The sequence below is a fragment of the Synechococcus sp. PCC 7502 genome (genome assembly GCF_000317085.1).
Taxonomy (GTDB): domain Bacteria; phylum Cyanobacteriota; class Cyanobacteriia; order Pseudanabaenales; family Pseudanabaenaceae; genus PCC-7502.
Map to the genome: position 1 here is coordinate 1,384,117 of NC_019702.1, position 57,355 is coordinate 1,441,471.

Sequence of the window (57,355 nt, forward strand, 5' to 3'; positions counted from 1 at the left end):
TTGCTGCCAACAAAACTCTACATCTCATCCATCTCTGCTTCTTCAACCGCATACAGGTCAACATCAAGTGTTTCTAAATCAAGCTGTTCTAGCAGAGGATAGTTGACGGCTTCAATGTCTTCCTCTTTTTTTTAACTCCTTGATTACAGTATTGGGACTAATCTTCAATACTCGACCTGTATCCCTGATGCCACTGCCATTGATTGCCATCTCTGCAATTTGTTCTTCTTCTGGGCGATACCCTTGATAGGTGTAATCAAGAATAAGTGTCTTTCGCATACAGTTCGTATTTAGGCAAATGTATCTTTTCTTGCTTGTGGCACTTTGTCCATGTCTGTGGATATCTACTCCTCCACAAGTTGCACATTCGAGTGCTTCAAATACCATCTTTTCTTTCACTAACTATTTGCTACATACGGTATTATACCTTCCAACAATTGTGACACACTACCGTAAATTCTATCTACTAAAGGTAAAGCATATTGTAAAAGTTCTGTGGTGTCGTTGGAAGTTCTATTGATAGAGAAGCCGAATGTAGATCGTCTTTGAATGGACTGGAACGGGCAAATACTGGGAGGAAGATCGCTATCTGGTTTAGGTGGCAATGTTCCCGGAAGGGATAGGCTATTTTTTCTAAGTTCGATCTGCCTTAAGCCTTTGATTAGCTTCGACTATTAATTGTTCAATTGGTTATGCCATAGTCCACGCTGCCTGAATAGTGGACTCAATTATAGAGCTTTATATACCTTTTATGCCGATTATTCCTGAGTAGTTTTAAGACAGGATGAAGCCCTGATTGAGTCTCAAGGCTGAATGTATTGGTCAGTATGTAAGCCCTCAATGGGATTTGAACCGATGACCTTCTCCTTACCAAGGAGATTTGATATTCTTGATACTATTGCTGCGTCTTTATTTGAGGGTTTGGTCATCTTTTGTGCCCCCATTACGCCCCCATTTATGTCAAACATGCCTTGATTTTATCGAAATTGAGTCTATTAATTCTTTACATCTTGTTCAATTCAACCAGATTAGAGATCAGCAAATAACTATTTAGCTTGTCTAAGGTAAATCCAAGGGCGTATCTGCTCAGATTGCCATACCCCAAACTTATTAGCGATCGCCACCTTCTCAGCATTTATTAAAACTGTCTTTTGGGTAGGGCATGAGCCATAAGTATAGAGGCTGTTTCATATCTCATGAGTAGCAATTCTTTTTAGCATCAAACGAATAAAGCAAAGATTGAGTTTAGCTGTAGCATTAACGAGAGTTCTCTCAAAGTTCTTAACTAAGATTTTGCATCTTTCAACCCAAGCATTTGACCTTTCAATTACCCACCTTGTCGGCACAACTACAAACCCAGACAGACCTTTTTCTACCTTCTGTTGCTTTGATACCTTAGGAGAAATTTCAGGTAGTGATCAAGAGGGCATGATAGATAAAAAAAGGGGTAAAACAAAATAGAAGTAACTATGGAAGTAAAATGTCCTTACTGTGAAAGTGACCAGATAGTTAAGAATGGCATAACCCGTCACAAAAAACAAAACTACAAATGTAAAAAGTGTAATCGTCAATTTGTGATTAATCCCAAAAACCAGCCAATAGCTGAATCCACAATTAAATTAGTCGATAATCTGCTGCTAGAACGTATATCCATGCGAGGGATTAAGCGTGTTGCCAAGGTGTCATTACAGTGGTTACAGAGTTATGTAAATGGTAAGTCTGTCAGTGTAGAGCCGCAAGTTAAGGTAATCCCTAAAAAAAAGCACGCCTGACCATTGAGTGCGATGAACTATGGTCATTTGTAGGGGATAAAAAATGTAAGGTATGGATTTGGTTAGCAATTGACCGAAATACTAGAGAAATTGTTGGAGTGTTTGTTGGTAGTCGAGACCAAGAACAGCCTTGGGGTTATGGCAATCTTTACCAACCGTTTATCGACAATGTGCTGTTTGTTATACTGACTTCTGGCAAGCTTATAGCTGTATTTTGCCTAAAAAACGCCATAAGGCTGTGGGCAAAGAGTCTGGACAGACTAATCATATTGAAAGGTTCAATTGTACTTTAAGGCAAAGAATTTCTCGCCTTGTTAGAAAAACTCTTTCTTTTTCTAAGAAATTAGAAAATCATATCGGTGCTATTTGGATATTTATCCATCACTACAATTCTGAAATTCACTCTAAGTTCTGCATCATGCCCTCTTGATCACTACCGTAAATTTTTCATTTGCATTACCTGCTTGAAAGTATTATGAGTTTACTTATATTTGAATGATGCTGGAATTTATATGAGATTTTAACTATTTCAAAGAATTTGCAATTTCTAAATACAATTTCTAAATTATTGGGAAGAGATGCTAACAATACAACAACGCCTCAATAAACTAGATCTAGAATTACGGAAACCTCAGTTAATTGAGAATCGGGGTATTGGTAACGAGATTGGCTTTTATATTTTTGACTACGATCCAGAGCATGAGCCTGTTGTCCAAGAGTTTCTACCGACTTTGAAGGTTAACCTAAAGAGGATTGGTTTTAAAGTTACAGAATTTAATCTGTATCAGATTATTCTCAATATTTTGGAAGAAAGGCAGTTATTGCAGAAAGCGTTTGAGTTGGAGTCTAAGCAGGGTAGTTTAGGGCTTGAAAGATCTATAAGACCTTTAGTACGTCCAGAACAAGCGATCGCCTATATGCAAAAGCAGATTCAAAATGATGAAGATTTAATATTTATTACTGGGGTTGGGGAAAGTTACCCATTGATGCGATCGCATTTAATTTTAAACAATCTGCATTCCGTCTTGGATCGTAAGCCATTAGTGATGTTTTTCCCCGGAGCTTATGATGGCCAAGAGTTAAAGCTATTTAATGCTTTTAGGGATGATAATTACTACAGAGCTTTCTCAATTGTGGGTAGATCGTAAGTTTTGATCGGCGATCCAAACTTTAATAACTAAACCAAAAACTAATCTGGTTAATGTATGCAAATAGCTGAACTGTTCAATAAAGATATCAGACGTAATATCAACGGCGTAATTAAAGTTGGGTAACAGGATGACGCAAGCATACGCCAAGAATTAGAGGAGTATGTTGTTACCAAGGAGTTGGATAAACATTTCCGTACTTTTTTTGATCGTCATACTAGTTCTCTAGATACGCCTACAGACAAAATGGGTGTTTGGATTGCCGGATTTTTTGGGTCTGGGAAGTCCTACTTTTTGAAAATCTTGGCATATTTATTAGAAAATCGCTTAATCGATCATAAACATGCCATTGATTTTTTTGATAGCGATCGCATTGCCGATCCATTATTAAGAGCGAATATCCAGCGATCCGTAAATATATCTGCTGATGTAATTTTGTTTAATATTGACTCGAAGTCTGATGCCAGTGGCAAAACCCAAAAAGATAGTATTGTCAAAGTTTTTCAGAAGGTTTTTGATGAGAAATTAGGGTATTTTGGGGCTGTACCAGCGATCGCTGAATTTGAAAGACAGCTAGATCAAAAAGGTAGCTATATTCCTTTCAAAAATGCATTTCAGTCAATTCATGGCAAGTCTTGGGAAGCTGAACGGGATGCTTGGGGATTTTGCCAAGAGAATATTGCTGAAGCTTTGCATATGAGTTTAGGTATGGGGAAGGATGAGGCAAATCGGTTAATAGATCGTTTTAATCAGCAGATAGCTTTGACTCCTGAAAAATTTGCCCAAACGGTAAAAAGCTATTTAGATCGTCAAGGCAAGCAACACCAAGTTCTATTTATGGTAGACGAGGTGGGACAGTATATTGGCGAAAATAGCGACCTTATGCTCAACCTGCAAACTGTGGTAGAAGATTTGGGGGTTTACTGTCATGGTCGGGCTTGGGTAGTTGTGACATCCCAAGAGGCTATGGATGAAATTACTAAGAATCGCCTTAAAGGTAATGATTTTTCTAAAATTGTCGGTCGCTTTGGTCGTCCTCTTAGCCTTTCTTCAGCAAATACCGATGATGTGATTCGGCTGAGATTATTGGTTAAAACCGATGTAGCTGGTGTTTACCTAAAAGGACTATATGCCCAGAAGGAGGCTATTCTTAAAAATCAAATTGCCTTTAGCCAAGACTGTGCGGAGTTGCCTGGGTATAGGAGTGCTGAAGAATTTGCCTCGACTTATCCATTTATTCCGTACCAATTTACCCTACTGCAAAAGGTATTTGAACAAATTCGGGTGATCGGGGCAGCAGGTAAACATTTAGCAATGGGAGAGCGATCGCTGTTGGATGCCTTTCAAATTGCAGCAAAGTCTTTTGCCGAGCATGAGATCGGGATTTTAGTGCCGTTTCAGAGATTTTATGATGCTATTGAAGGATTTCTAGATACTTCAGTAAAACGGGCGATCGCACAGGCTGAGGAAAATTCACAGTTACAACAGGGCGATCTTGACTTACTTAAGACTCTGTTTATGGTCAAGTACATTAAAGAGATTCGTGCCAATTTAGATAACCTAACTACGCTTTCATTAAGTAGCATCGATCAGGATAAATTAGCTTTGCGAGATCGCGTCCAAGCATCGTTAGAAAGATTGGAAAAACAAACCTTAATTCAACGGGCTGAAGACCTGTATGTATTTCTCACCCAAGAGGAACAAGACATCGGACGCGAAATTAAGAATACGCCTATCAATCCTAGTGATGTAACGGAAGAACTACAGAAATTGGTATGGGGGTCAATCTTTACTGATAAAAAATATAAGTACGATGCTCGTCACCAGTATGATTTCAACAAAAAATTAGACGATCATGGACATCAGGTAAATGATATTAGTTTGCATATCGTTACCCCCTATGCCGATCGCTATCGAGAGCTACAAGCAGATGAAACTTGTTTGATGGCAACTGGATCGGGGCAGGAAGTATTGGTCAGGTTGCCAGACGATCCGCGCCTTATTGATGAAGCAAATGAGTTAGTGCAAACGGCTGAATACATTCGCACTAAAAATACTCGCAATCTTAGTGCTTCGATTCAAAGAATTTTAAGCGATAGAAGCGATCTAAATAGCAAGCGAAAAGATCGTTTGACAAGTCTGATGCGATCGCTAATTGCCGAAGCCGATGTATTTGCCTGTGGTAGTAAAGTGCAGGTGACGAGTAGGGAGGCGCGAACGGTTTTGAATGATGGAATGCGCTATTTAGTTGAAAATGTTTATACCAAGTTGGGCTATATCCAGAGTGGCTTTGATGATGAAGCTGGAATTACCAATGCCCTAATTAGCGATATTGAAGTGCAAGATTTGAGTGGCAATCATGCTAATGCCGCCGCCCATAGTGACATTCAACTATACCTTGCCGATGAGGCGCGATCGCATAGGAGAGTGAGCATTCGCAATGTGCGGGACAAGTTTGCAGGTCGTCCCTATGGTTGGGCGGAGTTGGATACTCTAGGGGCGATCGCTGAGTTAGTTAATAAAGGTAAGGTAGAGTTACGTCGCGCCCAAGAAATAGTTAACACCAGGGAGAAAGGTTTGGTAGCGAAGTTACGCTTGAAGTCTGGACTCGATGAGTATTTAGTAAGACTAACGGAAGAAGTCGATCCTACCAGCTTTAAGATTGCAAGAGATTTAGCAAATGAGCTATTGGAGACTGCCCCACCCACTGATTTTCAAAAGCTGCGTGAAGAATATATTAAGGCGTTTAATGCTCAAATTCAGAAGCTGCAAGGTTGGCTAACTGTGGCAGAACGAGATAGTTTACCTTTTATTGATAAGCTGCGATCGCATATTGAGTTATTAGGGAAATTGCAAAATACTGATGGTGTAGCTATTTTCTTTAAGGCTATCAAGGGCGATCGCGAGGCTTTAGAAACATACATTGACGATCGCGATAAACTTACCTCTTTCTTTACCAGCCAATTGGTTATTTTTCAGAAGGCGATCGCTGAACTCAAAACCCTAGAACCCGACCTGCAACATATTAAAGAAGATACTTTGCTGGCACGGGTAGAAACAGTAAAACAAATTTTGGCAATGCCAGATCCGACAGGACGTATTCCTGAATTAATGATGTTATTAAAGCCGATTCAGGATAAAGTACGGGAAATTTTACAGGCGCAGGTTAATCAGGTACAACAGCAAAGCCTCAGACTACGAGAGAAAGTTCAAGAATATGTGACTCAAGCTCATGGGGATGTATACGATCGCCTAAATCTGTCAACTCTTGATGTGGATATAAATCGGATTGTAGTAACTGCTAACCAATCAAGCACTATTGATTCCGCGATCGCCCGTCAGAGTGAGTTGTCGGGTTTATATAACGTATTAGTGTCACGCCTTGATGCTGAAGCGATCACTATCCAAACCGCTCAACAACAGGAGATGGGTAATTCAGTTACTCTACCTGTAGTGCCTGTGGTGAAGCCAATCGCAGTAATTAAGACAACGCGATCGATAAGTAAGCCAATTTTAGAAACAGAGGCAGATGTGAAAGAGTATCTACAGGCTCTGGGTAGAGAAATTATGAAGAAAATTAAGCAAGGTAAACGAGTAAGATTAGAATAATGGCTTGATTTTAGCTGGGAAAGGAGTAAATCAAAATGGTAGAAACGAGTACTGCAATTACTGATTTCTCCTGTAATTAATAGGATTAAGTTTATTTCTTGTGGGTTAACAACAGTGGAAATAAGCGCTACTAGCTAAATATAGATTTTTGGGAATAGTGTATGCAAAGCTATATTCTGACTGCAAGGGCAAAGGAACAGGCAAACAGTAAAGCCTTAGAGTATAGGCGATCGCAAGCAATGGAAGTGGCTCAGGAAGCAGCAAAAATTCTGCGTTCTCAGTTTGGGGCAACTCGTGTTGTATTATTTGGGTCAGTTTTGAGCGATCCTGCTAATTATGGTTTTCACCAAGGCTCGGACATTGATTTGGCAGTTTGGGGTATCAGCGATCGCTTATATTTTAAGGCTGTAGGCAAGGTGCAAGGACTGAGCGAATTTGCAATTGATGTGGTTGAGCCAGAGGATGCGCCATCCTATATTTTGGAAGCGATCGCGAAAGGAGTAGAGCTATGAGCCGTTATGGGGTATTAGTGGCTAGATTACAAAATGAACTGAGTAATGTTCGCAATGCTATGAGATCGGCTGTATCCCAGTCTGAGAAAGCTAAAAGAACGGAGGACAATGATTTTTGGCTGGCGGCAGCTTTTAGTTTGCAAAATTTCTATATGGGGACAGAGCGCATTTTTGAAGATGTTGCCAAGCAGATCGATAATGCCTTACCATCTGGGGCAAATTCCCATCGTGAGCTTTTAGAACAAATGGCGTTAAATATAGCTGATACTCGCCCACCTGTAATTTTGCAGGATACACTGGAACGCTTACAAGATTATCGAGGGTTTCGGCACGTAGCTATTCATCGGTATGGGTTTGAGCTTCGACCAGATCGCATTCGTGAGTTGGTGGAAATTCTCCCAGATACCGTAGAGATGTTGTCTAGAGACGTTAAGTCATTTTGTGAGTTTTTGATAGCCCTAGAGAAAAATATATGAACCGTACTGCCATCCGTAATTTTGCAACATGGGCGAGAACAACTTTGCTATTTCAGGTGCGATCGCGCCTTAATACCTATGGCATAAGCGAAAAGGGGATTGTAGAGCCACAGGTGGTGGTAGGGGGCATAACGGTAAATGGGCTGACTTTGAATGATGATGAAGCAAAACATTACCAGCAGCTAAGATCGCAAATTGGCGGCAATATAAATATAGAAGTAATCGCCAAAATCACGGAAGAGATTGCCTATAAATGGTTTAACCGTTTGGTTGCCTTGCGCTTTATGGAGGTAAATGGCTATTTAAGCTATCGCTGTTTGAGTAGTAGCGATCCGCAGTTGGTCGATCCCGATTTGTTGCGCGAGGTGGGGGCGATCGCAGAAGGTGGAGATTTTGATGATCTAAATTTGGCAAAGCTGAGTGCATGGCGGGAGTCGGCGAGTAAGCAGCCCAATCCTGATGAGTGGCTATATCGCCAGTTATTACTTTTACAGTGTGGGGCTTTGGCAGATGCGATCGCCTGTTTGTTTGACCGCAATCACGATTACACGATGTTATTTTTGCCGCCCAATTTGCTGAATAATGATTCGATTTTACGGCGATTGGTGGGTGATATTGCGGAAGAGGATTGGCAGGATATTGAGATTGTGGGCTGGCTCTATCAGTTTTATATTTCTGAGAAAAAGGATGAGGTAATCGGCGCAAAGTCAAAGGTAAAAGCAGAGGATATTCCAGCCGCAACGCAATTGTTTACGCCCCATTGGATTGTGCGTTATATGGTGGAAAATTCGTTGGGTCGATTGTGGCTAGAGTCCCATCCTGAGTCAAACTTAAGGGAGAAGATGCCCTATTATTTGGAGTCTGCTCCTAGTTCTGGAGGTGTAAAAACTGTGCTGGTTCCCCAAGACCTCACGGTATGCGATCCTGCCTGTGGAAGCGGTCACATTTTGGTTTATGCCTTTGATTTGTTATTTGAAATCTACAAAGAGCAGGGATATGTAGAGCGAGATATTCCAGCTTTGATTTTGGCGCATAATTTATTCGGTTTGGATATTGATAATCGTGCCGTGCAGTTGGCTAGTTTTGCGGTATTGATGAAGGCGAGGGCAAAGAATTCACGTTTTTTACGGAAGGTGCCGAAGTTAAATATTGTGTGGGTGCGGCATACGCGGCAGTTTTTTAGTGAGAAGGAAATTGCAAAAACCGAACAAGTAACCATTGTGAGTCATCAAATGTCTTTGGCGGGGATGGGTTTGGTCGACCAGTTACCTTTGGGATATGTGGCTCCAACTAAAAAGACTTCGTTTGTTTCGTTTTTAACCGATCAACGTTCTATTTCTAATTCTCTTGTGGCTCTGTTATCTGCTTTTGTGGATGCGGATAATTTGGGTAGTTTGATCGTGCCGCCTGTATTTAATGCGGATCGAATTTATGCGGAATTGAATGAACTGGAAGGGAAGTTTTCGCTGTTTGCGGATTTTGCGGTGTTGCGAGATGTGGTGAGGTAGGGAGACAGTATTTAGCGGTGGTAGCGAATCCTCCTTACATGGGAAGTAAGTCTTTTAATGACAAATTAAATGCTTTTATCGTTAGCAATTACAAAAAAGGTAAGTCTGACCTATTCGCTGCTTTTATTGAACGCTTACTACAAATGATGGATTCATCTGGTCTAACAGCAATGGTGGTAATGCAGTCTTGGATGTTTTTAAGTAGCTATGAAGATTTACGGACTGATTTTTTAAAGAATTACGAGATTCCTTCATTAGTTCACATGGATAATTAAGTTATCCAAATTTTAAAGGAGCGTATAGAGCCTGTTTCATATCTCATGAGTAGCAATTCTTTTTAGCATCAAGCGAATAAAGCAAAGATTGAGTTTAGCTGTAGCATTAACGAGAGTTCTCTCAAAGTTCTTAACTAAGATTTTGCATCTTTCAACCCAAGTACCCACCTTGTCGGCACAACTACAAACCCAGACAGACCTTTTTCTGCCTTCTGTTGCTTTGATACCTTAGGAGAAATTTCAAACCTAATCTTAGTCATAATCTCAGGATAAACCTTCTGTAAATCAGTCGTCAATTTTTCGATATGATAACCACTATCCAGCAATATCGTAGTTAGCGTAATGTCATCTGGCTTCGATTTGAAGTAATCAATGTTAATCGTTAACATTTCAATCAGTCCTTGGTCATCTGATACATTTGCTCTTGTTAAATACCCAGAGTGTCAACGGCTAAATGTCTTTTGATCCCGTTAGTTGCTTTGTAGGAGCAGAAGCCCTTGGATTCTATACTTGCATTACAAGTATTTTTCACTGCTTGTGAGTCAATGATGATTAAAGTTGTCCATTTTGATTTTTTTTGACTGTTCACGGGCTGTTGAATGCAAAGCTTCCATAATCGCAGTAAATGTACCTGTATCTTTCCACTCCTTGTAGTATCGATACACTGTAGAGAATGGTGGTAAGTCTCGGGGCATATCTCGCCAATTACAACCGTTTTTGAGTTGGTAGAGTATGCCGTCTAAAATTTGTCTTTTTGTCCAAGTTGGCGGTCTAGTTTGCTTTTTCTTTGGGAGCAATGGTTCTATAATTTCCCATTCTTTATCTGTTAGGCTACTTGAGTATGGATTTAGCATTTTCTAAGCATCATAAATCTTGCTCATAATAGATATGAAACAGGCTCTATAAAAAGTAAGCTTAGGCTTAGCAAGAATATAAAAATATTTTAGCTATCCCATTCAAAATGCTATAGTAAAGATTTGAGTTTGCTAAATTAAAGTTATGTCCTTACCCATTGTTGCTGTTGTTGGTCGCCCGAACGTGGGTAAGTCTGCTTTAGTGAATCGCCTGACTGGGGAAAATTATGCCATTGTTTATGATCAGCCAGGTATAACTCGCGATCGCACCTATCGACCAGCTTTTTGGAATGGACATGATTTTACCATTGTTGATACGGGCGGTTTAGTTTTTGCCGATGATACGGAATTTTTACCGATGATCCGTCAACAGGCTTTTGTGGCGATCGAGCAGTCCTGTGCTGTGATTTTTGTGGTTGATGGCATGACAGGCATTACTGCCGCCGATTGGCAAATTGCCCAGTGGCTAAGGGAGCAGTCTGTCCCAGTGGTATTAGCAGTCAACAAGTGCGAATCCATGAATTTGGGCATGGCGCAGGCAGCAGAATTCTGGCAGTTAGGACTAGGTGAGCCGATCGCTTTGTCTTCTTTGCATGGTAATGGTACGGGGGAATTATTAGATGCCCTAGTGCAGCACTTACCTGATCCAGATACGGTTGAGCCAGAGAGCGATGAAATTAAAGTGGCAATTATTGGTCGCCCCAATGTCGGTAAATCCAGCTTACTAAATGCCTTTACGGGTGAAGAACGCTGTATTGTTAGCCCGATTGCGGGAACTACCCGTGATGCGATCGATATGATAGTCTCTCGCACTGTAAATGGAGAAGAGCGCAATTACCGTCTAATTGATACCGCAGGAATTAGGCGCAAACGTGGGGTAGAATACGGGGCTGAATTTTTTAGCATTAATCGAGCTTTTAAGGCGATCAGCAGATCGGATGTGGTGCTTTTAGTAATTGATGCGATCGATGGGGTTACAGATCAAGATCAAAAACTGGCAGGCAGAATTAACGATGAAGGTAAAGCCTGTGTGCTAGTAATTAACAAGTGGGATGCGGTAGAAAAGGATTCCTATACCATCTATGACTACACGGAACAGGTACAATCTCGGATGATGTTTGTGGACTATGCTCCAGTGATATTTGTCAGTGCTTTGACTGGGCAAAGGGTTCCTAAAATCTTGGATCAAGTTGATATTGTGGCAGAGCAGCATCGGCGCAGAGTTCCTACGGCAGTTTTAAATGAAGTTTTAACTGAGGCTGTTTCTTGGCATTCTCCTCCCACTACTCGTCAAGGGAAACAAGGTAGAATCTACTATGGTACCCAAGTTTCAGCTTCCCCACCTGCAATTATTCTCTTTTGCAATGATCCAAAGCGATTTAATGATAGCTATCGTCGTTATGTGGAGAATCAATTTCGCACTTCCTTAGGGTTTACAGGTACCCCGTTGCGATTAATTTGGCGTGGCAAGAAAGAAAGAGAAATGGAGCGAACTGCTAATCGTGCCACTAAGGTAAAGCTCTCTTAAAACAGTGTGTAAGGCTCGGTTCTCATCCAAGTGGATTTTGATCTCGTATAAAATAATATATCGTCACTATATCTAGTAAGTAAGAGTTAAACATTATGGCTATTTCAAGAGATCAAACAAAGGATCAAAACTTTGCTGTTACCAAAACTGAAGAAGAATGGAAGTCAATTTTGACCCCAGAGGAATTTCATGTGCTGCGTAAGCATGGTACGGAGAGGGCAGGTACAAGTCCATTGGATAAGGTTTATGATCCTGGAACTTACGTTTGTAAGGGTTGTGGGACTCCTTTATTTACCTCTGATACCAAGTTTAATAGTGGTACGGGCTGGCCCAGTTTCTATGATCCCCTTGAAAATAGCGTGGAAACCACTACGGATCGGAGCTTTTTCATGACCAGAGTGGAAGTGCATTGCCGTAACTGTGGTGGACATTTAGGACATGTATTTAACGACGGTCCTGCACCTACGGGGCAACGCTACTGTATGAATGGGGTTTCTTTAAAGTTTGTGCCTGATGCTGAGGCAAGTTAATTATCTTCTTGGGGTTGGGGATGGTTGGCGTTGATTTCACGGGAAAGCATAGTTTCTAGGCGTTGAATTGTCTCATTTTGCATGGTCAGCATACGGTTGAGTTCAGCAATTTCTCGATCTTTTAAGCTATCAATTTTTTGATGTAGAGATTCTATTTCCATTTCTGCCTTAGTATCAATATCCAAGTCTTGTTTTGCTTTAAGGCGATCAATTTCAGACTGGCGATTTTGGCTCATTAAAATAAATGGCGTGGCGTATGCAGCTTGAAAACTTAAAGCCAAGTTCAAGAGAATAAAAGGATATTCATCCCAATGTTTAATCCAGCCCACAACATTCAAGACTATCCATAGACCCAGCAGAAAGCTTTGAATCAGAATAAATCGCCATGAACCAACCGTAGCTGTCACAATATCAGCGATGCGCTCTCCGCTAAGTGACTTAGATGATCGAGTATGGGGCGACTTACTTGATTTCATTATTTATGGGCAGATTCACTAAATCAAGGCTTGAGTGTTATACCATAGTGACACAATTCCCCAGTTAGTCATTTATCCCTATGCCACAGGTTGAATCACAGTTAAAAAATGTATTAGGTGAGCCTTTACAGATTTGTTGTACTGCACCGATGACGGGCTTTTATCGAAATGGGAAATGTGAAACGGGGGCACAGGATCGAGGAGTGCATGTGGTTTGTGCGGAAGTTACCAGTGAGTTTCTTGCTTTCACTAAGTCTAGGGGCAATGATTTAAGTACCCCGACTTTTAGTTTCCCCGGTTTGAAGCCCGGCGATCGCTGGTGTTTATGTGTATCTCGTTGGCAAGAGGCTTTAGAGGCTGGCGTGGCTCCCCCAATTATTTTAGCGGCTACCCATGAAGCTACCTTAAAGTCAGTAAGTTTAGAAGTGCTGAAAGAATATGCCATTTGATTATGAACAGCCTTACCATCGCACAGTTCACTTCCAAGATACAGATGCGGCGGGAGTGGTTTTTTTTGCCAATATTTTAACGATCTGCCATGAGGCATACGAGTATTCATTACAGCTACAGGGGATTAATCTCAAGCTGTTTTTTAGTAATTCGGGAGATTATGCTGTTCCGATTGTGCGGGCTGAGGTGGATTTCTTTAAACCCATATTCTGTGGAGATCGCCTGCTAGTCGAGCTTAAACCCCAACAAATAGATAGTTATAGTTTTACAATTAGCTATAAAGTTACTAATGAGGACGCCAAGGTATTAAGTACTGCCCAAACTAAGCATGTATGTATTAGTACTAGTGATCGCACTAGGCTAGAAATTCCCGAAGAACTACAACAATGGATTAACGGATTATGAACCTGAAGGCAGTTATACCTTAACAGAGAAGGGAAAAGAGTTAACATTCAAGCACTACCTATTTACCCACTCTTTTTTATAGCCCAGCCCATTAATACTACAAAAATCTTTTAACAACTTTGTAACATTATTCCCAGTTCAATCAAGATTAGGACAAACTGGATTATATAGTCAGAGAGGAGCTACACCAATCAAGCCTATGTATCTTCTAAAATCTACTTGCATTCTCGGCATAATTGCGATCGCTCCCTCTATAAGTAATGGAGTTACTGGAATTGCTCGACTTCACCCTATTACCACTATTACTATTAGTCAAACTTCTAATCAGCTTAATCAAGAGTATATTCTTAAAGGCACTGAGTTAACTGATCGAGGTAAATATTTTGATGCCATTCTTGAGTACACTAAAGCGATTGATCAAGACCCTCAGAATCCTCTGCTTTACTATGATCGAGGTGTTGCCTTATCCCATCTCCACAAATACGAAGCGGCGATCGCTGATTATACCCAAGCCATTAAATTAAAATCTAACTTTGTAGAAGCATATAAAAATCGAGGTTTGGTTTATGCCCAGTCCCAATCCTATCAAGAACTGAAACAGGCAGTTATAGACTATGATCAAGCCATTAAACTAGCTCCCCAAGATGCCACCAGCTATTTAGGCAAAGGTTTGGCTTTGTTTCGCCAAGGGAAAAATGACGCAGCTATCATGGCAGTTACGCAAGCTAATGAAATTAATCCGGAATTAGCGATCGCTTATTTTTTAAGAGCAAGTATTTATATCGAACTTGGGAACAGGGAATTAGCTTTAAGTAATTATCAAAAAGCCGCTACTCTCTATGAACAACAAGGTAATCAATCAGGTTATGACAAGAGTTTAGAGGCGATCGCTGAACTTGATTTGAAATAGAAGTCATAATAGTTTCAATCTTGATGTGTGAAATATTCTGAAAATCTTTAGGATTGTGGGTTACTAAAGTTAGCTGATAGTCTAGGGCTGTGGCTGCTATCCATTAGACTTAATTGGAAATAGCAAAAGACCTGATATATAGGGGTTTCAGAGATCGGCAAAAACAAGCGTGAAATACTCTCAGTCCTAGGAGTGAATGAGTAACCGCTCAAGAACTAGGATTGTAACAACGTGGGAAGTTATCCTTAGTAAAAAAGCCCAATACGAATAAGTTTTAATAACTTGTAAAAAAAATTTTAGGTACCAGAATAAAGGTATTAAAAATGTGGCAATAGGTACTGTATATTTTGCGATCGCCACTAAGCTATAGAATTAGCGTAAATTGATCACACCATACCTCCTCTCAATATGCCAAGACGTAACGACATTCACAAAATTTTACTGATTGGGGCAGGTCCCATTGTCATTGGGCAAGCCTGTGAGTTCGACTATTCAGGGACTCAAGCCTGTAAAGCATTACGAGATGAGGGCTACTATGTCATTCTGGTCAACTCCAATCCCGCCACGATCATGACTGATCCAGTTACTGCTGATCGCACCTATATTGAGCCTATAACTCCAGAGATTGTGGCACAGATCATTGAAAAAGAGCGTCCTGATGCCCTATTACCAACTATGGGGGGACAAACAGCCCTAAATACAGCAGTGGCTCTGGCTAAAAATGGCACCTTAGAAAAATATGGGGTCGAATTAATTGGGGCAAAATTACCTGCGATCGAAATGGCAGAGGATCGTAAGCTGTTTAAAGAGGCAATGGCACGGGTCGGAGTTGCGGTTTGTCCTTCGGGTTTAGGTCACACAATGGCAGAAGCTAGGGAAATTGCCGCAGAGATCGGGACTTATCCCCTAATTATCCGTCCAGCCTTTACCATGGGTGGTACAGGTGGTGGGATTGCCTATAACCAAGAAGAATTTGAAATGATTGCTGCCTCTGGGCTAGAAGCCAGTCCCAATTCCCAAATTTTAATTGAGAAGTCTCTGATTGGTTGGAAGGAATACGAGCTAGAGGTAATGCGGGACTTGGCGGATAATGTTGTAATTATTTGCAGCATTGAGAATATAGATGCGATGGGCATACATACAGGGGATTCTATTACCGTAGCACCTGCCCAAACCTTGACGGATAAGGAGTATCAGCGTTTAAGGGACTACTCTATTAAAATTATTCGGGAAATTGGCGTAGAGACAGGCGGCTCAAATATTCAGTTTGCGATTAATCCCGTCAATGGTGAAGTGGTGGTAATTGAAATGAATCCCCGCGTATCTCGTAGTTCTGCCCTTGCCTCTAAAGCTACAGGGTTCCCGATCGCCAAGTTTGCGGCGAAGTTAGCTGTAGGCTATACCCTAGATGAAATTCCCAATGATATTACCAAGAAAACCCCTGCAAGCTTTGAGCCGACCATAGATTATGTGGTCACGAAAATTCCGCGCTTTGCCTTTGAAAAATTCCCCGGTTCCCAAGCTGTCCTAACTACCCAAATGAAGTCCGTGGGTGAAGCGATGGCAATCGGGCGCACTTTCCAAGAATCCTTCCAAAAGGCATTAAGATCATTGGAAACAGGTAGATTTGGCTTTGGTGGTGACAAGGATGAAGTGATTCCTACCCTAGAACAGATTAAAACCAGTTTGAGAACTCCTAATCCTGATCGGATTTTCTCAGTTAGACATGGATTCCTTTCGGGCTTATCCGTGGGAGCGATCGCTACTTTGACGCATATTGATCCTTGGTTCTTACAGAAATTACGGGAATTAACGGATATAGAGTTAGCTCTTAAGGATCGCAGTTTAAGTGATATTCCTGTGGAAGAACTCACTGAAGTGAAAAGGATGGGATTTAGCGATCGCCAAATTGCCTATCTTACCCACTCCACTGAAGATGAAGTGAGAACTTATCGTAAATCCCTCGGCATTATTCCCTCCTATAAAACCGTTGATACCTGTGCGGCAGAATTTGAGGCTCTGACACCTTACCACTATTCTACCTATGAAGAAGAGTCGGAAGTTTTGCCCTCTGAGAAACGCAAAGTAATGATTCTGGGGGGAGGACCTAACCGCATTGGACAGGGGATTGAGTTTGATTACTGTTGCTGTCATGCTAGTTATTCCCTCAGGGCGGCAGGATTTGAAACGATTATGGTTAACTCTAACCCTGAGACTGTCTCTACTGATTACGATACAAGCGATCGCCTGTATTTTGAACCCCTAACCCGTGAGGATGTATTAAATATTATTGAAGCAGAACAGCCCGAAGGTATAATCATTCAATTTGGTGGGCAGACTCCCTTAAAGTTATCGGTTTCTTTGCAAAAATACCTAAATGAGCATCAAGATACCCTGAAAACCAAGATTTGGGGAACATCACCTGACTCCATTGATACAGCTGAGGATCGGGAAAGATTTGAAGCAATATGTCAAGAATTAGGAATTAAGCAACCTAATAACGGGCTAGCTCGTTCCTATGCCGAAGCTTTAGAAGTGGCACAAAGAGTCGGCTATCCCGTGGTAGTTCGTCCCAGTTACGTTTTGGGTGGTCGAGGTATGGAGGTGGTTTACTCCGATGCGGCACTGGAAGAGTATATGCACAAAGCGATTCTGATTGAACCAGAACATCCAATTCTCATCGATCAATTCCTAGAGGGAGCAATTGAAGTTGATGTTGATGCGATCTCCGATCCCACTGGACAGGTGGTAATTGGTGGCATCATGGAACATATTGAAGAAGCGGGTATCCATTCGGGAGATTCTGCCTGTGCTATTCCTACATTCTCGCTTTCAGAAGACGTGTTGACAACAATTCGAGAATGGACAGTAAAACTGGCAAAGAGTTTGAAAGTAGTAGGTTTAATGAATATTCAGTTTGCCGTGCAAGTAAATCCCAACAATCCAAAGCAAGAACAGGTATTTATCCTTGAAGCTAATCCCCGTGCCTCGCGCACTGTTCCCTACGTTAGTAAAGCCACGGGAGTTCCTTTAGTTTCCTATGCTTCCCAGATTATGTCGGGTAAAACTTTAGATGAGTTGCGCTTTACAAAGGAAGTAATTCCCACCCATATTTCCATCAAAGAAGCAGTCTTACCTTTTGCTAAATTTGCAGGTACAGATATTATTCTGGGACCAGAAATGCGCTCCACGGGTGAAGTCATGGGCATTGATACGGAATTTGGTAAGGCATTTGCTAAAGCTCAGATTGCCGCAGGGGAGAGGGTACCTCTGGCTGGGACTGTATTTATTTCCGTTAATGATCGGGATAAGGCTGGGGTAACTGCTGTTGCCGAAGGCTTTATAGAATTAGGATTTAAGATTATTGCTACCGAAGGCACCCATAAAATCCTGTTACGTAAGGGCATTGACAGTGAACTAGTCCTCAAAGTCCACGAAGGGCGACCTAACATTAGTGATGTGATTAAAAATTCCCAAGTTCAGATTATTATTAACTCCCCCAGTGGCGAAGATGCTAGTTTAGATGGCAAATTAATCCGTAGAAGTGCTTTAAGTTATAAAATTCCAGTGATTACGACCCTAGCTGGGGCAAAGGCAGCGATCGCCGCAATTCGATCTTTACAAACCCAACCTTTGCAGGTGCAAGCCCTTCAGGATTATGCCTAACAAAACTACTCATAATGAGCCATAATCAGCAGTGGGGATTAGGTGAAAATCAAAAATCATGGAATGGCATAAAAGTGATGTCCAAGGACTAGCAGTAATTGATGCTGAACTTGACGGCTATCAACCAGCTCAGTATGAAATTATCCGTCAGGTGATCTATGCTACGGCTGACTTTGAGTATAAAGACTTAATTCAGTTTAGCGATCAAGCCATAGAAAAAGGGACGGCAGCGATCGCAGCTAGAACTTCTATAGTTGTGGATGTGGCATCTGTGCAAATAACGGTTGCGCCAATACTCCAGTCCACCTTTGCCAATGGTGTATATGCCTGTACGGGCGTAATTACTCGACCTCAACGCTATAAATCTCAAGCAGCTTGGGGGATGGAAACTTTAGCTCAGAGGTATCCTAGCGGCATTTTTGTGGTTGGAGAGTCTCAATCTGCCCTTGAAACCTTAGTTAATCTGATGACTAGCCAAGTAATTGCTCCATCTTTGGTAATTGCCACACCATCGGAGTTTGTAAATGTGGGGATAGCTAAATCTCAACTCCAGCGATCGTCAATTCCCTATATTCTTATTAATGGGCAGAAAGGCGGGGCAATGGTGGCTGCTAAAATCCTCAATGCTTTGGTATTACTGGCATGGGAAGTTTACGATATCAAGGATGACTTGTAGGTAATTTGCGGATAATTTTTTAGGTATGACGGTTTTAACTGATATTAATACAGCTAGTTCTAATCGGACGGTCTTAGCGATCGCTCGATACTGGCAACTGTTGAGGGTTTTAATTGAACGTAATCTTAAAGTCCGCTATCGTGGCTCTTTTTTAGGCATATATTGGTCTTTGATTAATCCCTTGATTAGTACAGGGCTATACACGGCTATTTTTGGTGCTACCTTTGCTTCCTATTATGGCAATTCCATTGTTAACTATGTTTTGGCAGCTTTTACGGGGTTAATGGTGATGACTTTCTTTTCATCCTCCACATCCCAGGCACTACCCAGTGTGGTTAATAATGGAGCATTACTCAATAAAATTTACCTGCCCGTTAGTATTTTCCCGGTCTCAATGATAGGCTCTAACGTGTTTCAACTATGTATGGGGACGCTACCCCTGCTGATCATAATCACTGTAATTACCTCTAAAAGTATTGTTAATGTGCTGGCACTGTTTGTTCCCTGCCTAGGCTTAGTCTTTGCCTCGATGGGGGTATCATTTTTAGTTAGTGCTTTGTATGTATTTTTTCGAGACTTATCCTATTTCTATGAATTAGTGATTTTTGTGTTAGGAATTAGCACGCCAATTTTTTATCCCTCCGCAATTGTTCCTAATCAAGTTAAGCCATTTTTACAGTTAAATCCCCTTGCTCCCATAATTGAGAGTATTCGTCAAATTGCGCTGTCGGGAAATCCTCCTGATTGGCAAATGGCAGCACCTGCGGTTTTAAGTGGTTTAATCTGTCTGACTGTAGGATGGACTTGTTTTAGGTCGTGGCGATCGCAGTTTATGGACTTACTTTAAGCATGAGGTAATGAATTAAATTATGAGAGTCTATACCAAACTTTTTGAGACTTTACCCAAAACTATTTATTTCTGGCTGCCCCTAATCGCTATAGCTGTGAATTATGGCTTGTTTGGTTATCTACTCAGAGTGTTAATAGTGACTAGCGCAAATCCCATAACCTTAGGACTGCTTTTGGCTTTAGCGATCGGTAATACGTGGGCTTTAACCTTGGGCAATGGTGGATTAGTAGCGACAATATTGGCTTTAGGATTGGGTTTTAAGACTGGTGGTGTTAATTTGGGTGGTATAGCGATCGCCTGTGCTGGATGTATGATGTGGTTGGGTTTTTTTCACACTGATCAGGAACGTGTATCTGAACAAAAACTCAGCATTGGTGAAATTCTCTCTACAGTAGTGATCGTGATTTGGGCAGTTGTAGGGACTCTAGGAATTTATGAGATCATTAGTGGGATTACTGCGGCTGTGGTACTTGGAGCGATCGCTGGCAGTTATAGTGTGATTGGCAATCAAATTAAAGCATCGGGCATTACCCATATCCAGTCACTCCAATTAATTGGCAACATTGCGGGCATTGGCTTAGCGATCGGGTGGATTTATGCTTGGCTAACCTTTAAAGTATTTATACCTAGTTAATTTCTAGTTGATGTTAAGTAAAAGCAGATACCTATGAATATTCGTGCCTGGGGCAGTTTATGGCGAGAGTGGCGTGATCTTGATCTAATACTGCTCCTATTACCTGTATTCCTGACTGTAATTGGTGGTATGAGTATCTACAGTACAGAACTAAATGCGGGCTGGACAGATTGGTGGCAACATTGGTTTATTGGGGCGATCGGCATAATTTTAGCTTTAGTTATTGCGCGCTTTGCCTACGATCAGCTTTTGTATTACCACTGGTTTACCTATGCTATTACTAATATTTCTTTGTTGTTAGTTTTAATTATTGGTCGCTCTGAACTCGGCGCACAGCGATGGATTCCCATTTTGGGTGTTAATGTTCAACCTTCGGAATTTGCCAAATTAGGCTTAATTATTACCCTTGCCGCAATTTTACATGATCGCCCCATTCAACAACCCTTTGATATATTTAAAACCCTGTCGGTTACAGTTCTACCTTGGGGGTTAATTTTTTTGCAACCAGATTTAGGCACTGCCTTGGTATTTGCGGCAATTTCTCTGGGAATGCTGTACTGGGGGGGAGCAAATATCGGCTGGCTGCTGCTGTTGGGATCACCTTTAATTTCCATGATTTTGTTTAATGTTTATATTCCCGCTTGGTTAGCTTGGGTTGCCTTAATAGGAGCGATCGCTTGGAAAACTCTGCCCTGGTTCCGCTTAATTGGAGGTATCACCGCCGTCGTTGTAAACTTAATTGCTGCCGAAGTGGGACATATACTCTGGGGATTACTGCAAGACTATCAAAAGCTAAGGATCACCCTATTTCTTGATCCCAGTCAAGACCCCCTTGGGGGTGGGTATCACCTAATCCAGTCTCGCATTGCCATTGGTTCTGGCAGTCTGTGGGGTAAAGGTTTTTTGCGGGGGACTCAAACTCAGTTAAATTTTATTCCTGAACAGCATACGGATTTTATTTTTTCAGCGATCGGTGAAGAATGGGGATTTGCGGGATCAGTGCTAATTTTATTAATATTCCTAGGAATTTGTTGGCGATTACTATCGGTGGCAATGGCAGCAAGGGATAATTTTGGTTCTCTGTTGGCGATCGGAGTATTCTCGATGATTTTATTTCAAACGGTGGTTAATATTGGCATGACCATTGGTGTTGCCCCTGTGACTGGGATTCCCCTACCTTGGATTAGCTATGGGCGATCGGCACTACTAACTAACTTTATTGCCCTCGGTTTAGTCGAGTCTGTGGCATTACATCAGCGGACAATTAAGTTTTAGCAAGTTTTAGCCTTACACAAAGACTTTACACAAAGAAATGTTAACTTAAATGTTAATTTAGTTAGTAACGCAAGTATAAAAACCTAACCCATGCCCCAATGTGTAATTAACAGACGTGCTCAATTTTCCGCCAGCCATCGTTATTGGCTCAACCAACTATCAGAAGCCGAGAATTACAGGCTCTTTGGTGCCTGTGCAAATTTTCCGGGACATGGGCATAACTATGTTTTATTTGTCTCGATGTTGGGAGAGGTGGATCAAAGTGGCATGGTACTAAATCTGTCTGAGGTAAAACATATAATTACTAAGGAAGTTACCTCTCAGCTTAACTTTAGCTATTTGAATACGGCTTGGAAAGAATTTGAAGATACCTTACCCACCACAGAAAACTTAGCGCGGATCATCTGGCAGAGACTTCAACCCTATTTGCCGATCGTTAATATTCAACTGTTTGAAAGTCCAGAACTTTGGGCGGATTATCAAGGAAATAATATGGAAGCACATTTAACAATTAGTACCCACTTTTCGGCAGCCCACCGTTTGGCTCAGGATCATCTCAGCTTAGAGGAAAATACCGTCATCTATGGTAAGTGTGCCAGACCCAACGGACATGGTCATAACTATCATCTGGAAGTGACGATCAAAGGCGAAATGGATGCCCAAACTGGGATGATTGCTGATCTAGGCGAGTTTCAAAATATTGTGGATTACTATGTACTTCAGCCCCTTGATCATACGTTTCTAAATAAAGATATTCCCTACTTTGCTCATGTGGTTCCAACTGCGGAAAATATTGCCCTCTATATTCAAAATGTCTTGACCCAGCCCCTAATTAATTTAGGCGTGCAGTTGCATAGGGTTAAGCTGATTGAGAGTCCAAATAATTCCTGTGAAGTCTATGGAAATGGTGTTCCCATCGATCAAACCCTAGCTAGGTCTTTATTTACAGTCTTGGCTTAGGCTGAATTTAAAGAGGCTAATCACCTACTATCACTTGATTCGGAGGATAAATTAGTAAGTAAATCGGGGCGGCGATCGCGGGTTCTATTTAGACTTTCCTGTTTTCGCCATGCTGCAATGTGGGCATGATTCCCAGATAAAAGGACTTCAGGTACTTCCCAACCTCGAAAATTTTGAGGACGAGTATATTGGGGATAGTCTAGTAATTCGGTTTCAAAGCTTTCTAGTTTCAAAGATTCAGGTTTACCAACTGTACCCGGTAGCAGTCGCACCACCCCATTAATTAAAGCCAAGGCGGGAATTTCTCCGCAGGTTAGGACAAAATCTCCCAAGGAAATTTCCCTAGTGACTAAATGCTGACATACCCGTTCATCTACGCCTTCATAGCTGCCACAAATTAGTACCAGTTGATCGTACGTAACTAATTCCTTAAGAAGATTTTGTTTGAGTGGTTCGCCCTGGGGAGTCAGAAAAATGATCTCCCGCTTTGGTAAAGTTGGTAATGACTCCACCGCCGCAAAGATTGGGTCTGGCTTCATCAACATTCCCACCCCGCCACCGTAGGGTTCATCATCGACTCGATGGTGCTTATCAGTAGTAAAATCACGGGGATTAGTTAAAACCACTGTGGCAATTTCACGGGCGATCGCCTTACCCAAAAGGCTAGTAGATAGGGGTGAAGTAAAAAAGTCTGGAAATAATGTAACAACGTCAATTCGCATCAGGCATGTATTAACTATTTTTTTGCCTTAATTGTTCTAGCTCTGCCCTTAACTCTGCTAACTGTTGGGTTAAATCCTGCAAATCACTTTGCACATTACTATCAACTACCGTAGTTGCCGTAGTTGTGATAGTTGTCGTCTCAGAATTAGGAATTTGTTGAGCAATTAAACTATCTACTAATTTACGCGCCTCAGATTCTGTGACCGCCCCTTTATCTGCCAGTTCATCGGTAAGTTGACCAAAGTCTTGAAACAGTGCGTTAACCTGTTGATCCAGCTTGCGGGGGTCTTGGAGTACTTCAATCAAATTAGCTGTAGCACCTAAGGTGACGTAGTATCCTCTTTGCAACAGCTTAGCTATATCAGTAGAGTTCATAGGAGCTTGGCAATATTGTGTAGTTTTGTTTCTTAATTCTACTCCCTTCCCACTAAAAATAGACTTAATTTAATCGGGTTAAGGGGTGAAACCCCTTCGTGGGGGCGCAGACCCCAAACCCCCGACACCCTAATTTGACTAGGAAAGGAGTAACCGATGATCTAGCTAATTATGCCAGTTACTAACTTTTCTGGTAGTGCATCAAGATGAGGTAGTATAGAGAAAAGAGATAGTAGATAAAGACATGGAATGCCTATTGTGTGGACATCATAAAGTTTATGGACATGGTACAACCAGCAAAGGCAACGTCAGGTATGAATGTCCTAAATGTAAGAAGACATTTGTGGAGACCTTGGATACGATTTACTATCATCGGCATATAGATGCAGAAAAGATTCATTTAGTCCTGCAAAGCCAAAGTGAAGGAGTAAGCTTACGAGGTATAGCAAGATTGAGTGGATTAGCATATAACACAGTGGTTAGCATAATTAGACAAGCCTCACAGAAAGCCCAAATGGTTCATAACCAAGAAGTTAAAGCAGTAGAGACAGAAGAAATCAGTAGTGATGAAATGTGGTCATTCGTAGGAAAAAACAGAAAAACTGCTTACCAACAGAACTTGAGTCAGGAGACTGTTGGATTGGGGTAAGCATAGGTAATGATAGTGGATTGATTTTAGCGGCAAGAGTAGGAAAACATACGGATGAATTAATTGAGGAGATAGTTAGGAAAGACCGATTGCCAGCATTGGAATACTGATGGGTGGGGAGGATATGAGAGAGTGTTGGCAGAATATGTAGAACACTATATCGGCAAAGATCGCACTCAAAGAATAGAGAGGACGAATGGTATTTTAAGGCAACAGACAGGTAGATTTCATCGACGACAGCATAAATTCAGCAAGTTATGGGAGTGGACTGAAATAGCAGTCAGATTATTAGTCACATTTTTTAATTGGATATGGATTCACTCTCGAAAAAAGACAACTGCTGCCCAGAGAGCTAATTTAACCAATAGAAAGTGGACTTGGGATAATATTTGCACCTACTCTACTTTACTTTGACGCACTACCACTTTTCTAGGCTCTGAACAGGGGTATCCGATGTTGAAACTATTTCTAAAATTTGATTCTGTGCCTGCTCACAAAATAGGGAATCAACACAAACCTCAGCCACTTTAGATCGAGGAATACTACCTTCAAATAGAGTATCCGCTTTACCAAGTACAACTCCACCGATCGCATCTTGATTTTTTAATCCACCGGGACGCACGATTGTATAGGTTACTCCACTGGCTTTGAGATGATTTTCAGCTTGTTTTTTCCAAAATAGGATCAGCCAAAATAAATTCAAAGGGTGAAATAGCCGAGATACACACAACGAAGATACCAGCACAAATTGCTTAACGCCATTGGTTTTAGCAATATTCACCAGATTGTTGGTACCAACGTAATCTACTAAAAGCGGAGCAGTAAAATTAAAACTGGGCTTAGCTCCAGTGGCACAGATAATTACGTCACAGTCAGCGATCGCTATACTCGCTTTATCCAATACATCCCCAACTACTAATTCCGCCTCCTTAGGTAATACCTGCTGTGCTAGTTCTAAATTTCTAACTAATGCCCTAACTGCGATCTGTCTTTTGACTAGTTCTGAGACAATGCGGCGACCAGTTTGCCCAGTAGCTCCTGCAACAAATACTTTCATACTGTTAACTATTCCACTAACTGTTCCACAATTTACTGATATTAGTCTCTAACCTTTGTTCTGCCTCAGCTAAAACTTGCTCACGCTGATCGATAAATTCACCAGCATGATTTTCCAAAATTTTAGTAGAAAGGGAAATCCGATTACGAGATTCATCTATATCCAAAATCACAGCTTTAATCGGTTCGCCGATCGCAAATACTGAATTTACATCACCTATATACTTTTGGCTAATTTCCTTAATATGCAGCAGTCCCGTCACGCCCCCAAAATCAATAAATGCCCCAAAGGGTCTCAGGCTGGTCACTGTTCCTGTCACTAGTTGCCCCTTAGACAGTTGACTCATTGCCGAGGCTTTCACGGCTTGGGTATTAGAAAGTACGAGCTTATTGCGAGTTTGATCCAATTCAACTAAAACTACGGATAAAGTTTTACCAACTAAGTCATTCATATTTACCTTATCTACAAGGTGCGATCGCGGAATAAATCCCCTAATTCCCTGCACATCCGCAACTACACCACCTTTATTGACATTGATAACTCGACAGTTAAAAGCTTTTCCTTCTGCTTGTAAATCCTGTAAATTTAGCCAAGCTTGCTTGATTTTCAGGAGTCGAATCGATAATTTAACCTCACCATCAGCATCTTGATCGCTAATAATCATGAACTCGCGATCGCTATCTATGGGTAATAATTCCGCTAAATCTGAGGCAGAAATTCCCGATGCCTTAGTGGTGGCTTCATCAATGGGTAAAAATCCGGGCGACTTACCGCCAATATCAATGTATGATCCTCGACTTTCGTGGGCAATTACCTTGCCTTTAACAATTTGTCCTACCTTAAATTCATAATCATGAGCAACTAAGGCATCAGCAAAATCACTCATGGAAAAAGATTGTTTAGGTGTTTTGGTATTCATGGAGGACTTGGTATTTATAGATGACAATAGCGAAAGACAAGTTTTAATGTATAGAGAATTCTAGCAGTAAAAACAAAGTCCCCAAAAAAGTAATTGACAAATGCTGATTTAATCGGCACAATGTAGATCGCTCAAATTTGAGTGCTTGCATCTAAACAATGTAATTGGGATTGTAGTTCAATTGGTTAGAGCACCGCCCTGTCACGGCGGAAGTTGCGGGTTCGAGCCCCGTCAATCCCGTTCAATATTTCAAGCATTTCTAGGCTCTCACCCTATACCCTTTTAGGACAATTTTAGGACAGGGGGATGCTCTAACCAATTGAGCTACATCCCAGCTACGCTTTTGCCAGCTATTAGGTATTTTCTAAACTGACTAACTGTTTCTAAGCATTAGGTTTAGGACAGTACTTAGGACAGTGAAAGAAATTAACCCAATAAACAATAATGGTAGTATCCAGCTAAAGTTCACCGTTAATGGTAAAAGATATAGCTTTAATCCTTTTCAAGGTGGGCAGTTTGACAACAAGAGGGACTTAGCTCAAGCCAAAGCAATTGCAACTAAAATCCAGAATGATATCATTGCTGATTGTTTTGACAATACTCTCAATAAGTACAAACCAAAAAATCTTAACTCACTAACAAAGACTGTCAATCTTAAGACGGTTAAATCTTTTATAGTGGTTTGGGACTCATGGGTTGATACTCTAGACCTGTCAGCAGCTACAAAAGCCGACCATTATGAAATGATTAGGCGAATGATTGTAAAGGCTGATGCAGGGGGAGATGATATTTCTTGGTTCATCAATGCCAAACTTTCTCCAAGTACTTTTAACAAGCGTTTAGGCTATCTAAAATCCTGTTGCCAATGGGCAGTGTCTCAGAAATTATTCGTAAGCAACCCTTTTGAGAGAGTCAAGGCTAGAAAATCTACTAAGGCTGAAATTAAACCGTTTACTATCGAAGAGATTAGGGCAATTATTACTGAGTTCGATATTAAATATAGCCACTATTCAGCTTTTGTTCGGTTTCTGTTTCTTACTGGTACAAGAACATCAGAAGCCATCGGATTACAATGGAAACAAATTGACTTTGAACGTAAGCAAGTAACAATTTCAGAATCTATGCCAAAAGACAGAACAGGGAATGGCTATCAGAGAATTAGGAAAGAGACTAAATCTGGAAATGTGCGCTATTTAACAATTAATTCTGAGTTAAATAGCTTGCTGTTAGACATTAAACCCGATAAAGTAAATCCTGACGACCTTTTATTTAAGTCTTCGAGAGGTTTTACCATTGATAGTGGCAATTTTAGAGAGGACTGGAAAAAAGTACTTAGCAATATCGGTATTGAGTACCGTAAGCCATATACAACGAGGCATACTTTATTAAGTCACGCTATTGAACAAGGCATCCCTATTACTGGTGTAGCCTATTTAGCAGGGCATACAGATACAAGAATGGTTATGCAGACTTATGGACACATGATTAACCGTCCTGTATTACCAGAATTTAAGCTTTAGGTTGTTGTTGAAATGGGGGAAAGTTTTAAGGTCAGACCATAACCCCAGAATGGCAATAAATGTTAGCAATGTATGTTAGTTGGAATGTTCTTTCAGCTTATTTTAGATTGGCGGGATGTGGGGGTGCTACCTCTGCCTCCAGTATTAGACAAACCTGCCAAAAGACTGTAATTAGATAAGCAACTAACATAATGGACAAATATAATTTCAAAAAAATTATATTCGACAGAAAAATAAGGTATCTATATAAATCCACTAAGTTGTTATTCGACAAGCTTTTGGGCTTTAGAAAGAAAGTTATTATGGTTGATAGTATTTACTGCGTTTTAATCACTAACTACCGTTTGCTAACGATTAAGCAGTGTCGTATCCCTTTGTCTCAGATTTATATTAGAGCTAAATTTTATGATTCAAAATAATACAGACTACTTAAGTGATGATGATTTTCAAGATGAAGAGATTGTTCAAATAAGCAAACACAAACTTTTGCTTGATAAAGTTGAATATTCTAGTAAACCCAAAGACAACGAAATTGGAATAATTACCAATCGAATCATTAAGTGTCCTGTAGAAATAACAATACAAGAATTAGCTAAAGCCGCCGCCTCAGGACAAACATGGGTATCAAGTTTATGTAAAATAAAGAGAAATGACGCAAGCTTTATATCTAGTTCTGTCCTAGCTTTAGATTTTGATAGTGGTATTACATTAGATAAGGTATTAGAGCGATTAAAACAACATGGCTTAGATTGCACCTTTGCTTATAGCACTTTTAGTAGCAAACCTGAGCTACCAAAGTTTAGAGTCGTTTTTCAGCTTGGTAAAGTAATTGATAAGTTAGCTGAACGTAGGAATATACAACTAGCTGTAATGGCACTTTTCCATGAAGTTGACCCAGCACCTAAAGCACCCAGCAATTTATTTTTTGGTGGAAAATCAATTATTTATCCTAACTATGAATACTTTTTAGATTTAGAAAATGATTTCATACAAACTCAACTGCTTGAACAACAGAAAAAAATAAGAAAACGAATAAGCGGAGCTATTGAAAAAGTAGCGAGTGAAGTAAAAAATAATAAAGGTATTAGTAAAGCCTTACAAAATCATGACAAGGAATGGGAGAAAAACGATGGTCTCTATAATAAATATATAGACAGCATCGGAAATCTCCCACTTTCAGACACTACACAAACACAAAAACAGGTTGATATTGACGCACTTACAAAAAAAATTCATATTCTAGATGATTTAGTAAAAGGTAAATGGCTAACTTATCCAGACTATTTTGGTTTAGTTACAAATTTAGTTCCTATAAAAGGTGGAGTTAAATTATATAAAGAATCATTAGATAAGATGGTAGAAATAAACCAAGATAAGATTGAGTTTAAGCAAGCCTTGCTAGAGAAACCTAATTTTCTTAACAAATTATATTTTCTACCATCAGTTATTAACTATTACGTTAGAAATTATGATTATCATCCTACTAACTTAAAAAACTTTTCGCCTTATAAAAATGATTGGTACTATATCAATCTAATGATTGCGTCACAAAAAAAGCGACCTGTCAGAATACATGAATATGAGACTATTTCAATTAGGGAAGCAAGACAAGAGCTAAAAAGAATTTTTGATTATGTCATTCAATCAACTGATAACAAAGTTCATGTATTAAAGGTAGCTACAGGATTAGGTAAATCAGAATTATGCACAAACCTAACTAATGTCGTCCTAGCATTTCCTAATCATCTTCTTAAAGCTGAAATGTCAGAAAGAATGAAGATTAACCATGAAATCACCCCTAACCAAGAAGAACTTCCTACAGAGATTAAAAAACACCTAACTTATTTTTATTCTATAGGTGCTTATTCGCAAGCTGTAAAATACCTAGTTGAACATTCGGAAAACAATCAGCAAGTAAAAGAGTATTTAGAACAAATTCATGATTGCTATAAATATACTGAGACGGTCTTAACCACTCATCAAAAATCTTTATTCGTACCTTGGAAAAATCATAATACGATAATTTTTGATGAAGATATAACCACATCTTTACTTCCTACTGGTTTTATTAAAATAGATGAATTAAATGAACTAGAATCAAAAATCAAAAATGCTAAAGACAAGAAAAATCTTGCTGAATTTATTAAAAATATCAATAATGGAAAAGCCAATACCCCCAAAATATTAGACCTACGCTTTGAAGATTTCAGGAGTATTGAGAATGAATTACTTAATAACAAAATCTACACAAGCAATATTTTACAATTTCTAAAATCAAAAATTTATGTAACCGATTCTCAAGATAAAAATACAATTCACTTCATTAGCAGACTTGAGCTACCTAAAGACAAAAAAATCATTATTCTGTCAGCTACTGCAAATGAAAATATATATAGAACTTTATTAGGAGAGAGACTAGAGTTTTACGATGTAAGTAATGTAGAGCCTGATGGACTAATTATTCAAGATACAATATATTCTCTCAGTAGGAATTCTTTAAAAGAAGAAAATCCTCTTAAGTATATTGTTGATATTCTAAAACCGAATCAAGTTCCAACAATTACATTTCGAGGCTTCAGAGACCGATTAAAAGCTCTAGGAGTTAATGTTGTTGAAGATATATATTTTGGTAAAACCACAGGCTTTGATAAGCTAAAAGGGCAAGATATAGCTGTTGTGGGAACTCCCCATGTAAATTCAATTACTATTAAGTTGTATTGCAAGTTGCTAAATGTCGGATTAGCACTAGAAGAAGGGGATTATAAAACTCGTCAACAAGAAGTTGAGCATAATGGTTTTAGATTTTTGTTCAAAGCATACGATAATGAGTATCTAAGAAACCTTCAGTTTTTCTTCATTGAGTCAGAACTAATGCAAGCAATCGGAAGGGCTAGAGTAAATACTAAACCTTGCACAGTAACTGTTTATTCTAACTATCCTTTGCCTGAAGCTTGTATTAATGAAAATGAGAAAGTATTAGGTGAAGAGCGTTCTATAAAGAAAATACTAAAAACTTCTTCATTATTTGAAGATGATTACAGGGAAATTGAGGCATATAATCAACCCAACTCTGGAGAAATTGAAGAAGAAGAAAGATTTTCTAGGGATATTGAAGACTACCATGATACTTTTTTTTATTAGCCAAAAAAGAATATGGTGAAAGTAGTTTGCAAAAAAATTATTAGGTATTTCTTATATACTTCCATGAAAGAAAAATCACCTAATTTTGTCTAAATACGTTTTCACCTTACCTATCAACTATTTTTCCTTTCTGTCACCGAACGGAAGCGTAGCGAGGTGAGGTTCCCATTTTTAAAGTTATGCTGAGGTCTACGCTGTAGAGTCTCACTGCGTTCGCTCTACCTACAGAAAGATAAAAAGTATTTGGATTCTCTGTTAGGTGTAAAAAATATGCCTAGCTATAGATACTAATGTCTTTGCCTGAATAGGACTCAAATATATGCTGATAAACTTCTTGGCATTTTTGCTCGTAAATTTCTATGGTGTAACGCCTTGGGAGCTTATCTAGAATGTATTTAATGGTTATGTCTACTTCTGCTTTGCTCTGCTGACGTTTACGCCAGTCTAGGACTAATTTATCCTGTTTCAGTGTCTCCAATAATTCCTTAGATACATTTTTGACTTCTTGCCTCTCTTGATTAGTTAGCTCAAGCTCAGGCTTAGTGAGCAAGTCAAAGATAACTAGCTCTTCATCGGTCAGTTTTTCTGCTAGTTTTCTCCTGTCTTCCACATTTAGTTCATCATGGAATTTAAGTAACTCTCTAAAAAATATTTCTTGGTTTCGAGAACCTGAGTTATACTCATCAATCATTTTCTGGAACTTTTCTAGATAGTTCATCCTAGTTCGATTGACTTGAATCATCTGCTTAAGATTTTGGCTAATATTGCCTTTGAGCTTCTCGATAGCCGTTTGTTTGTATCCAGAGTTGAACTTGGCTTTAAGAGCTTCAACATCAAGCTTAAAGTCTATTTTAGTAATATCGACTATAGGGTTTAAACCATGAATAATAAACTCACCAGCAGTAATCGAATCATCTAGTAGCTCATTTACTTCTTCTAGTACCTCTGAAATATCTGTCACCTCAATTTCTTGACGGATTTTATCGGCTAATCTTTCTAGCAAAAATCTAGTGTTAGCAAATTCATTTGCTGAGGTATCTGGTAAAACTGCTTTGAATAGGCTATTTACAGTATTGACTATAGAAAAGTAGTTACGCTTTGATTGTTCATCAGCCAAAGAATTTACAGCTTCATCCCATAGCTTTGTTCTGTTAAATGGGTCTTTTGTTGTATCTAACTTAATGAGGTCTATATTTCTAGTGTTACAAAATGCTAAAGCTTCAGTTATTGCCTTTCTAAGCTGCTCTACAAGGGCTTTCTTATCTTTTACTGGTGTATCACCTTCACCTGCACTAGAGCCATAAATAGCTAAGGCATTTTGTAGGTCTCTAAACACACCTATGTAATCTACTATCAATCCGTTGACTTTGCCCTCATAGACTCTATTAGCTCTAGCGATAGTCTGCATTAGCGTATGGTTACGCATGGGCTTGTCTAGGTAGATAGTGGAGCAGTTGGGTACGTCAAAGCCAGTAATCCACATAGCACAGACAAAAACTATCCTCAGTGGGTTATTTGGGTCTTTAAATTTCTCATCTAGTTTAGGTGATTCATTAACTATTCTTTTTCTGTGAGGTGTGATGTCTAAATCTTTTTTCTGAAAAGCTTCTACTTCATTCTGTGATTGAGATATGACAACAGCCATATCTGTTTCTTCTACATATTTAATTTGCTTGGATAATTTCTTAATCTCAAACTCGCTGATTATTGGTCTAGCTAATTGGGCTTTAAGGTCATCTAGATATACTTGCCAGTGGTATTTAACCTTGTTGTACATCTTTACGGCTGTAAAGCGGTCTATGGCGATAAACATTGCTTTACCTTGATAGCCTCTACCTAGAAAATGAGTCACTAGGTCAGCAGCAATCTTTTCAAGTCGGTCATCTCTGACAATTAGTTGATATTGTCTGGTACATTGACGCTCTAGTTTTTTCTCTTCTTCTTCATCTAGCATCGCAGCTTCAACAATCTGCTCCATATCACCATTAATGTCTTCATTGCTTAACTGTAGTTCTGGTATGCGATTTTCATAGTACAAAGGAACGGTTGCACCATCTTCTACTGATTGCCTAAAGTTATAAACGCTGACATAATCGCCAAATACTTCTCTGGTTTTCTCTTCACCAGATATTAAAGGTGTACCCGTAAAGCCAATAAAAGCAGCATTAGGCAGGGCATTTCGCATATTTAAAGCATATAGAGCCTGTTTCATATCTCATGAGTAGCAATTCTTTTTAGCATCAAACGAATAAAGCAAAGATTGAGTTTAGCTGTAGCATTAACGAGAGTTCTCTCAAAGTTCTTAACTAAGATTTTGCATCTTTCAACCCAAGCATTTGACCTTTCAATTACCCACCTTGTCGGCACAACTACAAACCCAGACAGACCTTTTTCTGCCTTCTGTTGCTTTGATACCTTAGGAGAAATTTCAAACCTAATCTTAGTCATAATCTCAGGATAAACCTTCTGTAAATCAGTCGTCAATTTTTCGATATGATAACCACTATCCAGCAATATCGTAGTTAGCGTAATGTCATCTGGTTTCGATTTGAAGTAATCAATGTTAATCGTTAACATCTCAATCAGTCCTTGGTCATCTGATACATTTGCTCTTGTTAAATAGGTAAAGAAAGGAAATCCCAGAGTGTCAACGGCTAAATGTCTTTTGATCCCGTTAGTTGCTTTGTAGGAGCAGAAGCCCTTGGATTCTATACTTGCATTACAAGTATTTTTCACTGCTTGTGAGTCAATGATGATTAAAGTTGTCCATTTTGATTTTTTTTGACTGTTCACGGGCTGTTGAATGCAAGGTTTCCATAATCGCAGTAAATGTACCTGTATCTTTCCACTCCTTGTAGTATCGATAGACTGTAGAGAATGGTGGTAAGTCTCGGGGCATATCTCGCCAATTACAACCGTTTTTGAGTTGGTAGAGTATGCCGTCTAAAATTTGTCTTTTTGTCCAAGTTGGCGGTCTAGTTTGCTTTTTCTTTGGGAGCAATGGTTCTATAATTTCCCATTCTTTATCTGTTAGGCTACTTGAGTATGGATTTAGCATTTTCTAAGCATCATACATCTTGCTCATAATAGATATGAAACAGGCTCTATATATCATATTGGCTTCTATGTGCCTCATCAGCGATAACTATGATGTTTGAGCGGTCTGATAGTTTAGTGTAAGTAGTTCCTTTTTCGGTTCTGAATTTCTGGATTAGTGTAAAGATATAGCGATGGTCTTCTTGCAGTAGTAATTTTAGGTGTTCTGCACTATCTGCTCTGACATCGGTTTCAGGCTCTGTAACTGCTCCTGAGTAAGCAAAGTTTTTATAGATTTGCGAGTCTAAATCATCTCGGTCAGTGATGATAATAAAAGTCCAGTTTCCTAATATTTTGCGTAAGATTTTCTGAGCAAAAAATACCATTGAGTAACTTTTGCCACTGCCTGTGCTATGCCAAAAGATGCCTAACTTGCCTTGATTGTGGCTAATTTGGCTTACGGCTGCAATTGCATTGTTAACACCTAAGAATTGATGATTTTTAGCAATGATTTTTGAAGTTGTACCACCTGAATTATTGAAAATGGCAAAGTTTTCGATGTAGTCCAATAGCTTATTTGGGTCACAAACACCTCTAATCATGGTGTCTAGTGAGATAACTCCTTCTTCACCCTCATTATTTATCTTTTTCCAGTGGCTAAAGTGTGAATACTCAGCAGTTAGACTGCTGATTTTGCTCTGACTGCCATTAGACAGAATAATTATGGAGTTGTACCAGAAAAGCTGAGGTATTGTGTTTTTATAGTCTTTGAGGTTATTGTAGTAGGCATTTACTAGCTTTTGATGGTGTGCTTTGAGTTCGATAAATACTAACGGGATACCATTAACAAAGCCGATTAAGTCAGCCCTCCTAGTGTAAGTTTCGCCTGTTACCCAAAATTGAGAAGCTAGGAAGAAATCGTTGTTTAATGGGTTATTCCAGTCAATGATTTTGACAGTTTCGACTGTTTCAGCGTTATTTTCATCTCTATAGCGAACCTTTACCCCTGATTTCAACAGTTGATAAATTTCTTGATTGGCATTGACTAGACTTAGGGAATTACGACTACCTTTTATTTCTTCTGTAGCAAGGTGTAACGCCTCATTGGGTAAGCTTGGGTTTAATCGCTGTAGTGACGGTAGTAATTTAGAGACTAAGACCACCTCATCTTTGCTACTTCTGCCTAGAGTGCTATTAGTAGCTCCTACAACCTCATTAAAGCAGTTTGCACTAGTCCAGCCTAATTGCTCAAATACTAGCATTGCAGCATTTTCTAGGGCTTCTTCTGAGTCTGGATGAGGTGCTTTAGGCATGGCTAGTTAAAATACTGGTTTGCAAAGGTTAGAAATAGGTTTGCTCTCTCAATTTGTTCGATGGCTTCTATTTCAGTTGTATTAAAACTAGCATCATAATCTGCTCTAAGCCTTGATTGCTCTGCTTCGATAAGGTGACGATGAAACTCTATGGGTACACGATTTGTTTTAGCAAAGTATTCTCCAAATTTGCTGATAACGGCTGAATGTTTAGAAAAAGATAAGCCCTCTCCTATTAAAAATGCTTCTGCTATATAAAACATGGCATAGTAGGCACGAGATACTGCAAAATCATTTAACCCTTCGTTGGTTAGTAGTTGAGCAGCTTTGATGCTATTAGCGGCTTTTGTTAATAGTTGCTGTTGCTCAGTTGTCATATTGGTATGCCCTCTCGCTTAACATTACGCATAAGGGCTGTATTTTGCTCTGAGAACTGTTGAGCAGAAACAAAGATATTGTTAATCAAAATATTATTTTCAAGGCTTAGTTGAGCTATAAATCCACCTGTACGCTTAATTTCTGTCCATGAGTCAACTTCATCTTTAAGGATAACCAAAATGTCAATATCAGAGTCTTGGTTAGCTTCACCTCTTGCTTGTGAACCAAATAAAACTAAGCTATGCAATCTATCTGCATAAATTTCTTTCATGTGGAGTTGCAGTTCTTGTAGGATTGGAGATAGTTGTTGCTGTGTCATGGTGTTTAAGCTGCCATTTCTAAGGTTTCAATATCTAGTTTTTCTACATCAATTTCGCCTGAGATGAGTTTAGGTAATAGTAAATCACGGGTTTTCTGGAGATTGATATTTCTTTGGTTTAAATTGTAAATTAATGAAAAGTAAGGAGCCACTAGAGTAGAGAAGTATTGAATTATCTCTTGTGTAGGATGAGCAAACATAAATGAATTAAAACAGATTTCTCTTACCCTTTGTCTACCTGTAGCACCAGACATACTTTTGATTGCGTTATCTCTAAAACTATCAGAACGAGATAGTAAATAGACATATTCAGGACAAAGTGTTTTAGAGCGAAGAACAATAAATTCAGTAGAACCAAATGCAACACTATCTATAGATTCTAAGAATTGAACAAATCCAGTCTTACCATTTTCTAGGCATGGTGTAATTCTTGCAAACAAAGTATCGCTATTCTTAAATTTTGAGCCGCTATTACCTGTACGAGACTCAATATCATTTATAAGCATTGAATCGTTCGACAAACAACCCATAGGAACAAAGGGCTTTATACCTTCTTTGGGCACTTGAGTTTTAGGATTAACAAAAATAGCTTCAGTAATAGGTTTAACCTCCCAACCTTCAGGAATTAACCCCAACTCAGACTCAACCATTTTGACATTTTCATGATTAGGAAAGCGGAAATTAACAAACCACTCACGATAGAGCATCTGTGCCATTTCTTCTAATATCTTGATGCGTCTGGTGTTGTTTTCGATTAGGTCATCATAGCCTGAGAGGATAGAGGCAATTTTGCGTTGAGTTGGTAGTGGATAGTAGGGAATTCTCACTTTTCTTAGTTCGGCTTGCTTGATTCCAAGAACTGTAGTTCCTGTAGACCTTGCATTTAGCTCTGCTTTCACAAAATCGGACTTTACAGCCTGAAAATAATATCTTTGGTCTATCTTTTTTGGATTACCTCTGAGCAAAATGACTCTTTGAGCAAGAGCAATTCGTTCAGCAGTCTTAAGCTGAGCAACCTCGCCTAATGGAGCCTCTGTAGTTATTAAAATATCACCTTGTTTTGGAAATCCTCTTTTCATGTAAGTTGAATATGTTTCTTCAGAAATATACTCATGGTTTCCATCTGATATGCGTCCATCTTTTATGACTTTTGCAGTAATTAACTTAATACCTTCATTAGTCTTTGGTGGTGTCTTGCCTCGGTAGTCAATTAACACCTCTGTAATTTCTTCAATAGTTTTAGTTTCTGAGACTTTCATAAATTAATTAATTAAGAAGTAGTTGGATATTTTGAGAAATTCTTTCTTCTATCTCTCTTGCCTCACAGTTTAAAACCTCTAACTCTTCATTCAACTCCTCCAACCTCTCAGAAAAAATAAAATCATCTACTTCTCTTTCTGCTACTCCTACATATCTGCCAGCATTCAAACTCCAACCCTGAGCCTCAATTTCATCAATAGACGCAACCTTACACAAACCAGCAATATCTACATAAGCATTATCAGGAAATTTCTCATATAGTAAAGCCCTACTACCACTAGTCACTTCAACGGCTTCACCCCTATATAACCTGACAATATTTGCTAAAAATTCAATTTGCTCTGGTGCAAACTCTCTATGCGCTCGGTCAACTTGTGTATAAAGGTGTCTAGCATCTATAGAGCCTGTTTCATATCTATTATGAGCAAGATGTATGATACTTAGAAAATGCTAAATCCATACTCAAGTAGCCTAACAGATAAAGAATGGGAAATTATAGAACCATTGCTCCCAAAGAAAAAGCAAACTAGACCGCCAACATGGACAAAAAGACAAATTTTAGACGGCATACTCTACCAACTCAAAAACGGTTGTAATTGGCGAGATATGCCCCGAGACTTACCACCATTCTCTACAGTGTATCGATACTACAAGGAGTGGAAAGATACAGGTACATTTACTGCGATTATGGAAGCTTTGCATTCAACAGCCCGTGAACAGTCAAAAAAAATCAAAATGGACAACTTTAATCATCATTGACTCACAAGCAGTGAAAAATACTTGTAATGCAAGTATAGAGCCTGTTTCATATCTCATGAGTAGCAATTCTTTTTAGCATCAAACGAATAAAGCAAAGATTGAGTTTAGCTGTAGCATTAACGAGAGTTCTCTCAAAGTTCTTAACTAAGATTTTGCATCTTTCAACCCAAGCATTTGACCTTTCAATTACCCACCTTGTCGGCACAACTACAAACCCAGACAGACCTTTTTCTGCCTTCTGTTGCTTTGATACCTTAGGAGAAATTTCAAACCTAATCTTAGTCATAATCTCAGGATATATCTTCTCTAGTTCTTGGATCAGTTTCTCGATATGATAACCACTATCCAGCAATATCGTAGTTAGCGTAATGTCATCTGGTTTCGATTTGAAGTAATCAATGTTAATCGTTAACATCTCAATCAGTCCTTGGTCATCTGATACATTTGCTCTTGTTAAATAGGTAAAGAAAGGAAATCCCAGAGTGTCAACGGCTAAATGTCTTTTGATCCCGTTAGTTGCTTTGTAGGAGCAGAAGCCCTTGGATTCTATACTTGCATTACAAGTATTTTTCACTGCTTGTGAGTCAATGATGATTAAAGTTGTCCATTTTGATTTTTTTTGACTGTTCACGGGCTGTTGAATGCAAGGTTTCCATAATCGCAGTAAATGTACCTGTATCTTTCCACTCCTTGTAGTATCGATAGACTGTAGAGAATGGTGGTAAGTCTCGGGGCATATCTCGCCAATTACAACCGTTTTTGAGTTGGTAGAGTATGCCGTCTAAAATTTGTCTTTTTGTCCAAGTTGGCGGTCTAGTTTGCTTTTTCTTTGGGAGCAATGGTTCTATAATTTCCCATTCTTTATCTGTTAGGCTACTTGAGTATGGATTTAGCATTTTCTAAGTATCATACATCTTGCTCATAATAGATATGAAACAGGCTCTATAAACAAAACCTTATTTTTTCTGATAGTTCCAGTTTTCCCTTTATCCAAAAACCATAATGTACACGGAAGAGTCACTGTATAGAAAAAATTAGAGCCAACAGCAACCATCACATCGACAGAACCAGACTGAATCAACTTTTTACGAATCTCTAGCTCAGAACCTCTTGCATCACTAGCCGAATTAGCCATGACAAACCCAGCCCGACCTTTTGGACTCAAAGAGCTATAGAAATAATGAATCCATAGATAGTTAGCATTATCAGCCCTTGGCATTCCAAACGCTTTAAGTCTTGGGGCACTCTCGATTCTATCCTTATCAACCTTATCCACATTAAACGGTGGATTTGCCATCACAAAGTCAAACTTGCCTAGACTGTCGTGAATATCGTCGTAATAGCTGTTACCTTCCTTGATGTCGCCAGATAAGCCATGTACGGCTAGGTTCATGTGACAAAGACGAACCGTCTCACCTACCTTTTCTTGACCGTAGATACTAATTTCTTTATTAGCTTCCTTCTTATGCCTTTCGACAAACAAAGCACTTTGGACAAACATACCCCCCGAACCACAAGCAGGGTCAAAAATACGACCGTGAAAAGGCTCGATGATTTCTACTATTAGTTTTACCACTGAGGTAGGCGTAAAAAACTCTCCCCCCTTTTGCCCTTCACTCCTAGCAAACTTGCCTAGAAAATATTCATAGATTTTCCCAAAAGCATCACCTTCTAAGTCAGTCCCCATATCAATGCTGCTAAACTTCTTCAGAAGCTCAACTAACAAGTTGTTTTCTAGCTGATTGTAATTTTTCGGTAGGACATTATTTAGAGCAGGATTATCAAGTTCAATCGCTCTCATTGCCTCATTGATGGCTTTACCTGTGTTTTCACCTTCTGGCAAAGCTTGCAGCCTAGAGAACCTTGCAGTATCAGATAGGTACATAACCCCTTTAGCTTGATAGTCCGTTTTAGTAATTGCTCTTCTACCAGTACCTTTACTTTTTAGCTCTTCTTCTACCTTAGAAAATTTCCAGTCAGCGTAGCGTAGGAAAATAAGCCCTAAGACAGGTACAGAGTATTCTGATGACTTTAGTTTAGAGTTTGCTCTTAGTTCATCTGCTGCTTCCCATAGTCGTTTCTCTAAATCAGTTGTATTAGCAGCCATAGCGGACAATATAAATAAAATGCAGTTACTCTTAATTAGCAGAGTTTAAGCATTTTGTCATGTCTATACTTAAAAACCTTCAAGAACTATATGGAGAAAGTCAAAGATTATTAAATTCTAAACAGGTATTTATATTTTCTGGGAAAATTTTTTAGTGTAAGGAAATTGCTATCAACTTTTACTTTTCTGTAGACCGAACGCAGTGAGGTTCTAACTTCTTGGAGTTAGGGACAAAGCCCCACAATCGTTTATGTCAGTCGTTAAATGAAGCAGGTTTTTGTAAATAATGGGAAAAAATCATCGCACTGGTATGTACAAATAGGTTAAGCTCTGCTAAGAAAATTTCCCATGTATGTATACGAATTATATGAACATCACTGCCATGATGTTTACAGAAAGATATAGCTATGTCTAGGGGATATGTAGCCATTCTTATTTCCCAATACTTTATTCAAGAAATAGAAGAGACTGGGTTTGAGGCTGTTAAATTTTTTTGGGCAGATAGTATTGACTATTTCCCTGAATTAGAAACTCGTTTGGAAGATTGGATGGCAAACCTTCATCTTTTACTATCAGGAAGCGAAAATTTTTCTATGCCATCTTTCATTATTTCTCATGATATGGAGGGGAAAGAAGTTTTGCTAATCAATGCTTTGATGGGATGTCATAACATTGAGAATAATGAATATCATGCTTCATATTTGTATCCATCAGAGGTAAAAGAAGTGTCCAAACACCTACCAGAAATATTAAGTGAGGATTTAAGTATTAGGTGGAGCCACTTAGAAGGTAAACAGAGACTAGCTTGGGATTGGGATTTAGATAAAGCAAAAGAATACATTAAGGAGAAGTTAATACCGTTTTATGATAAAGCCTCTGACTATGAATCTGGCATTTTAGTCATCTTATTGCCATTCCCTTAGCTACAGATAGAATTGAAGCTCTGTGCCTAAAAAAACAGCAATTCAGTCAATCTATCTTTAATGTCTATCCTGAGATTTTGGATACTGTTGAGAATGAGATTAGAAAATAGAGATAAATACTTCTTTTTCTGTTATCCGAACGTAGTGAGGAGGTTTGAGAGTTCACTAATTATATTGACTAGGCTCTAGGCTAATTGCCTTTTCTCCTCATCTCATAACATACTGAGTTAAGCTGGTCAATTTAGCTATTTCAAAAGAGTCTTTAACTCCTGCGATAGTAAGTTCTGTTCTTCTCCAATTAATTCAAGTCGGCTTAAAATTACTGCAATTCGTTCTTGACTTTCAGACTTTTGCATCACCACACTATCCTTTTGAAAATAATTTGAAATTAGCCTATATACACTCGACATCAGATTAAATGGATAAGTCAAAATAAATAACCAAAATTTCTCTGTTATTTTTGATATAGCCCCTAGTAAACCTAAGAAGAAAAACAACCCTAATAGCGATATGCCAAGACTTTGTAATGGATGATTGATTAGCCAAATCAACTGTGGATGGTTATCAACCCAAGTCTTTAAGGAAGTATTAATTGATGCTTGAATACCCTCAGAAAGCGTTTGGTTAAGATTATTTATCTTTTCTAAGGTTGCCTCTAGAGATTTATTTATATTGACAGTTGTATTGCTTATCCCATTGATTAATTGACTGGTTTTTTCTGTGACAGTACCAGCAGCCTCAGTTAGATTTAGCTTTGCTTTTTCTGCTAGATTGTTGACAACTTCAATAGATTGACTGCTACGCTCTAAGAATACAGTTCTGGCTTGTTGAGCGTCTTGACTAACAGAGTTTACCGTAGCATCAAGAAAGTCTTTAGTATTTTGTGTAACGCCTTTTAGTGAAGGGATTTGCATAGCTAATGTCAAAAATTTTGAGTTATTTTACCACTAAGATTTAAGAGCTATTTAGTAGGTATGTCTCTTGATGGGGGATATTTACAGTGGTATAGAGTATCCTCTATGATATTATCAAGAAATCATAGTATTTAATCTATGCAGTCTTGACAGGATGACCGTAATGACCAAAATCTAAAGTTAAAGCTTTGATTGCAATGATTTTCACGACCTACCTTTTTTTTTATTCTGTAGAACGAACGTTAGTGAGGCTTCTTGATTTATATCGAACGTATCTCGCTATAAGTCTCATACTATTTTTGCCATAAATTGACTTTAAGGTGTGTAAATGATAATATTCTTTATAGTTAAATCACTTGTGTCAAGTGTATATGTTAAAAACTAGAGGGCATGAAGCAACTCTTAAGAAATTTTTACCTGTATGGAAACATGGGAAAACGAAAACTATACGAGTACCTATAGTTCTGGCAGGACAAATTCTTGAGTATGCTAGAAGCCTAGATGCAGATGAAGCTATTCTTAGCGAACATCAGAGTCAAGGTAATGTCTTATTAACAGTGGTGGAAATGTTAGAGTCCGTTGCTACAGCGAAGTTTAACAATTTTACTACGGAACATGAGTTGAAGCTGTCAAAGGCTATAGAGATGCTCAAATATATGAAAACAAAGTGATTTACAAGTAAACGTTTAGGACAGATTTAGGACAGTTTAGGAAAATATTTAGGTTTGTTTGGCTGAAGTTATGTTCTAAAAGGCTTATTATGTCTAGAAGTTAGTGTTAGAGCACCGCCCTGTCACGGCGGAAGTTGCGGGTTCGAGCCCCGTCAATCCCGTTCTTTTATTACTTTTCATCTATCCCCTACCAAGCCCCTGTCAGGAATTTGCTATTTATTGATTAGCGATCGTGAGTCATAATAGCCAATATTGCTGATTATTTGCTGACTAAAAACCGCTATGACTTCCTCTGATTCCAACTCTAGTTCTAAAGTTGACTATAAAGATACTGTTAATTTACCTCAAACTAATTTCTCCATGCGTGCCAATGCGATCGCCAAGGAGCCAGAAATTCAGAGGTTTTGGGCAGAGGAAAAAATTTATGAAGACTTAGCAGCTAATAACTCTGGCGAGAAGTTTATTTTGCATGATGGTCCTCCCTACGCCAATGGGAGTCTGCACATGGGACATGCCCTCAATAAGATTTTGAAGGATATTATTAACCGCTATCAAATCCTACGGGGCAGAAAAGTCCGCTATGTTTTGGGCTGGGATTGTCATGGATTGCCTATTGAGCTTAAGGTGATTCAAAATCTAAAACCCGAAGAACGTAAAGCTTTAACCCCTTTAGAATTGCGCCGTAAAGCCAAAGATTTTGCCTATAGTGCGATCGCCGAACAGTCAACAGGATTTAAACGGTGGGGCGTGTGGGGTGATTATGAAAATGCCTATTACACTCTAAAGCCAGAGTATGAAGCTGCTCAGATTGGGGTATTTGGCAAAATGGCATTAAATGGCTATATCTATCGAGGCTTGAAGCCAGTATATTGGTCGCCTAGTTCTCAAACCGCTTTAGCAGAAGCAGAATTGGAATATCCCGAAGATCATGTTTCCAAAAGTATCTATGTTGCTTTTCCCGTAACTAAGATTAGCGATACCTTTCAATTAGTTCTAGGCGATCGCCAATTCTCAAATCTTCATGCTGTAATCTGGACAACCACGCCTTGGACAATTCCTGCTAACTTAGGCATTAGTGCCAATCCCCATTTAAACTACAGTATTGTTTTGGCTGGCGAAAAACACTATATTATCGCCACAGATTTAGTTGATAAGTTATCTGCTACCTTTGGGGAAGAATTATCCATTCAACTGACTTTTAAGGGAGAAGTTTTAGAACATACGATCGCCCAGCATCCGATTTTTGATCGTCTTAGTCCGATCTTGCTTGGAGATCACGTTACGGCAGAGTCTGGGACTGGCTTAGTACATACTGCTCCTGGGCATGGTAAAGATGACTTTATTGTTGGGAATAGATATGGTTTAGGAGTTCTCTCTCCTGTAAATGACTATGGCATTTTTACGGAAGAAGCAGGGCAATTCTCTGGCTTAAATGTCCTAAAGGAAGGGAATACTAAGGTAATTGAAGTGCTTAGTGAACTAGGAGCATTAGTTAAAACCGAAGACTATAAACATAAATATCCCTACGACTGGCGTACCAAAAAACCGACAATTGTTAGAGCGACAGAACAATGGTTTGCCTCCGTTGATGGCTTTAGAGACATTGCCTTAGGTGCGATTAAAGAGGTAAATTGGATTCCTGCGATCGGTGAAAATCGGATTACAGCTATGGTGCAAGAGCGATCGGATTGGTGTATCTCTAGGCAACGCAGTTGGGGGGTGCCAATTCCCGTGTTCTATGACATGGATACCAATGAGCCGCTATTTACCCCTGAAACCATTGCCCATATTCAAGAAATTTTTAGAGTTAAAGGTTCGGATGCTTGGTGGGAACTGAGTTTAGAAGAACTTTTACCTCAGGAATATCAAAATAATGGTAAGAATTACCGCAAAGGCACAGATACGATGGATGTCTGGTTTGATTCTGGTTCCTCTTGGTCAGCAGTAATCAAGCAAAGGGAAGAGTTAAAGTATCCCGCCGATTTATATTTGGAAGGTTCCGATCAGCATCGGGGTTGGTTTCAATCTTCGCTTTTAACTAGCTGTGCCACCAATGGCATTGCCCCCTATAAGACAGTTTTAACCCACGGTTTTACAGTGGATGAGAATGGTCGAAAGATGAGTAAATCTCTGGGAAATGGCGTTGACCCGATGGTGATTATCAATGGTGGTAAAAACCTGCAACAGGAACCAGCTTATGGAGCAGATGTTTTAAGGCTATGGGTGGCAAGTGTTGACTATAGTTCTGATGTCCCCATTAGTAAGAATATTCTCAAGCAAATTAGTGATGTTTCGTTTAAGATTCGGAATACTGCCCGCTTCCTTTTAAGTAATCTGTTTGATTTTAATCCCAGTGAGAATGCTATTGCTTTTGAGGAGTTACAGGAAAGCGATTGCTATCTTTTACATCGACTATATGAAATCACCCAAGAAATCACCGAGGCATATAATAATTTCCAATTCTCTCGCTTCTTCCAGCTAATTCAGAATTTCTGTGTAGTTGACCTATCTAGCTTTTATTTAGATATTGCTAAGGATCGACTATATATCAGTGCCGCAAATTCCCCACGTCGTAGAGCCTGTCAGACGGTTTTAGCTTTGACCGTACAAGCGATCGCTACTTTAATTGCCCCTGTCCTTTCTCATCTAGCTGAAGATATTTGGCAACACTTACCCTATCCAGTCTCTACTAAGTCAGTGTTTCAAGCGGGTTGGGTAACTAGCCCAGAGCAATGGCATAATCCTGAACTAGCAGCAAAATGGGATATTCTCCGAGATGTGCGATCGGAAGTGAATAAAGTATTGGAATCGGCAAGAAATGCTAAGGCGATCGGATCTTCTCTTGATGCTAAGGTTTTACTTAAAGTTGAGAACCCTGAACTTAAAGATAAATTAATTTCTTTGGGTAAGGATTTAACCTATTTGTTTATTGCCTCGCAAACTGAATTAGCTGAAAACTTACCCAACTCAGAATATACGGGTACAGCCGCAGGTTTAGGAATTGCCGTAGTCAATGCTGATGGTGAGAAATGTCCCCGTTGTTGGAATTATTCTACGCATATTGGCGAATCTACTGAACATCCTCATTTGTGCGATCGCTGTGTTGATGCGATTACTAATTAGATGTAGGTAGAAAATCATTATCACCTAAGACTAGTTTCGGCATGAGATTACAAAACAATCACTGTAATCTGAGTCTGTCAATACTAATGGCGGGACTATTGGCGGAGATTTTTAATTTGCTGCTCACTAGCTTCTGCCCATTGACTATTTTTCTGCACATTAAATAAAGCTTGGGCAGTAATAAAGGCTTGCAGAGCCTCTTGTTTTTTCCCCAGTTGTACCTGAGCAATTCCTAAGCCGTAATAAGCATTGGCGTAATCTTTTTTGTGAACTAGAGCCTGTTGGAAATAGCCGATCGCTTCTGTAATTCTTTGCGTAATTTTTTCTGGGGGTGGACTTTGGAGCAGAATAGCTGCGGCTAAGTTATAGTAAGCCTCGGCATATTTAGGATTAATCACTAGAGCTTTGCGGTAATAACCTATGGCTTGATCAAAATTGCCAGTTTCCTGAATTAATAAACCAAGGTTATAGGCAGTTTGGGAAGATTGAGGATCAAGGCTTTCTGATTTTTGTAGTTGAGCGATCGCTCCTTTTATATCCTTTTGCTGTTTTAACCCTAGTCCGAGATTATAGTAAGCAATGGCAAGGTTGGGAGCTAATTCTGTGGCTTTTTTCCCATAAAGAACTGCCGTAGTCGGATCACCAACTTCTAAGGAGGCAGCCGCAATATTGCTATAGGCGATCGCCAAGTCGGGTTTAAGCTGAATACTTTGATAAAAAGCTTTAATTGCCTCCTTGGGCTTTCCTATTTGTGCCAGTGCTAATCCTAGGTTGTAATGGGCTGCAACTAAGTTGGGATTTTTTTGAATAGCTAATTGAAATGTGGCGATCGCCTGCTCCAGATTTCCTAAACGCACATAGGCAGCACCTCTTTCCAGCAGTTGATCGGAGGTTTCTGTGGTTTTGAGATTAATAGAGCTAGGTTGAGAGTTTTTAGGTGAATTTGTAAGTTTAGGCTCCGCCATTAAAGGTGCTATTAAAGGCTGAAGATGTAAAAAAAAGATAGATGCCACACCTAAAGTAAAATACACCAGCCCGTGATTCATAGCTTGTAAATCTGAAATTTAGTGTTTACTAGTGTTCAAATGCTAAGGATAAATTAGAGACTTGGCTAAATACAACTAGAACCAGTAATTCCCGTACATTCACTATTAATTTGGTTAACTAAATCTTGGGGAAGTTGGTTACGTTTGGCGATCGCTGCCCGATATTGTTTTTTAGCTGCCTCTAGGTCATTGCGTAGCCAGAGTATTTGTCCCTTTAGATAAATTAATTCAGGATTTTGAGGTGCTGCTTCAATCGCCTTATTCACTGCTTCAAGAGCCTTATCCGTATTTTTAGCATCCCGATAACCGATCGCTATACCCCGCCATTTTAAGTAATCGGGAGAAGATACCCGCAGGCTAGCAAGGGCAGATTCTAAATCCGTTAGGGGTAAAGCTGTGGCAATTAGCATATCCATATAGCCTTTAATCACGTTAAGTTCTGGATCATTAGGGGCGATCGCTTGGGCGGATTTAATTTCATCAAATAACTTTTGGACGAATCCCAATGCTTTAGGTGCACCATTGACAATGCCATCGGTTTTAACTATGGAGCCAGCCTCGATCAAGTAGCCAACTGCCATGTAAATATGACCACGCAATTTATCGGTAGCCATGAGCTTTTCGGCTGCGGCTCTGGTTTTAACGGCATAGAGCTTCATTCCCACAAAATCCTGATCAATATAGGCAAAGGAAGCTTTCATTCCCTGTACCAATGGATCATCTGCCTCTGTGCGTAGAGCCTTGTCAATTTGCTTAGCGGCGGCGGGATAGTTACCATCACGAAACATTAACTCAAAGGCTTTTTGCGCCTGATTGCCTATGGGTCTGGGATTACTGGAGCGAAAGGGATCGCCAGCATATATAGGAGCAGTGGCGATCGCTGCCGAGGTAAATGCTAAAGTGGCAATGGAGAGTAAAAGCTGAGGTATGGGTTTGAGCAAATTCATGGCAAGGTTATGATTTTAAATTCTTTTTAAATTCTTGAAAGTATAGGTATGGGATGATTTTAGAAGTTGCCAGAGGTATTTGACGCAATGGGTTAGGTTAAAGTTGCTATAGCACTAATGCCAATTTTAGTCCTAATTCCTAATAATTTTAATTGATTATGCTGCTTGTTCAAGGTCTTTCCTACCATCCGCCCGCTACAATGCACCCAGTCTTGGATAATATCTCCCTAGAACTACCTCACCAACAATTGGGTTTAGTGATCGGTGCCAGTGGTTCGGGTAAAAGTACGCTCCTCGAAGTCCTAGCTGGATTTATCACATGGCATAGTGGTTCAGTTTTGTGGCGCAGTCAACAGTTAGATACCGAAGAGCTAGAGCAGTTATGTGGTTTGGTGTTTCAGTTTCCAGAGCGACATTTTTGTGGTGCCACGATTTTAGAAGAATTACGCCTTGGACATACCAACTTAGATGGCGATCGCATTGATCATGCCCTAGAATCCGTGGGATTAAGTCAATTAAGCTTAAGTGCTTCGCCCCAGTCCTTGAGTGGTGGACAGCAGCGACGTTTGGCTTTAGCAGTACAACTTATTCGCCAGCCCTATTTACTGCTTTTAGACGAACCGACGGCGGGACTTGATTGGTCAATGCGAAAACAGTTAATTGCCCTATTGGAAAAACTCAAGGAAAATTGGACAATTCTAGTGGTTACCCATGAACCCGATGAACTTAAACATATTTGCGATCGCTCTTGGCAAATGTCTGCAGGTTGTCTTACCCCTTTGTATGACTAATGCTTGAACTCACCTGCCGTCAATAACTTTGGATAATATTGATAACTTGCAATATGGTCGGGTGTATTGATTTATTATCCCTCTTACATCTTAGCTATTAATTTGTCATAATCTTGGTGTGAGCCTATCCAAATCCACAAATATCCATCTTCAACCTCTGCGGATACTGCGCGATAACTTATCCCAACTCTAGCAGACCAGACTCTGCCTACTTTCTTGAACTGTAATGATGGATGATAAATATCGCTCTTAAGTAGCTCAAAGTTCTTGTTAGCAAGATTGCGAATTTCTATAGGCAGGTTTTCATAGCATTTCCAAAAGCTTTTTGCTGTTTTGTGTATCACAAGTCTTTTGCTTTCCCTTGATGATACTCAGTCAATGCGGCATTAATCAAGAAATCCAGTTTTCCTGTGGTAGAATCTGCTTCGATTTTCTTGTCCCAAACAGAGTGATCAAACTCAATAAACCAGTCCCGTAATCTGATATAAGAATCACGATCAAGTTCTGCAATCTGTTTCTCTATGGTTTCTAGTTGATTCATGTCCATCTAAATTAAAAAATGACTCCCTAGTCAAATTAATCATAAACTATGTCTTCCCAGTCTGGCTCAGGTTTATAGTACTCATTCCTTGGCATAAATAAGAGTTATCGTTTTTGCTGTGCCAAAGCTCATAATTCATTTGATTGGTTGGCATAATATATGACTAACTAGCTAAATAAAATAATTATGTCCGATCAAACCATAGCGATCGCTGCGCTGCAATGTGCCTTAAATGATGATCTAAATACTAATATTTCACGAGTTTCCGAATTAGTAACCCAAGCTGCAAGCCAAGGAGCGCAGGTAGTTTTACCACCAGAATTATTTGAAGGTAGTTATTTTTGTCGGGAAGAAAAAGATATTTTTTTTGATTGGGCATATCCCATCGATCAAAGCCCAGCGATCGCCCATTTTCGGGTTTTAGCAAAGCAATTAAATGTCATAATTCCCCTGTCGTTTTTTGAACGAGATCGCCAAATGTATTACAACAGCCTCGCCATGATTGATAGCGATGGGGAAATCCTCGGCATTTATCGTAAAAGTCATATTCCCGATGGACCTGGCTATGAAGAAAAGTTTTATTTTCGTCCCGGTAACACTGGGTTTAAGGTGTGGCAGACCAAATTCGGTAATCTCGGTGTGGGGATATGCTGGGATCAGTGGTTTCCTGAATGTGCAAGGGCAATGGTATTAATGGGTGCAGATATTTTATTTTATCCGACAGCGATCGGTACTGAGCCAGAAGAACCAACCCTAAATACCAAAGACCCGTGGCAGAGAGCCATGATCGGGCATGCTGTTAGCAATGTCATTCCTGTGGTGGCAGCCAATCGCATCGGGACTGAGGGCAACCAAACTTTCTACGGACATTCCTTCATCGCCAACCAAAGGGGTGACAAAGTAGCGGAACTGGATGATCAGCAAAGTGGAATTATTACTGCTAAGTTTAACCTAGGGGAAATTCGCCGCAATCGAGCTTCCTTCGGCTTTTTTCGCGATCGCCGCCCCGAACTTTACAGCATTCTTACAGAGAAATAACCACTAATCCTAGCCTAAGCGGTAGCCGAAGCCCCTGACCGTGACTAGATATTTGGGATCACTGGGATCAGCCTCTAATTTTTCCCGCAGCCAGCGAATATGCACATCTACGGTTTTACTGTCGCCGACAAAATCAGCCCCCCAAATTTTTTCTAATAACTGTTCCCGTGACCAGACTCGACGGGGATGGCTCATAAATAGTTCTAAAATCCGAAATTCCTTGGGTGCTAGGTTTACCTCTTCGCCTCTAACCGTAACTCGACATTCTTGGGGGAAGATGGTGATGTCAGCAAATCTTAGGGTTGAACCTTGGGTTTGATAATTTTGATTTTTGCGCCTTACCAGAGCATTACACCTGGCTAATAACTCTTTCATGCCAAAGGGCTTAGGTAAATAGTCATCGGCACCAACCTCCAGCCCTATAACCCGATCGGATTCATTGCCCTTGGCACTTAACATTAATATAGGAACGCCATTCCCTTCGTGGCGGATCATCCTACACAAATCCAGCCCATTAATGTAGGGAATCATGACATCTAAGATAATCAAATCTAGGGTATCGGTGCATTTATGGGTAATACTTAGGGCGTTATAACCATCTTCTGCCACTAAAACTTCGTAGCCTTCATCCCGCAGGGACATAACTACCATTTCTCGAATTATGGTTTCATCCTCTACGACCAAGACAGAGCCTAAAGAAGAACTGGACTTCGGCTTAGATAATGCTTCTGTGGCAAACATAGGATTTTATGATTTTAGTCTGTAACCAATATTACCAGATCAAGCAGATGAAACAGAATGATTGATTTTACTTAAATTAGCAAAGCTTAAATTAGCAAACCACAACCTAGGCGATCGCTTGTCCCGCTAACCAACCCGTTGTCCATGCACTTTGAAAATTAAAACCACCAGTCACACCATCTATATCTAAAATTTCTCCCGCTAAATATAAATGGGGACATTTACGACTTTCCATCGTTTTAAATTCCACTTCCTTGAGATTTACCCCGCCACAGGTGACAAACTCTTCTTTAAACACCCCTTTACCAGTGATGGTATATTGTCCTTGGGTGAGTTCGGTTAAGAGTTGATTCACTTGTTTTTTGGATATATCTGCCCAACGCAGGGAACTATCTATGGCGATCGCTGCTAATAAACTCTGCCATAACCGTCTGGGAATTTGCTTAAATAGACAATGCCCTGTGATTAAACGTTGAGCCAACGCTGATTTAGCTGTATTTAATTGTGATCGCACCGCTTCAGTACTTAACTCAGGTAACCAATTAATTTGCAGATGTGCTTGATAATGGCGATCGCCCAACCATCTGGCACCCCATGCTGATAGCTTTAAGACCGCAGGTCCACTTAGTCCCCAGTGGGTAATTAATACGGCTCCCGTTTGCTCTAGGTTGGGATCAGCTTTTTTTACAGACAGATCAGGATCAATCAATTTAATTTTTACTTGATCGGCACTAACTCCAGCTAAGCCCTCTAGGCGCCGATCGCTAATATTAAAGGTGAAAAGTGAAGGTAAAGGTTTAATAATTTCATGCCCTAAGCTTCTAGCAATCTCAAAGCCCGAAGGATGACTACCCGTTGCTAAAAGTAAGCGATCGCCATTTAAATGCTGCCCTGACTGTAACTCTACTAAAAACTCAAATTCTAAGTCTTGATCATTCTCCTCTGCAAAAAAGGTTGACTTTGCGATCAAAGGCTGTTTTCGCACTGATCTTACCCCTACCCCTGTCCAAATCTTCACACCCAAGGATTCTGCCGATTGGATCAGACACTGCACAATGGTTTCCGAATTATCAGATACGGGAAAAATCCTGCCGTCAGCTTCGGTTTTTAATTTCACGCCTCGAGACTCAAACCAAGAGATCGTCTGCTGGGGCTGAAACCGACTAAAAGCTCCCCGTAGGGCATTGCCACCTCTGGGGTAATTTTGGCTTAATACATGTGGATCAAAACAGGCATGGGTAACATTACAACGCCCACCGCCGGAAATTTTAACTTTAGCTAGGGGTTTTCTTGCGGTTTCAATTAAGGTGACATCACTTCCCTGTTCTGCTGCGGCGATCGCTCCAAAAAATCCCGCCGCTCCGCCCCCGACTACAATTACTTTTATGGGTTTGCTTATGGGTCTACTCCGCAAGGTTTTTACTCTAAATCTAGTTTATTGAATTTAATTGATCAAGCCGAACCTATCTGGAAGTTTAGGTATACTCAATCCTAGGCGATTTTATGCAATCAATTCACTCATCAAACCCAATTATTGCTTATGCTGGAGCATTTGAGAGATTTCTACATTCCCCATGGACATTGCTATCTGTGGCAGCCAGTTTTGGTATATCTCAATGTTGCAGGGGACGCAATTATCGGACTTAGTTACTACTCTATTCCGATTACGATTATTGATTTTGTGCGCCGCCGCCAAGATTTACCTTTCAACTGGATATTTGTCCTATTTAGCATATTTATTCTCGCCTGTGGTTCAGGACATTTTGCCGATATTTGGACATTGTGGTTTCCCGATTATTGGCTTTCCACAGGGATTAAAGTCATAACGGCTGCTGTTTCTTTAATAACGGCGATCGCCATAGTTGCCCAAATCCCTAAGGCACTTGCCCTACCTAGTCCTGCCCAACTGCGTGATGCCAATACTAAGCTCGAAGCTGAAATCTTACAACGGCAAAAAACTCAAGAGTATTTAGAAAAAAGTGAAAAACTCTTGGCTTCCTATAATCTTGATCTCGAACAACTAGTTAAAGCTAGAACGCAAGAACTAGAACTAGCTAAACAGGCAGCCGAATTTGCCAATAAAGCCAAAAGTAGTTTTCTTGCCAATATTAGCCATGAACTGCGCACTCCATTGAATGCCGTGATTGGATTTACGGAGCTAATGCTTAAAGATAGTAGCTTCTTAGAATCCCAGCGTCAAAATCTTAGAATTGTTAATAGTAGTGGTTCCCATCTGCTGTCTTTAATTAATAACGTCTTAAATATGTCTCGGATTGAGGCAGGTCAAGATCAAACGGAAATTACCTTAGTTAATCTACCCGAACTCATGGAAACTTTACGTTCGATGCTGAGCCTTAAAGCTAAGACCAAAAATATTGATTTGTCTATTATCTATGCTCCAAATTCACCAAACCTGATAGAAACCGATGAACGTAAGCTTAAACAGGTTTTGATTAACTTAGTTGGTAATGCCCTCAAATTTACACACCAAGGTCATGTGCAGGTTTTTGTCGGCTTTAATTCTCAACCCGATCGCTCTAGTCTCCAGATTGCAGTTAAAGATACGGGCATAGGTATTCCTGAAGTTGAAATTTCCCAAATATTTACACCCTATAATCCTGTTAGTGGGCGATCGCCAGACGGTACGGGCTTAGGACTATTTCTTAGTAAAAAATTAATTGAATCCCTCGGTGGTACCATTCAAGTTTCTAGCCAACTTGGACAGGGAACAACCTTTAGTTTTGATCTGCCCGTAACCATTATTCCTGAGCCTAATATTGCCAAGACTGAGCAAATAGATAAAACTGGTGAAGTAAGGGAATTATTGGTGAGGCTGGCTCCCGATCAACCTCAATACCAAATTTTAGTAGTGGATGATGAATATACCAATCGCCAACTGTTAACTAGAATTCTCACTGATATTGGTTTATCGGTACAAGAGGCAATTAACGGGGATGAAGCGATTAATTTATGCTGCCTTAATAACTACGATCTGATATACATGGACTGGCAAATGCCGATTATTGACGGGGCTGAAGCTACTAAAACTATTAAGACCAGAGCTAATAAAACTAATCAACTCCAACCTAAAATTATTGCCGTCACCGCTAACATTTTTGTAGATCGTCAAACTATGTTGGATATCGGCTGTGATGACCTAGTCCATAAGCCATTTAAGCATCAAGATATTCTGGATATGCTAGCTAAACATTTAGACTTACAGCTAGTTTATGAGACAATAAACCTAAACGTTGCAAATGCTACAAATGCACTAACACAAAAGTCTTTACTTTCTTTATCACCTCAGATAGTTACCGATTTAGAGGGGGCAATTCACAGTGCTGATTTGGATACTGTTAATCATGTGATTACCCAGATTCGCTCCCAAAATGCAGGTTTAGCAGATATTCTCGAAATTTATACTAAAGAGTTTGCCTACGAACTAATTTTGCAAGCGATCGCTGACACCAAAACCATAGACCTTAATGACCAAGCCTAATATTCTGATCGTTGACGATACGCCCTTAAATTTAACCCTTTTAGTAGAAATTCTAAATAAAGGTGGCTACCACGTTCGTCCTGTGCCTAGCGGTAAGTTGGCATTAATTGCCGTTAAAAAGGCTGCCCCAGATTTGATTCTACTGGATATTATGATGCCAGAAATGAATGGCTATGAGGTGTGTCAGGCTTTAAAACAGGATGACTTAACTAAATATATCCCTGTAATCTTTATTAGTGCGATCGACGAATTGTCGGACAAAATTAAAGCCTTTGAAGCTGGAGGTGTTGATTACATTGTTAAGCCGCTCCAACCCCAAGAAGTTTTAGCAAGGGTGAAAACCCACTTAGAACTGCGATCGCTTCAAATCCAAATGCAGCAAAGTAATGAGAACTTAAAAAAACTGAATGAAGAGAAAAATTACTTTCTAGGTATAGCGGCGCACGACCTGCGTAATCCCCTAGCTGCCATTACATCTATGGCACAGTTATTATTATCTGAAACTAATCTCCAAGACGAACAAAAAGAATTAGTAACGGATATCAAGTCTGCTACTGATTTTATGCTATCTCTGCTCAAGGATTTATTGGATATTTCGGCGATCGAATCGGGAAAGCTTAATTTGCATCTTCAGCCTATAGATGTGCAGAAGTATGTAGAGCGAATTGTCTCCCGTTATCGGATGATTGCCCGATCAAAAAATATTCAAATTGAACTGATCGTCACCAATCAAGTACCAATTATTAGTGTTGATCCCAATAAATTTGAACAAATTTTGAGCAATTTGATTAGCAATGCCATTAAGTTTTCCCATGATCACACCGTAGTTAAAGTCTCCATTTCCGCCCAAGAAAATCAAGTTTTATTCGTGGTTGCAGATCAAGGACAAGGTATTCCCGAAACCGAACGAGAACAGCTATTCAAACCTTTCTCCCTGACTAGCGTTAAATCTACCGCAGGAGAAACTAGTACAGGGCTAGGACTGGCAATTACCCATAGGCTAGTCTCTGCCCATAATGGTAAAATATCTGTGGAAAGTGAAGTGGGTAAAGGGTCAGTTTTTTCCGTGGCATTACCTTTTTAAGTGCGATCAAATTCTTCTTGAATAACAGTCATACTAAAACTAGTATTGACAAACTTACCTCAATTTGCGATGCTTAATAAACACAAAATTATATGCGGGTGTGGCTCAGTGGTAGAGCGTCTCCTTGCCAAGGAGAATGTCGAGAGTTCGAATCTCTTCACCCGCTTACTAAATCCATTCTTTTTTTGTTAAAAAGGTTCAGTAAGACACTTAATGTAATTAGATAAGTAAGCAACGTTGCTTATTTTGTTACTTAGATTTTATCCTCTTTAATCTTAATTCTATTTGCTCAATTTGTTCTATTGCCATATGGCTTACAGACAAAAAGAAGACCCTGAGACTCAATCAGGGCTAGAAGTATTGATTTATCGGATATCGGGATGGTAGGGATTGAACCTACGACATCCTGCTCCCAAAGCAGGCGCGCTACCACTGCGCTACATCCCGTGCGTAAACACTATATTAACCCATGTTGTCAGCAAGTGCAAAAAATTACTTGACATTTTACGACTCTAAGTCTGAAATATAGTTGGGTAAGGAGTGAGTGTGAAATTAAAACAATGAAATTATTTGGCGCATTATTTGGCACTGATGGAATTCGTGGTCATGTCGGCACTTTTTTGACGGCTCCGATCGCTTTACAGGTTGGCTTAGCGGCGGGTTTAGTTCTGAAGGAAGAAGCTAGTTGCAGTGATCGCCCCGTGGTTTTAATTGGTCAAGACTCTCGCACCTCTGGGAATATGCTAACTTCGGCTTTAGCGGCGGGTTTAACCTCTGCGGGTTTAGATGTGTGGAATTTAGGCTTATGTCCCACCCCAACTGTGGCATATTTAACTTCTTGCTTACCTGAGGCGATCGCTGGGGTCATGGTGTCTGCCAGTCATAATCCTCCCGAAGATAACGGGATTAAGTTTTTTGGTGCCGATGGGACGAAATTAAGTAAGGCTCTACAAGCTCAGGTGGAAGAGACCTTACAGGCATCATCTTTAGGCACAACCTATGGCTCTTGGGGGAATTATAGTGAGCGATCACCCCTAGTGGAACTGTATCAGCAATCGTTGTGCAAATCGATTTCTACGGACTTACAAGGAATCAAGGTGGTTTTGGATTTGGCTTGGGGGGCAGCGAGTTTTGTCGCTCCTAAGGTATTTACTAGTCTGGGGGCAGAGGTAATTTGTTTACATGATCAACCCCTTGGCGATCGCATTAATGTTAATTGTGGCTCCACTTGCCTAGACCCTCTACGGGCAGCAGTACAAGAGCATAAAGCTGACATGGGCTTTGCCTTTGATGGGGATGCGGATCGAGTTTTAGCAGTGGATAACTACGGCGGAATTATCGATGGAGACTATATTTTGTACCTGTGGGGACAGCATCTGCTGGAATCACAACGCTTACCTGAAGCTCGACTAGTCACTACGGTTATGGCAAATCTTGGCTTTGAGAAGGCTTGGCAAAAACTTGGTGGTCAGATGGTACGCACTGCTGTTGGCGATCAGTATGTCCATGCGGAAATGCTCAAATCTGGAGCAATGCTGGGAGGTGAACAGTCAGGGCATGTACTATGCCGTCACTATGGAGTTAGTGGTGATGGTTTACTTACGGCAATTCATCTCGCAGTTTTGGGTAAGGAGCGATCACCGTTATCAGACCTGATGGCACAAAGTTTTACCCCCTATCCGCAATTACTGAAAAATGTACGAGTTGAAGATAAATTGAAGAGATTGCATTGGCAGGAATGTGAACCCGTATATCAGGCTCTACAGGCAGCTATTTCCGATTTAGGCGATCGAGGAAGAGTTCTAGTCCGCCCCTCAGGCACTGAGCCACTGATGCGGGTAATGGTGGAAGCAGAGACCTTGGATTTAGCACAATACTGGACTGATGAACTTACCCATAGAATTAAACTGCATCTGGTTTCCTAATGCGACCTAAGACTCCTAAGGATTACGAAAAGCTCAAAGCAG

Annotated in this window: 55 protein-coding genes, 4 tRNA genes and 3 pseudogenes (1 of these 62 cut by a window edge); 34 read left to right on the forward strand and 28 right to left on the reverse strand. The window is 39.9% G+C overall.

Going from position 1 to position 57,355, the window contains the following annotated elements:
• Positions 1-111 precede the first annotated feature (111 nt).
• Complete coding sequence (locus tag SYN7502_RS20925) at positions 112-279, reverse strand: IS1-like element transposase (RefSeq protein ID WP_246828974.1); 168 nt, start codon at positions 277-279, stop codon at positions 112-114.
• A gap of 908 nt (positions 280-1,187) precedes the next feature.
• Complete coding sequence (locus SYN7502_RS18765; protein WP_371257808.1) at positions 1,188-1,346, reverse strand: hypothetical protein; 159 nt, start codon at positions 1,344-1,346, stop codon at positions 1,188-1,190.
• Between the two features lie 123 nt (positions 1,347-1,469).
• Between SYN7502_RS18765 and SYN7502_RS19285 the strand changes: the two are divergent.
• From SYN7502_RS19285 to SYN7502_RS06705, 7 genes and pseudogenes are all read left to right on the forward strand, one after another.
• Positions 1,470-2,202, forward strand: a pseudogene (locus tag SYN7502_RS19285) (IS1 family transposase).
• A 148-nt stretch (positions 2,203-2,350) separates the two neighbouring features.
• A complete protein-coding gene (locus SYN7502_RS06680; RefSeq protein WP_015168110.1) occupies positions 2,351-2,920 on the forward strand; it encodes a DUF1788 domain-containing protein in 570 nt (189 codons plus the stop codon).
• A 138-nt stretch (positions 2,921-3,058) separates the two neighbouring features.
• Positions 3,059-6,529 (forward strand): annotated as a pseudogene (gene brxC, locus SYN7502_RS06685) (BREX system P-loop protein BrxC); the annotation flags it as partial.
• 161 nt (positions 6,530-6,690) lie between these two features.
• A complete protein-coding gene (locus tag SYN7502_RS06690; RefSeq protein ID WP_015168112.1) occupies positions 6,691-7,041 on the forward strand; it encodes a nucleotidyltransferase family protein in 351 nt (116 codons plus the stop codon).
• Positions 7,042-7,058: 17 nt separating this feature from the next.
• Entirely contained in the window at positions 7,059-7,517 is a 459-nt protein-coding gene (locus tag SYN7502_RS06695; RefSeq protein WP_210391325.1) for a ribonuclease toxin HepT-like protein, read from the forward strand.
• On the forward strand, positions 7,514-9,025 hold the full coding sequence (gene pglX, locus SYN7502_RS19635) for a BREX-1 system adenine-specific DNA-methyltransferase PglX (RefSeq protein WP_051023589.1): 1,512 nt from the start codon (positions 7,514-7,516) through the stop codon (positions 9,023-9,025). The genes SYN7502_RS06695 and pglX overlap by 4 nt, the downstream gene beginning before the upstream one ends.
• Before the next feature lie 17 nt (positions 9,026-9,042).
• Positions 9,043-9,300: an Eco57I restriction-modification methylase domain-containing protein gene (locus SYN7502_RS06705; RefSeq protein ID WP_256377868.1), complete on the forward strand. Its 258-nt coding sequence runs from the start codon at positions 9,043-9,045 to the stop codon at positions 9,298-9,300.
• A 134-nt stretch (positions 9,301-9,434) separates the two neighbouring features.
• Here the strand turns inward: SYN7502_RS06705 and SYN7502_RS21360 are convergent, their stop codons facing one another.
• Genes SYN7502_RS21360 through SYN7502_RS19645 form a run of 3 tightly spaced genes read right to left on the reverse strand, consistent with a single transcriptional unit; the run spans position 9,435 to position 10,154 of the window.
• Complete coding sequence (locus tag SYN7502_RS21360) at positions 9,435-9,689, reverse strand: hypothetical protein (protein ID WP_371257809.1); 255 nt, start codon at positions 9,687-9,689, stop codon at positions 9,435-9,437.
• Between the two features lie 38 nt (positions 9,690-9,727).
• Positions 9,728-9,889, reverse strand: coding sequence for a hypothetical protein (locus SYN7502_RS21365; protein WP_246828903.1), 162 nt, complete (start codon positions 9,887-9,889; stop codon positions 9,728-9,730).
• A complete protein-coding gene (locus tag SYN7502_RS19645; RefSeq protein WP_015168135.1) occupies positions 9,843-10,154 on the reverse strand; it encodes a transposase in 312 nt (103 codons plus the stop codon). The genes SYN7502_RS21365 and SYN7502_RS19645 overlap by 47 nt, the downstream gene beginning before the upstream one ends.
• Positions 10,155-10,299: 145 nt before the next feature.
• On the opposite strand from SYN7502_RS19645, the gene der reads away from it, so the two are divergent.
• Together der and msrB are read left to right on the forward strand one after the other, a co-directional pair.
• Positions 10,300-11,682: a ribosome biogenesis GTPase Der gene (der, locus tag SYN7502_RS06720; RefSeq protein WP_015168114.1), complete on the forward strand. Its 1,383-nt coding sequence runs from the start codon at positions 10,300-10,302 to the stop codon at positions 11,680-11,682.
• 95 nt (positions 11,683-11,777) lie between these two features.
• Positions 11,778-12,212 carry a peptide-methionine (R)-S-oxide reductase MsrB gene (gene msrB, locus SYN7502_RS06725; protein WP_015168115.1) on the forward strand — a complete coding sequence of 145 codons (435 nt, stop codon included), beginning with the start codon at positions 11,778-11,780 and terminating at the stop codon, positions 12,210-12,212.
• Here the strand turns inward: msrB and SYN7502_RS06730 are convergent.
• A complete protein-coding gene (locus SYN7502_RS06730) occupies positions 12,209-12,688 on the reverse strand; it encodes a DUF1003 domain-containing protein (RefSeq protein ID WP_015168116.1) in 480 nt (159 codons plus the stop codon). The two genes, msrB and SYN7502_RS06730, sit on opposite strands and share 4 nt — an antisense overlap.
• Positions 12,689-12,768: 80 nt before the next feature.
• On the opposite strand from SYN7502_RS06730, the gene SYN7502_RS06735 reads away from it, so the two are divergent.
• From SYN7502_RS06735 to SYN7502_RS06775, 9 genes are all read left to right on the forward strand, one after another.
• Entirely contained in the window at positions 12,769-13,137 is a 369-nt protein-coding gene (locus SYN7502_RS06735) for a DUF2237 family protein (protein ID WP_015168117.1), read from the forward strand.
• Positions 13,127-13,543, forward strand: a complete 417-nt coding sequence (locus SYN7502_RS06740) for an acyl-CoA thioesterase (protein WP_015168118.1) — start codon at positions 13,127-13,129, stop codon at positions 13,541-13,543. Before SYN7502_RS06735 ends, SYN7502_RS06740 begins: the two co-directional genes overlap by 11 nt.
• A gap of 199 nt (positions 13,544-13,742) precedes the next feature.
• Positions 13,743-14,453 (forward strand): tetratricopeptide repeat protein, encoded by a 711-nt coding sequence (locus SYN7502_RS06745; RefSeq protein ID WP_015168119.1) that lies wholly within the window; start codon positions 13,743-13,745, stop codon positions 14,451-14,453.
• A gap of 408 nt (positions 14,454-14,861) precedes the next feature.
• Positions 14,862-18,119: a carbamoyl-phosphate synthase large subunit gene (carB, locus tag SYN7502_RS06750; protein ID WP_015168120.1), complete on the forward strand. Its 3,258-nt coding sequence runs from the start codon at positions 14,862-14,864 to the stop codon at positions 18,117-18,119.
• 58 nt (positions 18,120-18,177) lie between these two features.
• Complete coding sequence (locus SYN7502_RS06755; protein ID WP_015168121.1) at positions 18,178-18,795, forward strand: precorrin-8X methylmutase; 618 nt, start codon at positions 18,178-18,180, stop codon at positions 18,793-18,795.
• Positions 18,796-18,820: 25 nt separating this feature from the next.
• On the forward strand, positions 18,821-19,642 hold the full coding sequence (locus SYN7502_RS06760) for an ABC transporter permease (protein ID WP_015168122.1): 822 nt from the start codon (positions 18,821-18,823) through the stop codon (positions 19,640-19,642).
• Between the two features lie 22 nt (positions 19,643-19,664).
• Positions 19,665-20,279 carry a hypothetical protein gene (locus SYN7502_RS06765; protein WP_015168123.1) on the forward strand — a complete coding sequence of 205 codons (615 nt, stop codon included), beginning with the start codon at positions 19,665-19,667 and terminating at the stop codon, positions 20,277-20,279.
• A 33-nt stretch (positions 20,280-20,312) separates the two neighbouring features.
• Positions 20,313-21,554, forward strand: a complete 1,242-nt coding sequence (gene rodA, locus SYN7502_RS06770) for a rod shape-determining protein RodA (protein ID WP_015168124.1) — start codon at positions 20,313-20,315, stop codon at positions 21,552-21,554.
• A gap of 90 nt (positions 21,555-21,644) precedes the next feature.
• Complete coding sequence (locus SYN7502_RS06775) at positions 21,645-22,514, forward strand: 6-pyruvoyl trahydropterin synthase family protein (protein ID WP_015168125.1); 870 nt, start codon at positions 21,645-21,647, stop codon at positions 22,512-22,514.
• A gap of 20 nt (positions 22,515-22,534) precedes the next feature.
• Here SYN7502_RS06775 and trmD read toward each other — a convergent pair whose 3' ends face one another.
• Together trmD and SYN7502_RS06785 are read right to left on the reverse strand one after the other, a co-directional pair.
• Complete coding sequence (gene trmD, locus SYN7502_RS06780) at positions 22,535-23,236, reverse strand: tRNA (guanosine(37)-N1)-methyltransferase TrmD (protein WP_015168126.1); 702 nt, start codon at positions 23,234-23,236, stop codon at positions 22,535-22,537.
• A gap of 10 nt (positions 23,237-23,246) precedes the next feature.
• Positions 23,247-23,612, reverse strand: a complete 366-nt coding sequence (locus SYN7502_RS06785; RefSeq protein WP_015168127.1) for a hypothetical protein — start codon at positions 23,610-23,612, stop codon at positions 23,247-23,249.
• A 244-nt stretch (positions 23,613-23,856) separates the two neighbouring features.
• Between SYN7502_RS06785 and SYN7502_RS19295 the strand changes: the two are divergent.
• Positions 23,857-24,675, forward strand: a pseudogene (locus SYN7502_RS19295) (IS1 family transposase).
• A gap of 4 nt (positions 24,676-24,679) precedes the next feature.
• Here SYN7502_RS19295 and SYN7502_RS06795 read toward each other — a convergent pair.
• Entirely contained in the window at positions 24,680-25,318 is a 639-nt protein-coding gene (locus tag SYN7502_RS06795; RefSeq protein WP_015168128.1) for an SDR family oxidoreductase, read from the reverse strand.
• A 16-nt stretch (positions 25,319-25,334) separates the two neighbouring features.
• The gene (locus tag SYN7502_RS06800) at positions 25,335-26,237 is read right to left on the reverse strand and encodes a S1 RNA-binding domain-containing protein (protein WP_015168129.1); all 903 of its coding nucleotides are present in this window, start codon (positions 26,235-26,237) and stop codon (positions 25,335-25,337) included.
• A 166-nt stretch (positions 26,238-26,403) separates the two neighbouring features.
• Between SYN7502_RS06800 and SYN7502_RS06805 the strand changes: the two genes are divergently transcribed.
• The 3 genes from SYN7502_RS06805 (at position 26,404) to SYN7502_RS06820 (ending at position 30,898) form a co-directional block, all read left to right on the forward strand.
• Positions 26,404-26,477 (forward strand) — tRNA-Asp (locus SYN7502_RS06805).
• Between the two features lie 176 nt (positions 26,478-26,653).
• The gene (locus SYN7502_RS06810) at positions 26,654-27,757 is read left to right on the forward strand and encodes a site-specific integrase (RefSeq protein WP_015168130.1); all 1,104 of its coding nucleotides are present in this window, start codon (positions 26,654-26,656) and stop codon (positions 27,755-27,757) included.
• A 405-nt stretch (positions 27,758-28,162) separates the two neighbouring features.
• Positions 28,163-30,898: a hypothetical protein gene (locus tag SYN7502_RS06820; RefSeq protein ID WP_015168131.1), complete on the forward strand. Its 2,736-nt coding sequence runs from the start codon at positions 28,163-28,165 to the stop codon at positions 30,896-30,898.
• A 274-nt stretch (positions 30,899-31,172) separates the two neighbouring features.
• On the opposite strand, the gene SYN7502_RS06825 is transcribed toward SYN7502_RS06820, so the two are convergent.
• The 8 genes from SYN7502_RS06825 to SYN7502_RS06860 are packed head-to-tail and all read right to left on the reverse strand — an operon-like array spanning position 31,173 to position 37,642.
• Positions 31,173-33,110: a type I restriction enzyme endonuclease domain-containing protein gene (locus tag SYN7502_RS06825; protein WP_051023590.1), complete on the reverse strand. Its 1,938-nt coding sequence runs from the start codon at positions 33,108-33,110 to the stop codon at positions 31,173-31,175.
• The gene (locus SYN7502_RS06830) at positions 33,107-33,691 is read right to left on the reverse strand and encodes a transposase (RefSeq protein WP_371257811.1); all 585 of its coding nucleotides are present in this window, start codon (positions 33,689-33,691) and stop codon (positions 33,107-33,109) included. The genes SYN7502_RS06825 and SYN7502_RS06830 overlap by 4 nt, the downstream gene beginning before the upstream one ends.
• Positions 33,645-33,956 carry a transposase gene (locus tag SYN7502_RS06835; protein ID WP_041429164.1) on the reverse strand — a complete coding sequence of 104 codons (312 nt, stop codon included), beginning with the start codon at positions 33,954-33,956 and terminating at the stop codon, positions 33,645-33,647. The genes SYN7502_RS06830 and SYN7502_RS06835 overlap by 47 nt, the downstream gene beginning before the upstream one ends.
• 46 nt (positions 33,957-34,002) lie before the next feature.
• Positions 34,003-35,247: an HsdR family type I site-specific deoxyribonuclease gene (locus SYN7502_RS06840; protein ID WP_041430017.1), complete on the reverse strand. Its 1,245-nt coding sequence runs from the start codon at positions 35,245-35,247 to the stop codon at positions 34,003-34,005.
• 2 nt (positions 35,248-35,249) lie between these two features.
• Positions 35,250-35,624 (reverse strand): HEPN domain-containing protein, encoded by a 375-nt coding sequence (locus SYN7502_RS06845; protein WP_015168132.1) that lies wholly within the window; start codon positions 35,622-35,624, stop codon positions 35,250-35,252.
• Positions 35,621-35,944, reverse strand: a complete 324-nt coding sequence (locus SYN7502_RS06850; RefSeq protein WP_015168133.1) for a nucleotidyltransferase family protein — start codon at positions 35,942-35,944, stop codon at positions 35,621-35,623. The genes SYN7502_RS06845 and SYN7502_RS06850 overlap by 4 nt, the downstream gene beginning before the upstream one ends.
• A gap of 5 nt (positions 35,945-35,949) precedes the next feature.
• The gene (locus tag SYN7502_RS06855) at positions 35,950-37,203 is read right to left on the reverse strand and encodes a restriction endonuclease subunit S (protein ID WP_015168134.1); all 1,254 of its coding nucleotides are present in this window, start codon (positions 37,201-37,203) and stop codon (positions 35,950-35,952) included.
• A 7-nt stretch (positions 37,204-37,210) separates the two neighbouring features.
• Complete coding sequence (locus SYN7502_RS06860; protein WP_144050178.1) at positions 37,211-37,642, reverse strand: N-6 DNA methylase; 432 nt, start codon at positions 37,640-37,642, stop codon at positions 37,211-37,213.
• 9 nt (positions 37,643-37,651) lie between these two features.
• Here SYN7502_RS06860 and SYN7502_RS06865 point away from each other — a divergent pair, with 9 nt between their 5' ends.
• Entirely contained in the window at positions 37,652-37,963 is a 312-nt protein-coding gene (locus tag SYN7502_RS06865; protein ID WP_015168135.1) for a transposase, read from the forward strand.
• Positions 37,964-38,009: 46 nt separating this feature from the next.
• Here the strand turns inward: SYN7502_RS06865 and SYN7502_RS06870 are convergent, their stop codons facing one another.
• The 3 genes from SYN7502_RS06870 to SYN7502_RS06880 are packed head-to-tail and all read right to left on the reverse strand — an operon-like array spanning position 38,010 to position 40,070.
• Complete coding sequence (locus SYN7502_RS06870) at positions 38,010-38,594, reverse strand: transposase (RefSeq protein ID WP_371257757.1); 585 nt, start codon at positions 38,592-38,594, stop codon at positions 38,010-38,012.
• Positions 38,548-38,859, reverse strand: coding sequence for a transposase (locus SYN7502_RS06875; RefSeq protein WP_041429164.1), 312 nt, complete (start codon positions 38,857-38,859; stop codon positions 38,548-38,550). The genes SYN7502_RS06870 and SYN7502_RS06875 overlap by 47 nt, the downstream gene beginning before the upstream one ends.
• A gap of 23 nt (positions 38,860-38,882) precedes the next feature.
• Positions 38,883-40,070, reverse strand: coding sequence for a type I restriction-modification system subunit M (locus SYN7502_RS06880; protein WP_041429292.1), 1,188 nt, complete (start codon positions 40,068-40,070; stop codon positions 38,883-38,885).
• 407 nt (positions 40,071-40,477) lie between these two features.
• On the opposite strand from SYN7502_RS06880, the gene SYN7502_RS06885 reads away from it, so the two are divergent.
• Entirely contained in the window at positions 40,478-40,993 is a 516-nt protein-coding gene (locus SYN7502_RS06885; protein ID WP_015168136.1) for a DUF1877 family protein, read from the forward strand.
• A gap of 245 nt (positions 40,994-41,238) precedes the next feature.
• On the opposite strand, the gene SYN7502_RS06890 is transcribed toward SYN7502_RS06885, so the two are convergent.
• Entirely contained in the window at positions 41,239-41,907 is a 669-nt protein-coding gene (locus tag SYN7502_RS06890) for a hypothetical protein (protein ID WP_015168137.1), read from the reverse strand.
• 371 nt (positions 41,908-42,278) lie between these two features.
• Between SYN7502_RS06890 and SYN7502_RS06895 the strand changes: the two genes are divergently transcribed.
• The 3 genes from SYN7502_RS06895 to ileS all read left to right on the forward strand — a co-directional run bounded on the left by SYN7502_RS06895 (position 42,279) and on the right by ileS (position 45,701).
• Positions 42,279-42,578: a hypothetical protein gene (locus tag SYN7502_RS06895; protein WP_015168138.1), complete on the forward strand. Its 300-nt coding sequence runs from the start codon at positions 42,279-42,281 to the stop codon at positions 42,576-42,578.
• Positions 42,579-42,659: 81 nt separating this feature from the next.
• Positions 42,660-42,732 (forward strand) — tRNA-Asp (locus SYN7502_RS20140).
• 128 nt (positions 42,733-42,860) lie between these two features.
• Positions 42,861-45,701 (forward strand): isoleucine--tRNA ligase, encoded by a 2,841-nt coding sequence (gene ileS / locus SYN7502_RS06900; RefSeq protein ID WP_015168139.1) that lies wholly within the window; start codon positions 42,861-42,863, stop codon positions 45,699-45,701.
• 95 nt (positions 45,702-45,796) lie between these two features.
• Here the strand turns inward: ileS and SYN7502_RS06905 are convergent, their stop codons facing one another.
• Together SYN7502_RS06905 and SYN7502_RS06910 are read right to left on the reverse strand one after the other, a co-directional pair.
• Entirely contained in the window at positions 45,797-46,714 is a 918-nt protein-coding gene (locus SYN7502_RS06905) for a tetratricopeptide repeat protein (protein ID WP_168130325.1), read from the reverse strand.
• Between the two features lie 98 nt (positions 46,715-46,812).
• Entirely contained in the window at positions 46,813-47,694 is an 882-nt protein-coding gene (locus SYN7502_RS06910) for a Sll0314/Alr1548 family TPR repeat-containing protein (protein ID WP_015168141.1), read from the reverse strand.
• A gap of 158 nt (positions 47,695-47,852) precedes the next feature.
• Here SYN7502_RS06910 and SYN7502_RS06915 point away from each other — a divergent pair, with 158 nt between their 5' ends.
• On the forward strand, positions 47,853-48,485 hold the full coding sequence (locus SYN7502_RS06915) for an ABC transporter ATP-binding protein (RefSeq protein ID WP_015168142.1): 633 nt from the start codon (positions 47,853-47,855) through the stop codon (positions 48,483-48,485).
• A 340-nt stretch (positions 48,486-48,825) separates the two neighbouring features.
• Here SYN7502_RS06915 and SYN7502_RS06925 read toward each other — a convergent pair whose 3' ends face one another.
• Positions 48,826-49,026: a hypothetical protein gene (locus tag SYN7502_RS06925; protein ID WP_041429294.1), complete on the reverse strand. Its 201-nt coding sequence runs from the start codon at positions 49,024-49,026 to the stop codon at positions 48,826-48,828.
• A gap of 186 nt (positions 49,027-49,212) precedes the next feature.
• Between SYN7502_RS06925 and aguB the strand changes: the two genes are divergently transcribed.
• Positions 49,213-50,064, forward strand: coding sequence for an N-carbamoylputrescine amidase (aguB, locus tag SYN7502_RS06930; RefSeq protein ID WP_015168145.1), 852 nt, complete (start codon positions 49,213-49,215; stop codon positions 50,062-50,064).
• 9 nt (positions 50,065-50,073) lie between these two features.
• Here the strand turns inward: aguB and SYN7502_RS06935 are convergent, their stop codons facing one another.
• Both SYN7502_RS06935 and SYN7502_RS06940 read right to left on the reverse strand, forming a co-directional pair.
• Positions 50,074-50,805: a response regulator transcription factor gene (locus tag SYN7502_RS06935; protein ID WP_015168146.1), complete on the reverse strand. Its 732-nt coding sequence runs from the start codon at positions 50,803-50,805 to the stop codon at positions 50,074-50,076.
• Between the two features lie 106 nt (positions 50,806-50,911).
• Positions 50,912-52,219, reverse strand: a complete 1,308-nt coding sequence (locus SYN7502_RS06940) for a BaiN/RdsA family NAD(P)/FAD-dependent oxidoreductase (protein ID WP_015168147.1) — start codon at positions 52,217-52,219, stop codon at positions 50,912-50,914.
• A gap of 126 nt (positions 52,220-52,345) precedes the next feature.
• Here SYN7502_RS06940 and SYN7502_RS06945 point away from each other — a divergent pair, with 126 nt between their 5' ends.
• The 3 genes from SYN7502_RS06945 to SYN7502_RS06955 all read left to right on the forward strand — a co-directional run bounded on the left by SYN7502_RS06945 (position 52,346) and on the right by SYN7502_RS06955 (position 55,554).
• Complete coding sequence (locus tag SYN7502_RS06945) at positions 52,346-54,304, forward strand: ATP-binding protein (RefSeq protein WP_015168148.1); 1,959 nt, start codon at positions 52,346-52,348, stop codon at positions 54,302-54,304.
• Positions 54,291-55,388 carry a hybrid sensor histidine kinase/response regulator gene (locus SYN7502_RS06950; protein ID WP_015168149.1) on the forward strand — a complete coding sequence of 366 codons (1,098 nt, stop codon included), beginning with the start codon at positions 54,291-54,293 and terminating at the stop codon, positions 55,386-55,388. The genes SYN7502_RS06945 and SYN7502_RS06950 overlap by 14 nt, the downstream gene beginning before the upstream one ends.
• Positions 55,389-55,482: 94 nt before the next feature.
• Positions 55,483-55,554: transfer RNA gene (locus SYN7502_RS06955), tRNA-Gly, on the forward strand.
• A gap of 209 nt (positions 55,555-55,763) precedes the next feature.
• Here the strand turns inward: SYN7502_RS06955 and SYN7502_RS06960 are convergent.
• A tRNA-Pro gene (locus tag SYN7502_RS06960) sits at positions 55,764-55,835 on the reverse strand.
• Between the two features lie 113 nt (positions 55,836-55,948).
• On the opposite strand from SYN7502_RS06960, the gene glmM reads away from it, so the two are divergent.
• Both glmM and SYN7502_RS06970 read left to right on the forward strand, forming a co-directional pair.
• Complete coding sequence (gene glmM / locus SYN7502_RS06965; RefSeq protein WP_015168150.1) at positions 55,949-57,313, forward strand: phosphoglucosamine mutase; 1,365 nt, start codon at positions 55,949-55,951, stop codon at positions 57,311-57,313.
• On the forward strand, positions 57,313-57,355 hold the start of the coding sequence (locus SYN7502_RS06970; RefSeq protein WP_015168151.1) for a DUF3493 domain-containing protein. The gene runs 212 nt beyond the window's last position; the window shows 43 of its 255 coding nt (coding positions 1-43); the start codon lies at positions 57,313-57,315; its stop codon lies off the right edge, out of view. The genes glmM and SYN7502_RS06970 overlap by 1 nt, the downstream gene beginning before the upstream one ends.

What these genes read in the sequence shown, in the direction of transcription:
- SYN7502_RS06800 (WP_015168129.1), bottom strand. Translation starts at nt 26,237, where the DNA reads ATGAATACCAAAACACCTAAACAATCTTTTTCCATGAGTGATTTTGCT.
- aguB (WP_015168145.1), top strand. Translation starts at nt 49,213, where the DNA reads ATGTCCGATCAAACCATAGCGATCGCTGCGCTGCAATGTGCCTTAAAT.
- SYN7502_RS06875 (WP_041429164.1), bottom strand. Translation starts at nt 38,859, where the DNA reads ATGCTAAATCCATACTCAAGTAGCCTAACAGATAAAGAATGGGAAATT.
- SYN7502_RS06850 (WP_015168133.1), bottom strand. Translation starts at nt 35,944, where the DNA reads ATGACACAGCAACAACTATCTCCAATCCTACAAGAACTGCAACTCCAC.
- SYN7502_RS06895 (WP_015168138.1), top strand. Translation starts at nt 42,279, where the DNA reads ATGTTAAAAACTAGAGGGCATGAAGCAACTCTTAAGAAATTTTTACCT.
- msrB (WP_015168115.1), top strand. Translation starts at nt 11,778, where the DNA reads ATGGCTATTTCAAGAGATCAAACAAAGGATCAAAACTTTGCTGTTACC.
- SYN7502_RS06785 (WP_015168127.1), bottom strand. Translation starts at nt 23,612, where the DNA reads ATGAACTCTACTGATATAGCTAAGCTGTTGCAAAGAGGATACTACGTC.
- der (WP_015168114.1), top strand. Translation starts at nt 10,300, where the DNA reads ATGTCCTTACCCATTGTTGCTGTTGTTGGTCGCCCGAACGTGGGTAAG.
- SYN7502_RS06925 (WP_041429294.1), bottom strand. Translation starts at nt 49,026, where the DNA reads ATGAATCAACTAGAAACCATAGAGAAACAGATTGCAGAACTTGATCGT.
- SYN7502_RS06755 (WP_015168121.1), top strand. Translation starts at nt 18,178, where the DNA reads ATGGAATGGCATAAAAGTGATGTCCAAGGACTAGCAGTAATTGATGCT.
- SYN7502_RS06885 (WP_015168136.1), top strand. Translation starts at nt 40,478, where the DNA reads ATGTCTAGGGGATATGTAGCCATTCTTATTTCCCAATACTTTATTCAA.
- SYN7502_RS06950 (WP_015168149.1), top strand. Translation starts at nt 54,291, where the DNA reads ATGACCAAGCCTAATATTCTGATCGTTGACGATACGCCCTTAAATTTA.
- SYN7502_RS06820 (WP_015168131.1), top strand. Translation starts at nt 28,163, where the DNA reads ATGATTCAAAATAATACAGACTACTTAAGTGATGATGATTTTCAAGAT.
- SYN7502_RS06690 (WP_015168112.1), top strand. Translation starts at nt 6,691, where the DNA reads ATGCAAAGCTATATTCTGACTGCAAGGGCAAAGGAACAGGCAAACAGT.
- SYN7502_RS06825 (WP_051023590.1), bottom strand. Translation starts at nt 33,110, where the DNA reads ATGAAACAGGCTCTATATGCTTTAAATATGCGAAATGCCCTGCCTAAT.
- trmD (WP_015168126.1), bottom strand. Translation starts at nt 23,236, where the DNA reads ATGCGAATTGACGTTGTTACATTATTTCCAGACTTTTTTACTTCACCC.
- SYN7502_RS06765 (WP_015168123.1), top strand. Translation starts at nt 19,665, where the DNA reads ATGAGAGTCTATACCAAACTTTTTGAGACTTTACCCAAAACTATTTAT.
- SYN7502_RS06880 (WP_041429292.1), bottom strand. Translation starts at nt 40,070, where the DNA reads ATGGCTGCTAATACAACTGATTTAGAGAAACGACTATGGGAAGCAGCA.
- SYN7502_RS06845 (WP_015168132.1), bottom strand. Translation starts at nt 35,624, where the DNA reads ATGACAACTGAGCAACAGCAACTATTAACAAAAGCCGCTAATAGCATC.
- SYN7502_RS19645 (WP_015168135.1), bottom strand. Translation starts at nt 10,154, where the DNA reads ATGCTAAATCCATACTCAAGTAGCCTAACAGATAAAGAATGGGAAATT.
- SYN7502_RS06935 (WP_015168146.1), bottom strand. Translation starts at nt 50,805, where the DNA reads ATGTTTGCCACAGAAGCATTATCTAAGCCGAAGTCCAGTTCTTCTTTA.
- SYN7502_RS06945 (WP_015168148.1), top strand. Translation starts at nt 52,346, where the DNA reads ATGCTGGAGCATTTGAGAGATTTCTACATTCCCCATGGACATTGCTAT.
- SYN7502_RS06795 (WP_015168128.1), bottom strand. Translation starts at nt 25,318, where the DNA reads ATGAAAGTATTTGTTGCAGGAGCTACTGGGCAAACTGGTCGCCGCATT.
- rodA (WP_015168124.1), top strand. Translation starts at nt 20,313, where the DNA reads ATGAATATTCGTGCCTGGGGCAGTTTATGGCGAGAGTGGCGTGATCTT.
- SYN7502_RS06735 (WP_015168117.1), top strand. Translation starts at nt 12,769, where the DNA reads ATGCCACAGGTTGAATCACAGTTAAAAAATGTATTAGGTGAGCCTTTA.
- SYN7502_RS06740 (WP_015168118.1), top strand. Translation starts at nt 13,127, where the DNA reads ATGCCATTTGATTATGAACAGCCTTACCATCGCACAGTTCACTTCCAA.
- SYN7502_RS06890 (WP_015168137.1), bottom strand. Translation starts at nt 41,907, where the DNA reads ATGCAAATCCCTTCACTAAAAGGCGTTACACAAAATACTAAAGACTTT.
- SYN7502_RS06865 (WP_015168135.1), top strand. Translation starts at nt 37,652, where the DNA reads ATGCTAAATCCATACTCAAGTAGCCTAACAGATAAAGAATGGGAAATT.
- glmM (WP_015168150.1), top strand. Translation starts at nt 55,949, where the DNA reads ATGAAATTATTTGGCGCATTATTTGGCACTGATGGAATTCGTGGTCAT.
- SYN7502_RS20925 (WP_246828974.1), bottom strand. Translation starts at nt 279, where the DNA reads ATGCGAAAGACACTTATTCTTGATTACACCTATCAAGGGTATCGCCCA.
- SYN7502_RS06835 (WP_041429164.1), bottom strand. Translation starts at nt 33,956, where the DNA reads ATGCTAAATCCATACTCAAGTAGCCTAACAGATAAAGAATGGGAAATT.
- pglX (WP_051023589.1), top strand. Translation starts at nt 7,514, where the DNA reads ATGAACCGTACTGCCATCCGTAATTTTGCAACATGGGCGAGAACAACT.
- SYN7502_RS06840 (WP_041430017.1), bottom strand. Translation starts at nt 35,247, where the DNA reads ATGCCTAAAGCACCTCATCCAGACTCAGAAGAAGCCCTAGAAAATGCT.
- SYN7502_RS06680 (WP_015168110.1), top strand. Translation starts at nt 2,351, where the DNA reads ATGCTAACAATACAACAACGCCTCAATAAACTAGATCTAGAATTACGG.
- ileS (WP_015168139.1), top strand. Translation starts at nt 42,861, where the DNA reads ATGACTTCCTCTGATTCCAACTCTAGTTCTAAAGTTGACTATAAAGAT.
- SYN7502_RS06730 (WP_015168116.1), bottom strand. Translation starts at nt 12,688, where the DNA reads ATGAAATCAAGTAAGTCGCCCCATACTCGATCATCTAAGTCACTTAGC.
- SYN7502_RS06910 (WP_015168141.1), bottom strand. Translation starts at nt 47,694, where the DNA reads ATGAATTTGCTCAAACCCATACCTCAGCTTTTACTCTCCATTGCCACT.
- SYN7502_RS21360 (WP_371257809.1), bottom strand. Translation starts at nt 9,689, where the DNA reads ATGTTAACGATTAACATTGATTACTTCAAATCGAAGCCAGATGACATT.
- SYN7502_RS06915 (WP_015168142.1), top strand. Translation starts at nt 47,853, where the DNA reads ATGCTGCTTGTTCAAGGTCTTTCCTACCATCCGCCCGCTACAATGCAC.
- carB (WP_015168120.1), top strand. Translation starts at nt 14,862, where the DNA reads ATGCCAAGACGTAACGACATTCACAAAATTTTACTGATTGGGGCAGGT.
- SYN7502_RS06745 (WP_015168119.1), top strand. Translation starts at nt 13,743, where the DNA reads ATGTATCTTCTAAAATCTACTTGCATTCTCGGCATAATTGCGATCGCT.
- SYN7502_RS06775 (WP_015168125.1), top strand. Translation starts at nt 21,645, where the DNA reads ATGCCCCAATGTGTAATTAACAGACGTGCTCAATTTTCCGCCAGCCAT.
- SYN7502_RS06855 (WP_015168134.1), bottom strand. Translation starts at nt 37,203, where the DNA reads ATGAAAGTCTCAGAAACTAAAACTATTGAAGAAATTACAGAGGTGTTA.
- SYN7502_RS06760 (WP_015168122.1), top strand. Translation starts at nt 18,821, where the DNA reads ATGACGGTTTTAACTGATATTAATACAGCTAGTTCTAATCGGACGGTC.